At 43.0% G+C, this 57,671-nt stretch carries 47 protein-coding genes, 2 tRNA genes and 1 pseudogene (1 of these 50 running past the window's edge); 25 read left to right on the top strand and 25 right to left on the bottom strand.

The features are described from left to right. Window positions 1-1,594: the 5' portion of an alpha-galactosidase gene (locus tag DW640_RS18230; protein WP_008765209.1), read on the bottom strand. 44 nt of this gene lie to the left of the window's left edge; 1,594 of the gene's 1,638 nt are visible here — the first part of the coding sequence; its start codon is at window positions 1,592-1,594; the stop codon falls past the left edge of the window. A 242-nt stretch (window positions 1,595-1,836) separates the two neighbouring features. After that, window positions 1,837-1,909: transfer RNA gene (locus DW640_RS18225), tRNA-Pro, on the bottom strand. Between the two features lie 798 nt (window positions 1,910-2,707). Between DW640_RS18225 and DW640_RS18215 the strand changes: the two genes are divergently transcribed. From DW640_RS18215 to DW640_RS18190, 7 genes are read left to right on the top strand one after another with little or no spacing between them, the layout of a single operon-like run. Beyond that, window positions 2,708-3,298: a DUF3575 domain-containing protein gene (locus tag DW640_RS18215; protein ID WP_008763550.1), complete on the top strand. Its 591-nt coding sequence runs from the start codon at window positions 2,708-2,710 to the stop codon at window positions 3,296-3,298. Between the two features lie 18 nt (window positions 3,299-3,316). Then, window positions 3,317-4,735 carry a DUF3868 domain-containing protein gene (locus tag DW640_RS18210; protein ID WP_055230040.1) on the top strand — a complete coding sequence of 473 codons (1,419 nt, stop codon included), beginning with the start codon at window positions 3,317-3,319 and terminating at the stop codon, window positions 4,733-4,735. 54 nt (window positions 4,736-4,789) lie between these two features. Continuing rightward, a complete protein-coding gene (locus DW640_RS18205; RefSeq protein ID WP_016269936.1) occupies window positions 4,790-6,808 on the top strand; it encodes an Mfa1 family fimbria major subunit in 2,019 nt (672 codons plus the stop codon). Between the two features lie 10 nt (window positions 6,809-6,818). Next, on the top strand, window positions 6,819-7,835 hold the full coding sequence (locus tag DW640_RS18200) for a FimB/Mfa2 family fimbrial subunit (RefSeq protein WP_008763553.1): 1,017 nt from the start codon (window positions 6,819-6,821) through the stop codon (window positions 7,833-7,835). After that, window positions 7,832-8,542 carry a hypothetical protein gene (locus DW640_RS18195; RefSeq protein ID WP_233525456.1) on the top strand — a complete coding sequence of 237 codons (711 nt, stop codon included), beginning with the start codon at window positions 7,832-7,834 and terminating at the stop codon, window positions 8,540-8,542. The genes DW640_RS18200 and DW640_RS18195 overlap by 4 nt, the downstream gene beginning before the upstream one ends. A gap of 57 nt (window positions 8,543-8,599) precedes the next feature. Then, window positions 8,600-8,920: a hypothetical protein gene (locus DW640_RS24050; RefSeq protein WP_233525455.1), complete on the top strand. Its 321-nt coding sequence runs from the start codon at window positions 8,600-8,602 to the stop codon at window positions 8,918-8,920. A 45-nt stretch (window positions 8,921-8,965) separates the two neighbouring features. Beyond that, window positions 8,966-12,193, top strand: coding sequence for a DUF4906 domain-containing protein (locus DW640_RS18190; protein WP_117578797.1), 3,228 nt, complete (start codon window positions 8,966-8,968; stop codon window positions 12,191-12,193). Between the two features lie 84 nt (window positions 12,194-12,277). Here DW640_RS18190 and DW640_RS18185 read toward each other — a convergent pair whose 3' ends face one another. Next, window positions 12,278-13,489 (bottom strand): site-specific integrase, encoded by a 1,212-nt coding sequence (locus DW640_RS18185; RefSeq protein WP_117578796.1) that lies wholly within the window; start codon window positions 13,487-13,489, stop codon window positions 12,278-12,280. A gap of 377 nt (window positions 13,490-13,866) precedes the next feature. Next, window positions 13,867-13,939: transfer RNA gene (locus DW640_RS18180), tRNA-Phe, on the bottom strand. Between the two features lie 204 nt (window positions 13,940-14,143). Here DW640_RS18180 and DW640_RS18175 point away from each other — a divergent pair. Then, window positions 14,144-15,403, top strand: a complete 1,260-nt coding sequence (locus DW640_RS18175; protein WP_117578795.1) for a HAMP domain-containing sensor histidine kinase — start codon at window positions 14,144-14,146, stop codon at window positions 15,401-15,403. Between the two features lie 66 nt (window positions 15,404-15,469). On the opposite strand, the gene gadC is transcribed toward DW640_RS18175, so the two are convergent. Further along, window positions 15,470-17,182 carry a putative glutamine/gamma-aminobutyrate antiporter GadC gene (gadC, locus tag DW640_RS18170; protein WP_048698239.1) on the bottom strand — a complete coding sequence of 571 codons (1,713 nt, stop codon included), beginning with the start codon at window positions 17,180-17,182 and terminating at the stop codon, window positions 15,470-15,472. A gap of 216 nt (window positions 17,183-17,398) precedes the next feature. Between gadC and DW640_RS18165 the strand changes: the two genes are divergently transcribed. Then, window positions 17,399-18,139, top strand: a complete 741-nt coding sequence (locus DW640_RS18165; RefSeq protein ID WP_008763558.1) for a potassium channel family protein — start codon at window positions 17,399-17,401, stop codon at window positions 18,137-18,139. Between the two features lie 325 nt (window positions 18,140-18,464). On the opposite strand, the gene glsA is transcribed toward DW640_RS18165, so the two are convergent. Both glsA and DW640_RS18155 read right to left on the bottom strand, forming a co-directional pair. Then, complete coding sequence (gene glsA, locus DW640_RS18160) at window positions 18,465-19,430, bottom strand: glutaminase A (RefSeq protein ID WP_072067477.1); 966 nt, start codon at window positions 19,428-19,430, stop codon at window positions 18,465-18,467. Window positions 19,431-19,438: 8 nt separating this feature from the next. Then, a complete protein-coding gene (locus DW640_RS18155; protein ID WP_008763560.1) occupies window positions 19,439-20,884 on the bottom strand; it encodes a glutamate decarboxylase in 1,446 nt (481 codons plus the stop codon). Between the two features lie 30 nt (window positions 20,885-20,914). Between DW640_RS18155 and DW640_RS24440 the strand changes: the two genes are divergently transcribed. Continuing rightward, window positions 20,915-21,109: a hypothetical protein gene (locus tag DW640_RS24440; protein WP_016269929.1), complete on the top strand. Its 195-nt coding sequence runs from the start codon at window positions 20,915-20,917 to the stop codon at window positions 21,107-21,109. A 34-nt stretch (window positions 21,110-21,143) separates the two neighbouring features. On the opposite strand, the gene DW640_RS18145 is transcribed toward DW640_RS24440, so the two are convergent. Then, window positions 21,144-21,647 (bottom strand): RNA polymerase sigma factor, encoded by a 504-nt coding sequence (locus DW640_RS18145; protein ID WP_008763561.1) that lies wholly within the window; start codon window positions 21,645-21,647, stop codon window positions 21,144-21,146. A 253-nt stretch (window positions 21,648-21,900) separates the two neighbouring features. On the opposite strand from DW640_RS18145, the gene DW640_RS18140 reads away from it, so the two are divergent. Next, on the top strand, window positions 21,901-23,133 hold the full coding sequence (locus tag DW640_RS18140; protein ID WP_008763562.1) for an MFS transporter: 1,233 nt from the start codon (window positions 21,901-21,903) through the stop codon (window positions 23,131-23,133). A 6-nt stretch (window positions 23,134-23,139) separates the two neighbouring features. Continuing rightward, on the top strand, window positions 23,140-24,060 hold the full coding sequence (locus DW640_RS18135) for a DMT family transporter (protein WP_117578794.1): 921 nt from the start codon (window positions 23,140-23,142) through the stop codon (window positions 24,058-24,060). Window positions 24,061-24,136: 76 nt separating this feature from the next. Here the strand turns inward: DW640_RS18135 and DW640_RS18130 are convergent, their stop codons facing one another. From DW640_RS18130 to DW640_RS18120, 3 genes are all read right to left on the bottom strand, one after another. Beyond that, window positions 24,137-24,529, bottom strand: a complete 393-nt coding sequence (locus DW640_RS18130; RefSeq protein WP_008763564.1) for an HIT family protein — start codon at window positions 24,527-24,529, stop codon at window positions 24,137-24,139. Window positions 24,530-24,581: 52 nt separating this feature from the next. After that, on the bottom strand, window positions 24,582-25,046 hold the full coding sequence (gene greA, locus DW640_RS18125) for a transcription elongation factor GreA (protein ID WP_008765198.1): 465 nt from the start codon (window positions 25,044-25,046) through the stop codon (window positions 24,582-24,584). A gap of 180 nt (window positions 25,047-25,226) precedes the next feature. Next, the gene (locus DW640_RS18120) at window positions 25,227-26,378 is read right to left on the bottom strand and encodes a TlpA disulfide reductase family protein (RefSeq protein WP_008763566.1); all 1,152 of its coding nucleotides are present in this window, start codon (window positions 26,376-26,378) and stop codon (window positions 25,227-25,229) included. Between the two features lie 195 nt (window positions 26,379-26,573). Between DW640_RS18120 and pnp the strand changes: the two genes are divergently transcribed. The 5 genes from pnp to DW640_RS18095 all read left to right on the top strand — a co-directional run bounded on the left by pnp (window position 26,574) and on the right by DW640_RS18095 (window position 35,689). Continuing rightward, on the top strand, window positions 26,574-28,700 hold the full coding sequence (gene pnp / locus DW640_RS18115; protein ID WP_008765197.1) for a polyribonucleotide nucleotidyltransferase: 2,127 nt from the start codon (window positions 26,574-26,576) through the stop codon (window positions 28,698-28,700). Between the two features lie 141 nt (window positions 28,701-28,841). After that, on the top strand, window positions 28,842-29,402 hold the full coding sequence (locus DW640_RS18110; protein ID WP_016269926.1) for an RNA polymerase sigma-70 factor: 561 nt from the start codon (window positions 28,842-28,844) through the stop codon (window positions 29,400-29,402). Window positions 29,403-29,507: 105 nt separating this feature from the next. Further along, a complete protein-coding gene (locus DW640_RS18105; protein WP_117578793.1) occupies window positions 29,508-30,446 on the top strand; it encodes a FecR family protein in 939 nt (312 codons plus the stop codon). A 209-nt stretch (window positions 30,447-30,655) separates the two neighbouring features. Beyond that, complete coding sequence (locus tag DW640_RS18100) at window positions 30,656-34,027, top strand: TonB-dependent receptor (protein WP_199610418.1); 3,372 nt, start codon at window positions 30,656-30,658, stop codon at window positions 34,025-34,027. Window positions 34,028-34,045: 18 nt separating this feature from the next. Next, window positions 34,046-35,689, top strand: a complete 1,644-nt coding sequence (locus tag DW640_RS18095) for a SusD/RagB family nutrient-binding outer membrane lipoprotein (protein ID WP_016269923.1) — start codon at window positions 34,046-34,048, stop codon at window positions 35,687-35,689. 839 nt (window positions 35,690-36,528) lie between these two features. Here the strand turns inward: DW640_RS18095 and DW640_RS18090 are convergent. Continuing rightward, a complete protein-coding gene (locus tag DW640_RS18090) occupies window positions 36,529-36,843 on the bottom strand; it encodes a hypothetical protein (protein WP_008763571.1) in 315 nt (104 codons plus the stop codon). 210 nt (window positions 36,844-37,053) lie between these two features. On the opposite strand from DW640_RS18090, the gene DW640_RS18085 reads away from it, so the two are divergent. Then, a complete protein-coding gene (locus tag DW640_RS18085; protein WP_048691870.1) occupies window positions 37,054-37,533 on the top strand; it encodes a helix-turn-helix domain-containing protein in 480 nt (159 codons plus the stop codon). Window positions 37,534-37,562: 29 nt separating this feature from the next. Beyond that, entirely contained in the window at window positions 37,563-39,314 is a 1,752-nt protein-coding gene (locus tag DW640_RS18080) for an ATP-binding protein (RefSeq protein WP_117578791.1), read from the top strand. A 309-nt stretch (window positions 39,315-39,623) separates the two neighbouring features. On the opposite strand, the gene buk is transcribed toward DW640_RS18080, so the two are convergent. Both buk and DW640_RS18070 read right to left on the bottom strand, forming a co-directional pair. Next, window positions 39,624-40,685, bottom strand: a complete 1,062-nt coding sequence (buk, locus tag DW640_RS18075; RefSeq protein ID WP_008763573.1) for a butyrate kinase — start codon at window positions 40,683-40,685, stop codon at window positions 39,624-39,626. 30 nt (window positions 40,686-40,715) lie between these two features. Further along, the gene (locus DW640_RS18070) at window positions 40,716-41,660 is read right to left on the bottom strand and encodes a phosphate acyltransferase (RefSeq protein ID WP_008763574.1); all 945 of its coding nucleotides are present in this window, start codon (window positions 41,658-41,660) and stop codon (window positions 40,716-40,718) included. Between the two features lie 179 nt (window positions 41,661-41,839). On the opposite strand from DW640_RS18070, the gene DW640_RS18065 reads away from it, so the two are divergent. From DW640_RS18065 to DW640_RS18050, 4 genes are all read left to right on the top strand, one after another. Further along, on the top strand, window positions 41,840-42,646 hold the full coding sequence (locus DW640_RS18065; RefSeq protein ID WP_117578790.1) for a glycoside hydrolase family 16 protein: 807 nt from the start codon (window positions 41,840-41,842) through the stop codon (window positions 42,644-42,646). Window positions 42,647-42,656: 10 nt separating this feature from the next. Next, entirely contained in the window at window positions 42,657-43,565 is a 909-nt protein-coding gene (locus tag DW640_RS18060) for an LD-carboxypeptidase (protein ID WP_008765187.1), read from the top strand. 71 nt (window positions 43,566-43,636) lie between these two features. Further along, entirely contained in the window at window positions 43,637-44,632 is a 996-nt protein-coding gene (locus tag DW640_RS18055) for a M28 family peptidase (RefSeq protein ID WP_011108349.1), read from the top strand. Window positions 44,633-44,662: 30 nt separating this feature from the next. Then, window positions 44,663-45,088 carry a SufE family protein gene (locus DW640_RS18050; RefSeq protein ID WP_008763578.1) on the top strand — a complete coding sequence of 142 codons (426 nt, stop codon included), beginning with the start codon at window positions 44,663-44,665 and terminating at the stop codon, window positions 45,086-45,088. 115 nt (window positions 45,089-45,203) lie between these two features. Here the strand turns inward: DW640_RS18050 and DW640_RS18045 are convergent, their stop codons facing one another. The 7 genes from DW640_RS18045 to DW640_RS18015 all read right to left on the bottom strand — a co-directional run bounded on the left by DW640_RS18045 (window position 45,204) and on the right by DW640_RS18015 (window position 52,836). After that, on the bottom strand, window positions 45,204-45,419 hold the full coding sequence (locus DW640_RS18045; protein ID WP_011108348.1) for a helix-turn-helix transcriptional regulator: 216 nt from the start codon (window positions 45,417-45,419) through the stop codon (window positions 45,204-45,206). Between the two features lie 22 nt (window positions 45,420-45,441). Then, complete coding sequence (locus tag DW640_RS18040; protein ID WP_072066671.1) at window positions 45,442-46,098, bottom strand: DUF2975 domain-containing protein; 657 nt, start codon at window positions 46,096-46,098, stop codon at window positions 45,442-45,444. A 13-nt stretch (window positions 46,099-46,111) separates the two neighbouring features. After that, window positions 46,112-46,915 (bottom strand): CPBP family intramembrane glutamic endopeptidase, encoded by an 804-nt coding sequence (locus tag DW640_RS18035; protein ID WP_117578789.1) that lies wholly within the window; start codon window positions 46,913-46,915, stop codon window positions 46,112-46,114. A 364-nt stretch (window positions 46,916-47,279) separates the two neighbouring features. Next, window positions 47,280-48,242, bottom strand: coding sequence for a bifunctional riboflavin kinase/FAD synthetase (locus tag DW640_RS18030; protein WP_055230028.1), 963 nt, complete (start codon window positions 48,240-48,242; stop codon window positions 47,280-47,282). Between the two features lie 10 nt (window positions 48,243-48,252). Further along, on the bottom strand, window positions 48,253-48,876 hold the full coding sequence (locus tag DW640_RS18025) for an HAD family phosphatase (RefSeq protein ID WP_008763583.1): 624 nt from the start codon (window positions 48,874-48,876) through the stop codon (window positions 48,253-48,255). Window positions 48,877-48,883: 7 nt separating this feature from the next. Then, window positions 48,884-51,574 carry a calcium-translocating P-type ATPase, PMCA-type gene (locus DW640_RS18020; protein WP_008763584.1) on the bottom strand — a complete coding sequence of 897 codons (2,691 nt, stop codon included), beginning with the start codon at window positions 51,572-51,574 and terminating at the stop codon, window positions 48,884-48,886. 86 nt (window positions 51,575-51,660) lie between these two features. Next, complete coding sequence (locus tag DW640_RS18015; protein ID WP_055221792.1) at window positions 51,661-52,836, bottom strand: cell wall metabolism sensor histidine kinase WalK; 1,176 nt, start codon at window positions 52,834-52,836, stop codon at window positions 51,661-51,663. 221 nt (window positions 52,837-53,057) lie between these two features. Here DW640_RS18015 and rd point away from each other — a divergent pair, with 221 nt between their 5' ends. Then, entirely contained in the window at window positions 53,058-53,222 is a 165-nt protein-coding gene (gene rd, locus DW640_RS18010) for a rubredoxin (protein WP_008763586.1), read from the top strand. A gap of 102 nt (window positions 53,223-53,324) precedes the next feature. On the opposite strand, the gene DW640_RS18005 is transcribed toward rd, so the two are convergent. Then, a complete protein-coding gene (locus DW640_RS18005) occupies window positions 53,325-53,807 on the bottom strand; it encodes an HU family DNA-binding protein (RefSeq protein WP_062695749.1) in 483 nt (160 codons plus the stop codon). Window positions 53,808-54,144: 337 nt separating this feature from the next. Between DW640_RS18005 and DW640_RS18000 the strand changes: the two genes are divergently transcribed. Further along, window positions 54,145-54,531: a hypothetical protein gene (locus tag DW640_RS18000; RefSeq protein WP_048691904.1), complete on the top strand. Its 387-nt coding sequence runs from the start codon at window positions 54,145-54,147 to the stop codon at window positions 54,529-54,531. Window positions 54,532-54,627: 96 nt separating this feature from the next. Here DW640_RS18000 and DW640_RS17995 read toward each other — a convergent pair. From DW640_RS17995 to DW640_RS17985, 3 genes and pseudogenes are all read right to left on the bottom strand, one after another. Further along, a pseudogene (locus DW640_RS17995) lies at window positions 54,628-55,237 on the bottom strand (DNA-binding protein). A 226-nt stretch (window positions 55,238-55,463) separates the two neighbouring features. Further along, window positions 55,464-56,366 (bottom strand): BT_3044 domain-containing protein, encoded by a 903-nt coding sequence (locus tag DW640_RS17990; protein WP_117578788.1) that lies wholly within the window; start codon window positions 56,364-56,366, stop codon window positions 55,464-55,466. Window positions 56,367-56,386: 20 nt separating this feature from the next. Next, window positions 56,387-57,671: RagB/SusD family nutrient uptake outer membrane protein (locus DW640_RS17985; RefSeq protein WP_147326394.1), on the bottom strand; the 1,285-nt coding region annotated here is incomplete at its 5' end.

The following is a 57,671-nucleotide window of genomic DNA, read 5'->3' as shown; positions in this document are numbered from 1 at the left end:
AGTTGTAGCTGTTGCCCATACGGATATGATTGTAACCGGCTTTCAGATCAACGGGGATTGTGACTTGATTGTGCTTGTCATCTTCTCCCAGTGAATCGATTTTGGTTACGATGCCGTTGACATCTATCTCCAGTTGTCTTCCTTTGCCGAATGAATAATGAACCGTCATTTGGTAACGTCCGCCGTCTGCGCTGTATACTTCCGGCCATTCTGCGTAATTCTCTGGTTGTCCGCCCAAGAAACCTACTTTCATTTTTCCGGAAGCTTCCTGATCGGCGGCATATATGATGCCTTTCGGATTTTTGCCGAGATCATTGAACATTGGCAGGTATGCCCATTCTGCTTCATATAATGTCGGTTCCAGACGTGTTTCGCCTTCCATGCGGAGGAACATAGCGCTGTGTGCAGGAAGCGTTTGCTCAAAGACATCAGAGAAATTTCCTAAATCACTGCGTTTTGCCAAGTCACGTACTTTTACGTTCCCGCCAAACTCCAGTGCCGAGAAAGGTACGGAGAAGCTGCAAACAGTATCCGATGGATTGTAAAGAGCAACGGCACGTACATTACCACGTTTTTGTTCGATGTCTTTTACCAGTACATAGCCTTCGTTCTCATGTTGTGCTACGTATGCCTGCAAGCCCAACGGGTCTTGGTTCAGAGCGATTAATTCTTTGTTTGTCAGCAGTTCAAGAGAAGATTCCGGCAAACTTTCCAGATTACATCCGATCAGCAGAGGCGAGCTCATGATACACCATAAGCCGAAGTGAGCTTCTTCTTCTGTCGGGGTAAGTCCTTTTCCTCCTACTTTGCTGTTGTCGCGGAAACCGATGACCATCATATCCATATCATTGTAGTGCCCGTCTTTGGCGTAGGCAGACAGGTATAGGTTTTTGCCGACCACATATCTCAATGACCCCCAATGTGCATTGATGTCACCGCTGATACGCCATGAAGTAGCTACATCCTTTGCCCATGTGCCGGGAAAAGCCCAACGGCAGATGTTGACAGAGACGTCCTTGTTTACTTTGTCGATGCTGTTCCGGATGGAAGTATAGCGTTCCTGTTCATTCAGGCCCAGTACATCTCCGCCGCAATAGTCTATCTTGATAAAGTCGAATCCCCAGTCGCCGAAATAGAGTTGGGCGTCTTGTTGCTCATGTCCGTAAATACCGGCACCTACTCCTGCATGATCGTTGTCCCAGATAGAACCGCAAGTGTTGTTGCCGGCATCTGTATAAATACCGGCTTTCATTCCAAGACTATGTATATGGTCGGCAACCGGTTTCATGCCATTCGGGAAACGGTTTTTGTTGGTCTGCATCTTTCCATTGCCGTCCCGTTCGCCGAAGAAACCATCATCAATATTAATATAATGATATCCTGCGTCTTTCAGACCTTTTTTAACCATCAGGTCGGCCTGATTCTTAATAATATCTTCACTGATATCTACCCGGAAAGCGTTCCATGAGCTCCAACCCATAATAGGGGGATTGACTGCTTTTTCACTTCCGGACTGAGAAACCTGAGTTTCTGCACAACTAACACATAACAAGGAAACTACCGCTGTGGCTAAAAGGTGGAATCTGTTTTTCATGATGTAATAGGTTGATGAATTAATGGGATTAAATGAAATATTGGTAACAAAGATATAAATGAATCTATTGGCGTGCAAATAAATTAAATTGAAAATAGGGAGGAATCGAACGAAAAAGAAATTGATTATTGAATTATCCGATGGATGATCAGTACTTCATACCCGCCGTCCCGATTTCGTCCCGGCTGTTTTAAAAAATAAGGATTAACTTTCTGAATCTCAGTAAGCTAACCCTTATCTTGTCGGAATGAGGCGACTCGAACGCCCGACCCCTACGTCCCGAACGTAGTGCGCTACCAACTGCGCTACATTCCGCTCTTGAATGTGATGTTGCTGAAAATTGAGCTTTGAAAATTTTTATTCGTAAAACTCTGATTAACAATACAATTATTATCACATTATAATCAAAGAAATAGATTGTATATATGTTAAATGTTTAACCTATATTGCTCTTATTTTTTTGACGGTGCAAAGATATGGAAAAGGTTCGATTTATCCAAATACTATAGGAATATTTTTTGGAGGGAACTTCATAATGTATTCTTTTATAATGATAAGAACAAAGCTATATCCCGTGTTCTTCTCTTTAGTGCTGACTTTTAAGACAAAGAGTTTATCTCCTAATGAGAAACTGAAATATTCATTATTAGGTATACCGGAAATATGCAAAATTGAATATATGCGGATATTAGTTCTAGTATATATACAATTTAAGTACCTTTCTTCCTAAGAGATGTATCCAATCTGTTGCAAAATTATATAAAATATTGTAAATGACAATGTAAAATATAAACTTTTTTTTTAGCTAAACTATTAAAAACTAGGGGATTTGCAAAACTTTGTAATCTATACATATTTCTAGTTAATTCATTATTCATTGAAATTCAATTAATTACAATTATATTACAGATTGGAAACTTCTCTTAGGAAGAGATATATTTGAAATGTCATTTATTTCTACTCATATATATAGGGGTGTTGAAAAGATGTATGTAACATTGATTTGATATATAACGTATGTCTAAAATATTTCTATTTCCGATATATAGGATAAATAGGATTCGAATTGTATGCGTGTATGTGTGAATTTAGTAATATATAATACTTATATATATGAAAAAAAACAAATTGAAACTGTATGCAATTATGATTTTTGTGCTTCTCTGCACAGAAGTACATTGTCAGAAAGTAGCAATCAAAAGCAATTTATTGTATGATGTTACTGCAACTGTTAATGCAGGAATAGAAGTTGGCCTTGCTCCGAAATGGACATTTGATCTTTCTGCCAACTATAATGGCTGGACTTTTTCACATGAGCGTAAGTGGAAACATTGGCTTCTACAACCAGAAGGGCGTTATTGGTTTTGTGATCGTTTCGCTGGTCATTTTGTTGGTGTTCATGCTTTGGGTGGGCAGTATAACATTGGTAATCTGAACAATCATATTTCATTTCTTGGAACAGATTTATCTGTGCTTTCTGATCGTCGTTATCAAGGTTGGTTTGCCGGTGGTGGTATTGCTTATGGTTATGCGTGGATATTGAACAAACGTTGGAATTTGGAAGCGGAGTTAGGTCTGGGCTGGATTTATACTCGCTACGACAGTTATCCCTGTACCCAATGCGGTACAAAAATAGCCGATGGAAAATCGCATAATTATGTTGGACCTACAAAAGCGGCAGTCAATCTTATATATACTTTTTAAATCACACAAATTACGGATATGAATAGAACAACAAAAATATTTTGTAGTAGTTTGCTATTCCTACTCTTGATGATGGGAGCAAAGGCTCAAACAATAATGGGCGGTAATGTGACAGTATCTGACCTTGCCGTGTCTCGTTCGGAAGATAAATTGTTCGTATCAATGGATATTGATGTTTCGGCATTGAGTGTAAAAAGTAACCGTGAAGTGATTCTTACGCCTAGATTGTCAGGAGAAGGTAATGAATTGAACTTACCTTCGGTGATGATAGCTGGTCGCAACCGCTATTATCATCATCTACGCAATGGCTTGTGTACGGATGATGTGATGCTTTATCAAAAAAACAAAGTATCTGTGGTCAAATATCGTACAGTCGTACCTTATGCCGATTGGATGAAACGTGCCATGCTCAGTACGGGCAATGAAACATGCGGTTGTTGCGGCGAGGCACTTGTTGTTGGCAACGAGCCTCTGTTGGTACTTCAGTTGGAGCCGAAAGAATTTGTGCCTGCCTATGTATACATTCGTCCGGAAGCTGAACCGAAAATTAATGTACTGGAAGGTTCGGCTTATATTGACTTTCCTGTGAACCGAACAGAAATTCATGAGAATTATCGTCGTAATCCGACTGAATTGCAAAAGATACTTAATACTATTGATGCGGTGAAGAATGATGTGGATACACGGATTATCTCTGTCAGCATTAAAGGATATGCTTCGCCTGAAAGTCCCTATTCGAATAATGAACGTCTGGCGATGGGACGAACGAAAACACTGAAAGAGTATGTACGCAAACAGTACGATTTTGCCGATTCACTATTCATTACCGATTACGAGCCGGAAGATTGGGCAGGACTCGAACGTTATGTGGAAAACTCGTATCTCGAAAACAAAGCAGGTATTCTGGCATTAATCCGCAGTAACCTGGAACCAGATGCAAAAGAACGTAGCATCAAGACTGCCTTTCCCAAAGATTATGCATTCTTACTGAAAGAGGTTTATCCGGGGCTTCGTCATTCAGACTATGCAGTCAAATATGAAGTGCGTACCTATACTGATATCAACGAAATCAAACGTCTGATTAAGACACAGCCACAGAAGTTAAGTTTGAACGAGATGTATCTTGCTGCACAGGATATGAAACTGGGGAGTGAAGAATATAATGAAACATTCGAAGTCGCTGTACGTATGTTCCCTGATGATGAAGTGGCTAATCTGAATGCTGCAAATGCCGCAATGGACAGGGGGGATATGAAGAATGCGGAATATTATCTGAAGAAAGCTGGAAACTCACCTCAGGCTGTTTATGGTCGGGGAACATACGCTGCCTTGAAGAAGGAGTTTGATATGGCAGAAAAAATGTTTACTGAAGCTGCACATAGGGGGCTGGCTGATGCGGAGGAGATGTTAAAGCAAATAGAAGAGATAAAACATTAACAGGATCTAAATATAAAAACATAGAAATTATTAATTCATTCAAAGTTGCAGATTATGAAAAGAATTAGCAAGTATTTTTTATGCCTTTTTGCCGTAGTTCTCACAGCAGGTTGTGCTGAGGATAAACTAGGTGAAACAGAATTTGACCCTACTGTTTATGAGGGAGATAAGGCATACATGACAGTACAGGTAACTATGCCGTCTGTACCCGGTTCGCGTAGTAATACGGTTGAAGGTGGTGGCAGCAATGTTGGTGTCGAAATCGGTAAAGATTATGAGAACAATGTGAAAAGAATGTACGTGGTACTTGCCCGCAGCACGGATAATGCATTCATTGCTTTTGGTGACATGTCGGACAAGATGAAACAATCCGCAAATAAACAGGCTTATATCGGAACTTCCGAAATAACTAAAACACAGTTGTCTCAGTTCTATAATGATACAGAAACACCAACTGATAAAAAGGAAGTGAATGTATTTATATTTTGTAACCCGACAGATGAATTGGTAGAACTTATCAGTAAAACTGAATATAAGAATACGACATGGTATAATGCAATTTGCAAGGGTGACGATAAGGAATTAGGAAAGATATGGAGCAAGAATGAAGGTGGCAGCTTCCTGATGTCCAACTATTCCATAGCCAAACGCTTGCTTCCTAATACGATGAATGACTGGTTGTTATATAATGAAGCTACTCCGTTTAATCTTTCCGGAATAAACAATGCGGGAAGTTTGTCACAAGTAGACAACAGTGTAGGTGGTGCAGTGAAAGTAGAACGCGCAATGGCACGTTTCGATTTTAGAGATGGTAGTCGTAGTTTGCCTGAAAATATACGTCCTCAGGAAGGCAATACCTATCCGGTTGTACAAGATATTGCACCGGACGGAACACCTGGTGCTTACATTGTAAACGTTCAATTAGGTAAAATGGCTTTGGTGAATATGAATAATAGTTTTTATTATTTGCGTCGGGTATCTGATAATGGACTTCCGGCACAAGCTAGTCTTTGCAGCCCGGAAAAGCCCTGGTTTACCGTTGCGGGAGGTGGGGAAACTCATCTTGTTGGTAATTATGTCGTGGATGTGTGGGCAACCGAGAAGAATCAAGGCATTGAGACAGCAAGATTAAGTGAGTATTTTAATTACCCTCTCTTTCAAGCTGACGGCTCAATAGACAATACAAAGCAAGATCAATGGAACACACATTTATTATCTAACATTCTTGGTGGTGAAGCAGATACAGATAATAGCTGGAATACTGGTAACAAATATGGTGATTATCGTATATGGCGATATGTAACGGAGAATACAATTCCGGGACCGGTTGACAGACAGGTAAACGGTATAACAACCGGTATTGTTTTCAAAGGAAAAATGATAGCTACTGAAGATGCTGCTAATAGCTCTGACGAAGATCTCAAGCGCTTGGCAGAAGTTATTAATTACACTGCTTCTGATTTGAAGCGTGATTCTTATAAAGATCCGATTATTTATATGTTTGGCGGCAATTTGTATGTAAGTTGGCCAAATGTGCGAAAAGCAGTGAAAGCTGTTGCATACAACGAAGAGACCAAAACATGGAGTCGTTCTCATCCGCTTTATGTGGCTGTATATGGTACCGGTGGTACAGGTGAGGAAGGGGATGCTAGCCCTCAAGATGAAAGTAGTGCTAATTCTAAATGGAACACTTGGGACAGAAACAACAAAACACTTGAAGGTTCTTATCTCAGTGATTTCAGACAAGCAGCTACTGATGCCGGCATAACCATCTATCAGTCAAGCGAGGACAAAGACGGTGGTTGGGGCTATTATTGCTACTATTATTATTGGAATCGCCACAATGACAATGGTGTGGAAGGTGAAATGGCTCCGATGGAGTTTGCTGTAGTTCGCAACAATGTTTATAAACTTGCTGTAACTAACATTTCCCGTCTTGGGCATCCACGTATTTCAGATAATGACCCTGATAACCCAGGCCCTGATACTCCGGATGAGCGAGGTGATATTTATCTGACAGTTTCGGTAGATGTATTGCCTTGGGTGGTTCGTGTCAATAATATCGATTTTTAAGAAACCAAAGATGCATAATAAAAAACGAAATATAATTTCAGGGTTTATCAGTACGGTGCTTGGCATCGTACTGATAAATTTTGCCTTTTCATCGTGTGAACGTATTTATGAAGATCTTGCTCCATGTCCGCATGGCGTGTCACTACGCTTCATTTACGACTACAATATGGAATATGCCAATGCATTTGCTAAGAAGGTGGATTGTCTGACATTGCTGGTCTATGATGAAAATGGCAATTATGTGGATACTCGCATAGTGACGGGTACGGAGTTGCAGGACGAGAATTATCGCATGAAGCTGGACCTCAAACAAGGAAATTATCATTTCGTAGCTTATGGTGGTCTGGCTTGTAATAAGAGCTCTTTCCTTATGAAGTATACACCCGGAGAAGGAACTGGATATACCGATTTGCAAGTGGAACTGGATTCGGAATGCTTGACAAATCCCAGACGAAAGAACTTGCATGGTTTGTATTGGGGTGAACTTACTCTCGCAACTGCCGACCTTTACAGTGAAGGCACCGTTGAGATGATGAAGAACACCAATAATATTCGTGTTGTGTTGCAACAAATGAATGGTGAGCCGGTAGATGATAAGAAATTTGAATTTGAAATTACCGATGATAATATACTGTTCAGTTACGATAATAATTTGCTTGAGAATGGTATGGTGACATACACTCCATGGGCGCAAGGGCAAGCTTCGGCAGGATTCACTGATGAGGGAAGAGAAGTGGTGGTAGCTTATGCCGAACTATCTACTTCACGGTTGATGGTGCGTGACTGGTACTCACCTAAGCTGACGGTGCGTCGCAAAGCAGATGGTGTGGAAATTATCAATATTCCACTTATTAACTATTTGCTTATGCTTAAGAGTGATCTGTATGCAAGCATGGATTCGCAGGAGTTTCTCGATCGTGAAAGTGAATGGTCAATGATATTCTTCTTAAGCCCGAATCTTGAATGGATTAAAACTTATATTAAGATAAACGATTGGACTGTCAGAATCAACGATATAGGACAATGAAGAAAATCGCATATATCATTATACCATGGGCTATTTCTCTCCTTTTTCGGGGGTGTGCTCATGATGCAGATAGTGAAATGTTTGACAGGGGAGTGCCGTTAGTGAATCTTAATATCAGCGTTGCCCTGTCTGACATATCGCAATCGGGTACACGGGCCAGTGATATCTATCCAGAGTCTCCGGTAAATGATAATGAGAAGATGAAAACGTTGCGTATTATTGTAGTACGTAACAATGATAATATAGTGGAACATAACCGGATTTACAATTTGGAGGTTGCATCTACTGATTGTTATAGCGAGCCGATGAAGGTTATCGGAAACGAAAAGAAACGAATTTATTTGTTTGCAAATGAAGCTACGGAAATAAAGACAACGGGATTTTTTCCGAAACGTAAATTGGTAGAGTGCGATTTTGAGAAAATTCAGCCCGGAAGCTTATTCTTTACGGATTATATATCCAACCTAACCATTCGGCTAGGCAGTAATACGGAACGAATTGACGGGCCGTTGCCGATGAGTGGACTTTATATGGTAGATGTGCCTGCCGAGGATTGTGAACGTGAGCTTTCCATAACGAGAGCAGCTGTTAAATTTACTTTCAATATAACGAATGAAAGCAGCCGGTCCATAGAGATCACGAAACTGACTATTGATAAAATGGCGGAAAGGGAGTATTACTTGCCGCATAATGCTACATATATATAGAGAGAAACGACGGAGGGAACAAAGTTCTGGGACATAAATAGTTTTGATGTTCCTACTTTGAAAGGGTATTATACATATGATGCGTCATCGTTGTTTAAAGGGCAACTACTCCCGGGAGATGAAAATACGAAAACCAATGAGCAACCGATTTACCTGTTGGAGGGGAAGCATAGTGATGACAACAATAAGGAAAACCCTTATCTGCTGACTTTGGGTGTCAACGGAACAGAATTGAAAAGTTACTTGCCAAATCTTCCACAGTTGCCGCGAAATACACATGTGGTGGTAAATATCACAATTAATGAACATGCAATGGATTGCATAGTAGATGTGCGTCCTTATACCGGAATCACACTAGAACCCGATTTCGGATTATAAAAAATGAAAGGAAAGATTTCCTTAAATAACTTTATACAGGAAAATATGAAACGCAACATTATTTATAGTCTTACAGGTATGCTGATATTTGTCTTGACTGCCTGTACAGATGATTGGCTGAACAACGAAGGCGAAAGAATGCCGGAAGGAGAAGTCAGTGTGAGTGCTACTGTAGAGTTTCTTCCTCTTCGGCCGGCTCTGGATGTAAACACTCGTACGGCAGGAGATGTAATCAAAGACATCAATGATCTTTGTGTGTTGCTGTATGATGAGGAAGGAAATCTGGTGAAATCGTACTATCTTCTTCCGAAAGGTGCTGCTTCAACGGAAACTACAGATAAATTCGATGTTGATGATATTGACCGTACAGACGCAGATGCGGAAGGAGACAAAACGGCGGAAACCAAAACCAAGCGGGCTACCTTCAAGTTAGCTCAAGTTCCTTACGGCTATTATTACATGTATGCGGTAGCAAATATGGGTAACTTGGCTGAATCGGAAAAAGATAATATACAAACAGTCGATAAACTGAAATCGATTAATCTGACATGGGAAGCAGAAAACTGGTTCTCGACAGAAGAAACTACTGATGGAAAAGTGACAAAAGCTACTAAAAACCATCAGATGTTTGGCTACTTCACAACAAAAGAGAATACACCTGCGGGTGCTAACCGCAATACGGAAGCTTCACGGATAGCTATAAACAAGAAAGATATGGAATTGCATGCATGGATTCGCCGTGCAGCTTCCAAAGTAACCATTGCTTATGATGCCAGTGGATTGAAAGAAGGAGTTTTTATTTACTTGAAATCGGTTCAGATAAAGGATATTCCTGTTAATTGCTACTTGGGAAAAACAAACACACCAAGTGAAGATGAACAATCGTCCTTAATAAAAGACGGAGAAATTATAAAGTATTATACAGGAACTACCCCACCTGCATTTGACGAATCTTATCCGGTGCGTTTAGCTACGGGAAGAGCTTATTATCCGTGTGAAGAAAATGGAACTTTTAAATATGGACACGAAGAGGCAGCTGATGCTTTGTTTTTCTTTGAGAATATGCAGGGAGACCAGCCATATGATAAGCGCCAGGATGCAGATAAAGATGGAGAACTGGATCATCCCGGATTACCTCCTCATCTGCAACAGCCGGACAAAGATTATTCAAAATATAGGCCAAAAGATAACGTGCCTTATGGTACATATATTGAAGTAGACGCTTATTATCGTTCTATTAATGAAGAAAAAGTAGGTAGTGGTGATATTAAATACCGTTTTATGCTTGGCAAAAACATTACAACAAACTATGATGCCGAACGTAATCATCACTATAAACTTACATTGAAATTTAAAAATTTTGCAAATGATGCAGACTGGCATATCGAATATGCTGAACCGGAACCAGGTATTGAGGTGCCCAATCCCTATTATATTTCCTATTTATATAACAGAACGATGGATTTGCCTATAAAAATAAATCCAGGTTATGCGAAAGTGGAAAGTGTGAAAGCGGAAATAATCAACAATGGTTGGGCGCCTATTGGTGCAGATGCTAATAATTTTGATTATTATCATTTTGATTTGGAAGGCAAGAATGTATGGAATGGATTTCTTTCTTTGCGCCGTACTACTGCAACCATACTTACAACAACAGAAAAAGATGCTAGTGAAGGCTCGGGTATTGTTTATGCAGAAAGCAACCAAGAATACTATAACCGAACTCAACGAGGAAATCGCGAATATGCCGTAGATCCAGGCATTCACGAAGATACTGAATATGGTAATTATTCTGTGCGTAAAGAAGAGGGGACGAATATACTTCATATGAGTATACCTTTATATACACGTGCGAAACAGATGATCGCAAAAACTAGTTATACCGGGAATAATCCATATGTAGCCTACCGGCGTCAGGCAAAAATAAAAATAACCGCTACTTTATCGCAGGGTGAGCCATTAACAGAAATAGTTGATATATTCCAGGTACGTCGCGTAGTCAATCCAAAAGGAATATATCGACGGCATAATAATGACAAGCCTTTCCATGTCGTTTTAAAACGTTTGGCACGGGAGAATGCTACAAATTTCGAAGAATTTACTTCCGAGGGGGCTTGGGAAGCTGTTGTTGCAGCGACAACACACGAAGGATTTGTGAAGTTAGAAAAAAGTAGTAGTAACAAGTATACGAGTATAGATGAACATGGTACACTTAAGGGGCTTTCCGGTTCAGTAATTGATTTCAAAATTACTTTCAATGGTACATGTACAGAAAATGAATCCCGCCATGCCGTTATTCGTGTCAGCTATCACAACAATACTTGCAATCACCTTATATTTGTCCGCCAGGGCTATGCTCCTGTAGCTTTGCTTGATGAAGGACGGGCTTGGCATACGTTTAATATGAAAACTGCTACGGAGGAAACAGATTCGCCAGTAGAAGAAGGGTCATTGTTTAAGTGGGGAAATCTGAATGAGCCAATTGATGCGTCAAGTAATAAGCATGAGAAAGAATATTGGATAGAAGTACAGCCGAAAGACTTTAAAGATGATAAAGCCAAGCCACTAAAGATTGCTGGAAAAGAGACTACTAAATTGTGGGATGAAATCACATCTCAGCCTTTTAATACCCCTTTTGAAAAGCCTAGAATCAATGGAAAAGAAGTGGAAATTGCCAATTACGATGATTATAATGTATTGTATAAAAGCAAGGATATAGAAATGGGCTATGGTGTACTCTATGGTGATGATGCTGAGGAAACACTTTCCGATATCAATGAAATATACGGATATCGTTATGGCAGTTCCGGCACATATGGTATGCGTGGTTGTTTTATATATAATAAAACGAATGGACGGAATCTATTCTTTCCGATAGGAGCGTCAGGCTATGGACATAGAAAACAAGGATATGGTGATATGAGAAATTGGCAGGGCGTAGTTACTGGTCAGGGCTATATACATGGTGAGACAAAAAATGCAGTTGTACTCCGTTATTCTGCTGGACGTAGTGATAAATTCAATATGACGGCAGGTGATGAGAAACCTTTGTTTTATGATTTGTATATGCGTCCGGGGGCTATCTATTGGTTACAGCGGGTGTATCCACCAGGACGCGATGGAGAAAGTGATATTATGGCGTGGGATATTAATTATTTCTCTTTTGATTTTAATCTGATTTCTAAAAGTAATGTTTACGCAACTCTTACTGGTGAAAATAAAATAGAAACACCTAAAAGTGATGCATGCTTTATCCGTTGTGTAGAGCCATGATAATCTTATTTATTAATAATGTAGCATTGGAAAACTAAACAGGGCTGACTTTTGGGTCAGCCCCGCCAATACTTTTTTTGTATACTATAATGATTTAAGTATAATACTGTTTGCTTTATCCACTATGGAGGCGTCTAACGAGGCTAGATAAATACGTGTTGTGTTTTCGGAGTCATGTCCCATAGCTTCGCTAATAACCGAGATAGAGATATTCTTACTCTTGGCAATGTTTGCCCATGCATGGCGGGCGACATATGTTGTTAGTGTGACGGGGATCTCTAACATTTGTCCTATTACCTTCAGTTTTCTATTAATCAAATGTGAGGCATTTTTATATTCTCTTCTTGGGTCTTTACCGTTATTTTTGATGATAGGTAGTAGATAAGGACTTTCTATAGTATTATATTTATCGACAATTTTTTGCATGGACTTTTCCCACTTAATGAACAATTGTTGGTCGGTTTTATGTCTGCGATAGGACAGAACTCCATTTTGCAGATCTTTCTTTTTCAGATATGCCATGTCAATGAATGACATTCCGCGGGTGTAGAACGAGAACATGAAGATGTCTCTTGCATAATCCATCAAAGGGTTTGTGCTCAGATCTAAATTTTGTATTTGGCGAATTGTTTTTAGAGATACAGCTCGTTTTACTGTTTTGTCAATACCGGTATATACATACTTGAACGGATATTGTTGTTGTGTTAACTCTTTTTCTACAGCACGATTGTATATTGCTCGGAGATTCCGCATATAATATGAACAACTGTTTGGACAGACACCGCAGTTTTTAAGGTATATTTCATATTTTATCATCAGATTGGAATTTACATCTTCAAGTAGAACGTCACCATTATTGTCCATAAAACGCTTGAAACTGTTGTATGCTGAGGCATAAGACTCGGCAGTGCGTTCTTTGCCGATTTGTTTTAGTTGTATAATAAGATCTTGTGCGAATGATAGAAAACTGTATTTATTGATGGGGGGAATACGGAATAGCTCTATTATTTTTCCGGAGGTAAAAGGATTGCCCGAATGTTCAAGCTTTGAAATGATATTTTTCAGTCTATGCATGTCCTCTGCTATTTGGCTTGTTAGTTGAGCGAGAAAACGTCGTCTTATGTCATTATTGTCCGGAAGAATGATGCAAGCCAAATGCTTATCCCATTCTGAAGGAAAAATTTTATAGCCGGTATTGATTTGCCTGGTTACTCTGGCATGAATGATTTGATAGAATAATACGCCTTCTTTTGTTTTTACGGAAGAGGTACGGAATTTGATTTTTATTGTTGCCATATCTACATGATTTGTTATATAAAACTATAAATAAATGAATATAACAAATGAGCATTTATCTGTCTCTTTATAAAATTAGTCCTTTGTCATACAGAAAAAATGCCTAATGGAAACATTTTTATTTATCATTCATTTAGGATATTAGAAAACATATTTGCTATAGAAAAAGTTTGTTCATTAAATGAATTTACAAGTGGGCGAAAAGCTGTTGCTTAACATGAGATGATGATTGAATAAATGCTGTACCAAAATCAATTGCAGAATGGTACCATATTTATGTTGATTCTCATTCCTATTGATTTTACCTGTTCCAGAAAAAGAAAAATCCCTGAATTTTGAAAAAAATCAGGGATTAATATTGTTTTGCTTTTTAAAAGTGGTGCCACCAGGAATCGAACCGGGGACACAAGGATTTTCAGTCCTTTGCTCTACCAACTGAGCTATGGCACCTTTCTCGTTTGCGGGTGCAAAGATAAGTATATTTTTTAATACTGCAATAACTTAGAGAGAATTTTTCGTCTAGTTAGGGAGAAAGAAAAAAACTTTTCTTTTTAGGTAGAATAAATATGCAAATGTAGCATCATTTATTCGGTATATTTTATACTTTTACGAGTCAAAACGATCAGGGCACTACAAACAATAGAATATATTATTATGGCATTACAGTTTGTTACAGTTGTTTTATTAGCTGCATTCATTTATCTACTGATTAAGTATCAGTCGGTTAAGAAGAAAATGATATCGGAAACATCTGTAATGTTGCATGAATCCAAAGAGTTAACTTCCATCCTACAGAATATAAACGTTTACTATCTGTTGATTGACAGAGACTTTATCGTTCACAATACCAATTATTATACACTGAATCATTTGACTCCTGTGCAGGGAGAAATAAAAAGAGTCGGAGATTTATTGCATTGCAGAAATGCGATAGCAGCCGGAGAATGTGGAAAACATGAACAGTGTAAATTGTGCTGCATACGTACATTCATAAGCAAGGCTTTTTATGAGAAGAGAAGCTTTAAGAAACTGGATGCCTCTATGCAACTTTTAAGTGAGGATGAAAAGACGGTTATTCCCTGTGATGTTTCTGTTTCGGGCGTTTATCTGAAAATAAACGGTGAAGAACGTATGGTGCTGACAGTTTATGATGTGACGGAACTTCGAAATATGCAGCGCCTGCTGGATGTAGAAAGAGAAAATGCGATTTCTGCCGACAAACTTAAGTCTGCCTTTATTGCCAATATGAGTCACGAAGTCCGTACTCCATTGAATGCCATTGTCGGATTCTCGGGGCTGATGGCTACTGCTACCAGCGAGGAGGAAAAGAAGATGTATACCGATATTATCTCTGAAAATAATGAGCGGTTATTGCGACTGGTAAATGATATCTTCGATCTTTCGCAAATAGATGCAGGCGTGTTGAACTTTGTATATTCGGAGTTTGATGCTAATGATCTGCTGAGGGAGCTGGAAGGACTTTTCGGAATGAGGCTGAATGAGAATCCTTTGGTGGCACTGGTCTGTGAAGCACATCTGGAACCGATTATGATGCATTCGGAGAAACAGCGTATAATTCAGGTATTGACGAACTTGCTTCACAATGCGATGAAATTTACTAAAACAGGTGAAATCCGTTTCAGATGCCGTATGGAAGGTACGGATGAAGTCTATTTTTATGTATCGGATACCGGTATTGGTATTCCGAAGGAGGAGCAGGAGAAGATATTCTCCCGTTTTACGAAGCTTGATCGGGAAATGCAGGGAACGGGGCTTGGACTGACGCTTTCCCAAACGATTGTTCATAATTTGGGGGGAAGATTCGGTGTAGAATCGGAAGTCGGTAAGGGTAGTACTTTTTGGTTCATCTTGCCTTTGGTTACGAAGAAAGAAATAACAAATGATAAGATATGAATAATCCCACCTTGAGCATTCCCTGATTCAAGGTGGGATTATTTATGTAAACAATATGTTTAGCTTTTAAGATTTAGGAGCACCCGCATCTTTAATTCCGGAATCTGGCGATCCGTTGTTTGCTGCGGTATTTCCACCGGAAGGAGCCGGATTGCTTGTCGGAGTAGAACCGGAGGTTGTAGAGCCTGCGCTTGCCGGACCGGAAGTTGGGGTACTTGCTGGTCTGGCAGTAGCGGAACTGACCGGACTTGCAGACGATGTCGAAGCAGAAGCCGGACGAGCGGCATTTGCACTGTTGGCAGTAACACCGGCAGTCACAGCCTGAGGCTGAACTTCCCAATGGAATGGCTCGAAATTAGAGTTCGGATCTACCCAAGACGGTTTCTTGGATGCGTAGATGATAAACGGAGCAACGACTACGATCAATGCACCGATGATCAATACGGAGAACCAAACGGTATTGCTACCGGTAGAAATCTGGCTGGGCGGGATGAAGCTCAGAATGAATGCGAGCAATGAACCACAGAAGCCAAGACCACCAATGAACCACATCAAACCGTTACCGGACTTACCGATACGGAACGGGCGGTTCAATTTCTTCATCTTATAACGCAGTGCGATAGCTCCGGAGAACATTAACAAATACATAATCAGATAAAGAATCACTGTCAGCTGTGACAGAATCTGATAGAAACTCTGTACGGAAGGCATAACGACGAACAACAAACTCAGCACAGTTACAGCGATACCCTGCACGAACAAGATATTCTTCTGTACACCCAGTTTGTTTGTTTTCTGGAAGAACGGAGGCATATAACCTGCTTTACCTACGGCAAAGATACCTTTTGACGGACCTGCAACCCATGTCAGTACACCTGCCAACACTCCGAATGCAAGAGCGATAGCGATGATCGGTGACAACCAGGAAGCGTGAATGTATCTGAAGTAGTTATCGAAACCGACGAGCAAACTCTGAGTTAAGTTAATATCCTTGGCAGGGATAATAACGCCCAGTGCGAAGGTTCCCAATACGAAGATAAGAACAGTGATCAGTGCACCGATAAATACTGCTTTCGGATAGTTCTTGGAAGGGTTTTCTACGTCTTTTACGTGGATACCGCCCATTTCCATACCGGCATAAAACAGGAAGATACTGGCAGCAAGGACGACGTTATCGAAGTTGGTAAAGTCAGGGAAGAAGCTGCTGTGGAAATCCATATTGGATTGTCCTCCGGTTGCCAGATAGATAATACCTAATATAATCAGCAAAGCGGCTGGAATAATCGTACCTACCATACCACCGATTTTGGCTACCTTACCAACCCAGCTCATACCTTTCAGAGAAATGAATGTAGCCAGCCAGTAGATGATAAGAACTACGACGAGGGTGTAATACTTGTTGTTTGCCAGCGACATATCATGTACGTCGTTCATTCCGATGAAGGCGATGGATACGGCACCGAATGTCAATACGGTAGGATACCAGATCGTACTTTCGATCCATTGTACCCAGATGGCGAGGAATCCTAGTTTTTTGCCGTAGGCTTCGCCTACCCATCGGAACACACCACCTTGCTTATCCTGAAACATAGCTGCCAGTTCGGCTGCTACGAGCGATGTCGGGATAAGGAAGACAATCGCCGCGAAAAGATAGTAGAAGGCCGAACTCATTCCGTATACGGCCTCGGCTGGTAGCCCACGCAATGATACTACTGCCGTAACGTTCATGATAGCCAGGGTAAACACGCCTAGCTTCACTGCATTTTTAATATTTGCCATAAGTTAAGGTTTTAAGTGAAAAATATTTTAAAGTCAGTGTTATAACAACATTTTGCGTGAGATGTTTCCGCAATCTCTTTCAAAGTTCGTTAATTAACATCGCCGGATGGCTCAATTGTAAACCTCCGGATGCCTGTTCCGAAACAATCGCTTTCTTAGATTGTTTCTAAGCATTATAAGTTACATAAGAATCATTTTATTATAAATTAAGTAGTTATGAAATCAGCGCTTTCCGATTTTATTCTGGGGAAAAAGGGAATTTATGGCATTCTCCACATTATTATATTGTTAATGTCCCTTTTTCTGGTTATTAGTATTTCTATTGATACGTTTAAAGGGATTCCTTTTTATACACAGTCCTCGTACATGAAAATCCAGTTGTGGATCTGCATCTGGTTCCTGTTCGATTTTGTACTGGAGTTTTTTCTGGCAAAGCATAAGTGGCGTTATATACGGACGCACTTTATCTTTTTGCTGGTGGCGATCCCTTATCAGAACATCATTGCGTATTACGGGTGGACCTTTTCTCCCGAAGTCACTTACCTACTCCGGTTTATTCCTTTGCTGAGAGGGGGATACGCATTGGCCATCGTAGTGGGCTGGCTCACCTACAACCGGGCTTCCAGCCTGTTCGTCTCCTATCTGACAATGTTGTTGGCAACGGTCTATTTCGCCAGCCTTGCCTTCTTTGTCCTTGAACATAAAGTGAATCCGTTGGTCACAGATTATGGAGACGCTTTGTGGTGGGCATTTATGGATGTGACTACCGTTGGGTCGAATATAATCGCGATGACGACCACCGGAAGGGTACTTTCCGTGCTGTTGGCAGCTTTGGGAATGATGATGTTCCCGATCTTTACAGTCTATATTACGAATCTGATTCAGCAGTCTAATCAAAAGAAAAAGCAGTATTATGCGGAAGAGGAAGAAAAGACGGCGCCTGCACAGGGGACATAATCCTTTTTTATAAGGTCAGACTCATATCAGTATCGATTTGTATTGGAATGATACACAGTGCGATATGAGTCTCTATATTCTCAACGTGTTCTCATACCTTTGAGAAAAAATTCTCACCACAATGAGAAAAAATACTCATGCCTTTGAGAAAATATTCTCACTGCAGTGAGAAATTTTTCTCATTGCAATGAGAATATCAGTGTTCAAGTACATTGTTTTTTTGAATAGAGTACTTAAGGAAAATAGAAGTAAGATATTGATAATAGAAAAGGTTACTACCCCCTTGAAGGATAGCAACCTTTTGTTTTTCTCATAGAGCGATAAACTAGTCGACTACGATCAAGTGATTGTCACTGAATACATTCAGTCCCAGTTTATTCATGACATATTGGATAGCCAATTGTGCTTTTACCGAATTGCCTGCACCATCCAAAGGAGGAGCGAATGCGGCAATACCGAACTGTCCGGGCAATACGCCCATTACACCACCGCCTACACCGGTTTTAGCCGGAATGCCGGAGGTATACATCCAGTCTCCTGTATGCTCGTAGAAACCTACGGCAGCAATCATTGCAGTGATCTTGGGAGCGAGGCTGGCATCGAATACTTCTTTCTTTGTCACCGGATTCACACCACCGTTGGCGATTGTTCCGGCTGCCACAGAAAGCTGCAAGGCCGTTACTCCCAATGAGCATTGGCGGGTATACAGGTCCAGCGCCATATCCGGATCATCATAGATACGGTTGTAGTTTTTCAGCAACCACGCAATGGAACGGTTGTTAAAGTTCGTATCCGATTCGGATTTGTACAATTCATCAATCAGTTGGGGAGCGCTGCCGCATAAATCGGTCACGTTCTCTACGATGGCATCCCACTTCTTGGCAGAGTCACCGATAGGTTTTACCATACTGCAGGCGGAGATGGCACCTGCGTTTACCAATGGAGTAGACGGGTGGTCATTTTCCAGCAGGATAGCGATGATTGAATTGAAAGGCAGGCCCGTTGCGTCAGCTCCGATCTTGTTTAATATTTCTTTGGCACCATATTGGCGCAGTGCAAGGATGGCCGTATGTACTTTGGATACGGATTCGATGCCGAAGCGGTAGTCAGTATCTCCCACATGGATGGTCTGCCCGTTGAGCAGGCAGACACTGATTCCAAAGAGATCTTTGTTGACATTGGCCAGATAAGGGATATAGTCGGCATTCTTACCGCCTGTATTCGTTTTCACCTGATCGTATGCCTCCTGTACCACTTCTTTCAATTGAGCGAGTGTTACTTTTTTGTCCATAGATCAATTTATTTTTTTACGGTTTTATGACGACGACCACCGTGATTGAACATCTTGGCTTCTACCGGAAGATTTTTTTCCTGAGCCATGCGGGTAGGAGTCGGGAAATCAAGTTTTTCCAGTTCGGCAATTGCATTCTTGATATCACCCAGCAACATATCTGCCATATCGCGGCTGAATCCCTGGCGAACAACTACACGCATTACTACATAATCTTCCAATTTGGAAGGCAATGTATAAGCCGGAACCATCCAGCCGTGCTGAGACAGTTTATCCTGCAAATCGTACAATGTCCACTTGGCTGTTTTTGCATATTCCGGTTTCAGATACCAGATGAACAATGGGTTCACTACATTTTCGGAGTAGTTGACGAACGGAGCCATCTTGGCGATTTCACCGTGGATGTATTTGGCAATCTGCAAAGAATTATATTGTACTTCCTTGTAACCTTGGAATCCCAAACGGATGAATTGATAATATTGTCCCAGAATCTGAGCGGCAGGACGAGAGAAGTTCAAGCCGACCTGAGTAATGTTGGCACCTAGATAGTTGACGCTGAATGACATTTCTTCGGGCAGATATTCTTTGCCTTTCCAGCAAACCCAGCCAAGTCCCGGATATACCAGACCGAACTTATGACCGGATACACTGATAGAAAGTACCCATTTCAGACGGAAATCCCACTTCGTATCCGGATAGAGGAACGGAAGAATGAAACCACCACTGGCGGCATCTACGTGGATAGGAATGTCATAACCTGTTTTGGCGTTGTAAGCATCGAGAGCTTTGTCCAGTGCTTCAACGTCATCGTTCAGTCCTGTCCATGTAACACCTTGGATAGGTACAACACAGATAGTGTTTTCATCACACATCTTCAGCGCTTCTTCGGGGTCGAGAGTGGTCTTTTCAAGAGTCAAAGGCACTTCACGCATTTCGATCTGCCACAGTTGCGCGAACTTTTCCCATACAACCTGGAAACCTGTTGAGATAACGAAGTTAGGTTTGTCAAACGGTTTACCTTGAGCTTGTCTTTTCTTACGCCAGCGCAACCATGCAGCTACACCGCCCAGCATACAAGCTTCGGAAGAACCGATTGCCAACGCACCGGTTTTCCATGTATCTTTTTCCGGAGAGTTCCACAAGTTGGCGACGATGTTGATACATTTGCCATTCATTACGGCGATACGAGGATATTCGGTTTCATCAATATAGTTGATGTTGATTGCCTCATTCATCAGCTTGGTAGCGTAATCGTCCATATAGGTGGTTACGAAAGTAGCTAAGTTCAAGCGTGGCTGAGTTTGGGCAAATGTTTCATCTTTAACCATCTGGTAAGCGACTTCAGGGGTGGTTGGTCCATCAGGAATTCTTTCTACCGGAGAGGGTTGTAACATTCTGTCTGAACCGAATACGTCGGTTTTTGCATCACCTTTTCTGAAATTTAAATCTTCCATACTAATTTGTTTTTTTAAAGGTTTAGGGCGATGGGGATTTTCCCCGTCGAATTTCCCTCAACAACAGCAGATGGTTTTGAAAGTTTTCGGCTTTTACATTATTTGGCGTTTATTAAGGGGCGGCTTTGGGGCAGGCGTAAGGCGGTGGGAACGGAAATAAAAAAGGCAAGAAGGGGTTGTTTCCCTCTTGCCTTTGGCTATTTGCTGACAACTGGCAGCTTATAGTTATCTGATACCTATTGAATTGTGTTGTTAAGGTTTAGCGGAAGTCCTTCAGTTCTTCCTGCAGTTTTTGGCGGGTGAAGAATATGCGGCTCTTTATCGTACCTAACGGCAGGTTCAGCTTTTCCGCGATTTCGCGGTACTTGAAGCCGGAAACATGCATGGCAAACGGCACTCTGTATTCTTTGGGTAATGAATTGACTACACGGTGCATCTCTTTCAGGTCATAGGCTTTTTCGGTACTTTCAAACCCTGTGTCCTGCGGTAAATTCAGGTGGTAAAGGTTGTCCGTCCGGTCAATGAATGTCTGGTCACGAACTACTTTGCGGTAGTTGTTGATAAAGATATTGCGCATGATGGTATACATCCATCCTTTAAAATTTGTGTCAGGCATATATTTATCTTCATTATCTAATGCTTTTAATGATGTTTCCTGCAACAAATCGTTTGCTTCTTCGCGGTCGGTTGTCAGCTTATAAGCGAAACGGAGTAATTCGTCCTGTACTCCTACTAAATCTTTTCTGAAGCTTACACTTTTCATATACGTTGCTTTTTAAATTGTGAATATTCGTTGTTAAATTTCGATGATGCAAGTTTACGGGATTTTTTTAAGTACGGCAGGGGTGAAACTGACGGAATTTAACCTAAAAACTGTCTACGGATAGTTTTTAGGTCATAATCTGATAGTTTTTGGGTGTTTTTCACCCGTTTTTTGAATATTCACTGTTGTCTCATTTGAACTTTATAAGGTAATCATTGTTTTCATCAGACCTAAACTTTTAACGAACCGGTATATGAAAATACAAACTGGGAGGGGAACAATACCTCTTATCACTTTAATAGCTATCTGGTCTATCTCGGCATTGACCTCTTTGCCGGGGCTGGCTGTTTCGCCTATATTGGGCGACCTTACCAAAATTTTTCCGAAAGCAACCGACCTGGATATTCAGATGTTGACTTCGCTGCCATCGTTGTTGATTATCCCTTTTATCCTTTTGGGCGGTAAACTCACCGAAAAGGTCGATTTTGTCCGTATCCTGAAAATCGGACTCTGGCTCTTTGCAGCAAGCGGTATCTTGTATCTGATCTCCAACAAAATGTGGCAGTTGATCGTTGTGAGTGCCCTGCTGGGCATCGGCTCCGGACTGATTATTCCTCTGTCCACGGGGTTAATCTCAAAATATTTTGTGGGTACTTATCGGGTGAAACAATTCGGATTGAGTTCTGCCATTACCAATTTTACATTGGTGATAGCTACTGCCGTGACCGGATATCTGGCGGAAGTCAGCTGGCATTTGCCGTTTTTGGTCTATCTGCTCCCGTTGATTTCTATTCTGTTGGTTGGTCACTTAAAAGAAAGTCAGTCTGACGCTGCCGTCAAACCTTCTTCTCAAAGTACCGCGCCATCCGGACAAACGGCTGCCGTAGATACCGGAGGAAGTAAATATGGAATCCATATCAAGCATCTGCTTCAGATCATGCTTTTCTACGGAGTGACGACTTTTATTGTGCTGGCAGTCATATTCAACCTTTCTTTCCTGATGGAGAAACACCATTTCTCCAGTGGCAATTCGGGACTGATGATCTCGCTTTTCTTTTTAGCGATTATGGCTCCGGGTTTCTGTCTGGACAAGATAGTGGATGAACTGAAAGAACGTACCAAAGCATACAGCCTCCTGTCTATGGCTGTGGGGCTGGCGCTGATCTGGATTGCCCCGATCGAATGGCTGATTATTCCGGGATGTATCCTGGTCGGTTTGGGATATGGCATTATTCAGCCTATGCTGTATGATAAAACGACGCATACGGCACTGCCTCAAAAGGCGACAATGGCATTGGCTTTTGTGATGATGATGAATTATCTCGCCATCTTGCTCTATCCTTTTATTATAGATTTTCTCCAAAATCTGTTTCATACCCAGTCGCAAGAGTTTCCTTTTGTCTTCAACTTGTTGATAACTATTGTCACATTCTTCTGGGCTTACCTGCGCCGCGATACCTTTTTGTTTAACGATCAACTGAAATAAAAAAAGATGAAGAATAAGAAACTGGAAGCCAATCTGAGTATGGCTGTATCAAAAATATTCAGCGGTTTGAATATGAATGCCCTGAAGTATCTGCTTCCCCTATGGATGAGCCCGTTGACAGGTGCGACACTTCGTTGCACCTTTGCCGCCGCTGCATTTTGGGTGATCGGATGGTTCATGCCGCCGGAAAAGTCATCCGCCAAAGACAAATGGCTGCTTTTCCTGTTAGGGGCATTCGGACTGTACGGCTTTATGTTTCTTTATCTGGCGGGGTTGAGTAAAACGACTCCTGTATCCAGTTCCATATTTACCAGTCTGCAGCCTATCTGGGTGTTTCTGATTATGATTTTCTTTTATAAGGAGAAGGCGACATGGAAGAAGATTCTCGGAATCTCCATCGGACTGGTCGGTGCACTGGTCTGCATCCTGACCCAACAGAGCGATGATTTGGCCTCCGATGCTTTCATGGGAAATATGCTTTGTCTGATCAGTTCTGTCGTTTATGCTGTCTATCTGATTTTGAGTCAGCGCATCCTTTCTTCTATCGGAGCGATGACTATGTTGAGATATACATTTTCCGGTGCGGCGGTCTCCGCTATTATCGTGACATTTATTACGGGATTTGATGCGCCGGTGTTCTCTATGCCGTTCCATTGGACACCTTTCCTGATATTGATGTTTGTACTCATATTTCCGACAACGATCAGCTATATGTTGCTTCCGGTCGGTCTGAAGTATCTGAAAACAACAGTCGTCGCGATCTACGGTTATCTGATTCTGATTGTTGCGACCATTGCCTCTCTGGTTCTCGGACAGGACCGTTTTAGCTGGACGCAGACGTGTGCCATCATTTTTATTTGTATCGGTGTTTATCTGGTTGAGGTGGCCGAAAGCAAAGACAAGTCGCCGGACCCCTTGAAGAAATAATCATATATAATGTATGATATGAAAAAAAGCGGGCGCCCTTCTCAGGGTGCCCGCTCACTTATGTCGTCATCATGTTTTATAGAGAGGAGCTGATTGCTTGCGCAATGGATTTAAATTCTTCATCCGATAATTTCAGTTTCGGATTGGAGAACAACATATCCGATTCCTTCTGAATAGGAATTAAGTGGATATGGGCATGCGGTACTTCCAGGCCGATAACCGCTTCGCCTACCTTTTTACAAGGGAAGGCTTTTTCGATGGCACGGGCTATCTTCTTTGCGAATACGTGCATTGCTGCGAGGTCTTCGTCACTTAAATCGAAGATGTAGTCTACTTCCTGTTTGGGGACTACCAGCGTATGTCCCTTTACCAATGGATTGATATCAAGAAAAGCAAAAAAACGATCGTTTTCCGCTATCTTGTAGCAAGGAATTTCGCCTGCGATGATTCTACTGAATATTGTTGCCATAATCTTTGATAGATAAAAGAAGGCAAGCCTCACACGGAGACCTGCCTTTCTGTTAAATTGATATGTTTACTACTTCTAATGCAATTTTACCCTGTGGTACGGTAATTTCTGCAATATCACCTACTTTCTTGCCAAGCAGACCTTGTGCAATCGGGGTGTTTACGGAAATCTTGCCTTCTTTCAGGTTAGCTTCGCTTTCGGAAACGATGGTATAAGTCATCTTCATGCCATTTTTGACGTTCTTCAGCTCCACTTTGTTCAGAATCTGTACAGAGTCTGTCTTTAGTTTGGACTCGTCGATGATCTTGGCATCTGCAATGACCGTTTTCAATTTGTTGATGCGCATTTCAAGCATCCCCTGTGCTTCTTTGGCTGCATCATATTCTGCATTTTCCGACAAGTCGCCTTTATCCCTTGCTTCGGCTATAGCCGCAGAGATTTTGGGGCGTTCCACTGTTTCCAGTTCCTTTAATTCTGCCATTAACTTTTTGTAACCTTCTTCTGACATATAAGCCATGATGTTTTTCCTCCTTTTATTTAAAATGGTCATATAAACAAAAAAGAATTCCAACATGGCACATGTTGGAACCCTCTCTTCAATTATTTCTCTGCAAAGATAGACTTTTAAGTGATATCTGTCAAGTGAAAAATGATGCTATGTAACATATTTAAATGAAATATGCTAAATTATAACAACTTAGAGTAATGACTTGACGGATGCTTCGAGGTCTTTGATGTCTTCGCCGCGGAGCTTCAGTTCGTTGTTCCGGTTGATCAGGAAGATGGATGGAACCTGGCGAACATTATATACAGCTACGTTGGTCGAGTAGACACCGTTGCCGTCACGTACGCAAACCCAGGGCAGGTTGCCTGCTGCGGTTTTCCAGTAGTGCTCGTCTGCGTCGAGAGATACCTGATAGATTTCCAGCCCATCCTTTGCGTATTTATTATATAGTTCGCGAAGCATCATATTGTGAGGCGCTCCTGCCGGTGACTGGAATACGGAGAAATCCAGCAGCACTACTTTCCCTTTCAGGTCGGTCAGTTTGCGGGTATTTCCTTTCACGTCACGCAGGGCGATGTCGATAATACCGGTCTCGATGATCTTGTCCTGTGGAATTTCCAGAGACTTGCTCTGTGGCTGACGGGTATTTTTCATCCCTTTGATTACGATATTATATAGATTTTTTGAACGTACAGCATCCGGATATGTATTGTTGAGGCTGGTAGCGACAGCTGCAAAACATTTTACATCGTCCTTGTTGTTCAGCGGATCGAAGATCAGATAGTCATTCAGCTTTTGGAACAGGGCGAAGTAAGCGGCTGCCGTGTTGGGAGCTGCGAATATATAATTCACTTTGACGTCCTCCTTATAGTTCTTCAGCAGTGTTGCGAGGTTCTCTTCAAACGTATCGTGTCCCAGTTTGTTGGCACGCAGCGCATTCAGTTGCTCGTCCACATTCTTTTGAAGATTGATTTGTTTCAGCGTCAGTTCCTTTATCTTACTGCTGTTTTCAGATCCTTCTACCGTGTAGGCGGTAGAGAAATCAACATATGGAGCGTTGATCTGTAGCGTTTCGATAGAATCCACAGAAAAGTTGATGACTTTGTTGTCTACCCGCAAGCGATAAAACTCGGGTGATTCGGGGCGGGGTTGTTTAAACTTGAATGTACCTTCTCCTTTCAATTTAACCGAATCAAGCGGAACAATACCTTCCAGACCGGAAGCTTCGAGATAAAGCATTTTCCCGTCGGCCCCTGATATGTCTCCGTTCACTTCAAACTCAGGACCGGAACTACAAGCTGTAATGGTAAGTGCGGCAAGCGCTACAAAAGTTATCTTTTTCATATCTCGTGTGTTTTTTAAGAGTTGCAAATATACGTCTTTTCGAGATTACTCAAAGCTTTTTGCCTGCTTCTTCACCTCTATTTTGCAAAAAAAACATATAGCGTCTAACTTTTTAGCTCATTTCCACCTGATTACAACGAGAAATGTATATCTTTGCAGGAATTTTGAAAGAAAAGTATAGATAAAACAATTTTTATGATTAACCCAATTGTTAAGACGATCGAGTTACCTGATGGAAGAACCATCACACTCGAGACGGGAAAGTTGGCAAAACAGGCAGACGGTTCTGTAATGCTACGCATGGGAAACACCATGTTATTAGCTACTGTTTGTGCCGCTAAAGATGCAGTTCCCGGAACAGATTTCATGCCTTTGCAGGTAGAGTATAAAGAAAAATTTGCGGCATTCGGCCGTTTTCCTGGTGGCTTCACCAAGAGAGAAGGTAGAGCTTCCGATTATGAGATTTTGACTTGTCGTCTCGTTGACCGCGCTCTCCGCCCACTATTCCCTGATAATTATCACGCAGAAGTATATGTAAATATCATCCTTTTCTCTGCTGACGGTGTAGATATGCCGGATGCACTGGCCGGATTGGCAGCTTCTGCAGCACTCGCTGTTTCAGATATTCCTTTCAACGGACCGATCTCGGAAGTACGTGTAGCACGTATCGACGGTCAGTTTGTAATCAATCCTACTTTTGACCAACTGGAAAAAGCTGATATGGACCTGATGGTTGCCGCTACTTATGATAACATCATGATGGTAGAAGGCGAAATGCACGAAGTATCTGAAGCTGAACTGCTGGAAGCAATGAAGGTAGCTCACGAAGCTATCAAAGTGCATTGCAAGGCTCAGATGGAGCTGACTGAAGAAGTAGGCAAGACAGTGAAACGTGAATATAACCATGAAGTAAACGATGAAGAATTGCGTAAGGCAGTTCGTGAGGCTTGTTATGACAAGGCTTATGCAGTAGCTGCTTCCGGAAATAACAACAAGCACGAACGTTTCGATGCTTTTGATGCTATCCGCGAAGAGTTCAAGGCTCAGTTCTCTGAAGAAGAACTTGAAGAAAAAGCTCCGCTGATCGACCGTTACTATCATGATGTAGAAAAAGAAGCGATGCGTCGTTCAATTCTTGACGAAGGCAAGCGCCTGGATGGTCGTAAGACTACTGAAATCCGCCCGATCTGGTGTGAGGTTGGTCCTCTGCCCGGTCCTCACGGATCTGCTATTTTCACTCGTGGTGAAACTCAGTCTCTGACTTCTGTCACTTTGGGTACGAAGCTCGACGAAAAGATTATCGACAATGTATTGGAACACGGAAAAGAACGTTTCCTGCTGCACTATAACTTCCCTCCTTTCTCTACAGGCGAAGCAAAAGCTCAACGTGGTGTAGGCCGTCGTGAAATCGGTCACGGTCACTTGGCTTGGCGTGCCTTGAAAGGACAGATTCCTGCTGACTATCCATACGTAGTACGTGTTGTTTCGGAAATCCTCGAATCTAACGGTTCTTCTTCTATGGCTACCGTATGTGCCGGAACATTGGCATTGATGGATGCCGGTGTGAAGATCAAGAAGCCGGTATCGGGTATTGCTATGGGACTGATCAAGAATCCGGGCGAAGAAAAATATGCTGTATTGTCTGACATCCTCGGTGACGAAGACCACCTCGGAGATATGGACTTCAAGGTAACCGGAACAAGAGACGGTATCACTGCTACTCAGATGGATATCAAGGTAGACGGTCTGTCTTACGAAATTCTGGAACGTGCTTTGAACCAGGCTAAAGAAGGACGTATGCACATCCTCGACAAGATCACCGAGACAATCGCTGAACCGCGTGCTGACCTGAAAGACCATGCTCCTCGCATTGAAACAATGACTATTCCTAAAGAATTTATCGGAGCTGTAATCGGCCCTGGTGGAAAAATCATTCAAGGTATGCAGGAAGAGACCGGTGCTGTTATCACTATCGAAGAAACAGACGGTATGGGACGCATCGAAGTTTCCGGAACCAACAAGAAATGTATTGATGATGCAATGCGCATGATCAAAGCAATCGTTGCTGTTCCTGAAGTAGGCGAAGTATATAAAGGTAAAGTTCGCTCTATCATGCCTTACGGTGCATTCATTGAATTCCTGCCGGGTAAAGACGGTTTGCTGCACATTTCCGAGATCGACTGGAAACGTCTGGAAACAGTGGAAGAAGCCGGAATCAAGGAAGGTGATGAGATCGAAGTGAAACTGATCGACATCGATCCGAAGACAGGAAAATTCAAACTTTCAAGAAAAGTATTGATGCCAAGACCGGAAAAGAAGTAAAAAAGCAGATAGCTTTTAGATAATGTGATAGCCCGATTACTCAGTATTCGGGCTATTTTTTTGTCTATTATTTTGCTTTTCTGCGAAAATATGTGTTCTTTTGTACGAACTAATGAAAATAGCCTGTAAATCTTATGCGTGATGCACCAAACGAACAACATATCTTCTATTCAACTTTTTTCTGAATTCTTTCATGAGAATCAAGAGAAGTTTTTGTCGTTTGCCTATTCTTATATAAGAGACAGGCAGGAGGCGGAAGATATATTGATGGAGTCAATGATTACTCTGTGGGAAAACAGGGATAAGTGGGAAGAAGATTCCAATCTGCACGGTCTGCTGCTGACTATCATCAAAAACAAAGCGCTCAACTATCTGGCACATCTGCAGGTGCGTCTTCGGGCCGAAGAAGAGATAAATAGCCATAGCCAGCGGGAACTGGACCTGAGAATCTCTACACTGGAAGCCTGCGAACCGGATGCGATCTTTGATTCGGAAATACAGCATATCGTACAGAAAGCATTGAAACGTATGCCGAACCAAAGCCGGCAGATTTTTATATTGAGCCGTTATCAAAATACTCCGAACAAAAAGATAGCGGAACAACTCGGCATTTCCGTCAAAAGTGTGGAGTTCCACATCACCAAAGCATTGAAAATTCTGCGTACCGAACTGAAAGATTACCTGGTTTCTATTCTTTTTTAAAAATAATCGCATTTTTCGTTAGGGTTGTTCAAGGCTGACCTGTTTTATATATAGAAGGGAGAGAAAAAGCCTTTCTATAAATATAAATAGGAAAAGACAATATCTATGAACCAGGATTTACTACATAAATATTTTAAGGGCGAGACTTCTGTCGACGAAGAAAAACGCATTCTTAACTGGGTGGACGAATCGGAAGAAAACCGGAAGACATTGCAGAAAGAACGTATGCTGTTTGACATCGCCCTTTTTACTGACTCTAAGAGAAAAATGAGAGAGAAAGCAGGCGCGGGCGCTCGCATCATTCCCATGTTAAGGTGGAGTGCCCGTATAGCTGCTGCTGTAATTGTAGCTGTCAGTTGCGGATTTCTGATTAATGAATATCGGTATGATAAATTGGCACAGTTGCAGACGGTCACTGTTCCTGCCGGTCAACGGGCACAGATTACGCTGGCGGACGGAACCAAAGTCTGGCTGAATTCTGAATCGACGCTGAGTTACAGATCTGACTTCGGGCGCCGCGACAGAGATGTGGAACTGGACGGAGAGGCTTATTTCGAAGTAGCGAAGAATAAGAAGATACCTTTCTACGTAAATACGGAGACCAATCAGGTCAGAGTGGTAGGCACTCATTTCAACGTCTGCGCTTATAAAGGAAGCAATGAATTTGAGACTACCTTGGTAGAGGGCATCGTTGATATTTACGCTTATGACAATGAACGTCCGCTGACCCGCCTGACTAAGAATGAATTCTTCGGTTCCTATCAGGGAAAATATAAAAAAGCCGTTCTGCCTTCTTATGATTATCTGCGCTGGCGGGAAGGACTGTATTGCTTCGACGATTCTCCTTTCAGTTGCATCCTCACCAAGCTGGAGAAATATTATAATGTGAAGATCACCGTAGAGAATCCGAAAGTGCTGAATTATCGCTGTACGGGCAAGTTCAAGGAACAGGACGGCGTTGAACACATTCTCAAGGTTATCCAGAAAGATCACCCGTTTACTTATTCGATCAGTGAAGAAGGAGACAGCATCCGGATAGAATAAAGCCAGAATAAAAATTAAGATGAATAACTGAGCTCAATGATATACACCTTAAATTAGTACTAACCCTTTAAAAGCATAATGATTATGAATAACAGTCAATAAGTATACCCCTTACCGAAAAAGAATCGGAAAGTACCCCCATACTTCCCGATTCGAAACAGTCAAAAATCGACCTTAATCAATTTATTAACTTAACACGTTGCAAAGATATGAGAAAAATTTCTTTGAAAGGGCTTTTTTGCCCAAAAAGTTTAGAATCTAAGCAAATAATACTGACTATGAAGATCACATTATTCCTTCTTCTGTTCGTAACATTCCAGGCTTATTGTGAGAATGGATACTCTCAGAGTGCTAAAATAAGCATTCCGCGTTCGACTCTGAAAGTAAGCGAATTGCTTACCCAGATTGAGTCTCAGACCGACTATTTGTTTGTCTACAATAAAAAAAGTGTCGATACCAAGCGGGTAGTTAATGTAGATGCTACCAATCAGCCGGTATCCGAAATACTCGATAAGGCTTTTGAAGGAACAGGTATCCATTATGTGGTAGAAGGCAATAATATCGTGCTGACCAAGAACATAACGGAACATGCATCCACACAGCAACAGAAACAAATTACGGTGAAAGGTGTCGTGACCGACATGAGAGGCGAGCCTATCATTGGCGCCAGTGTCGTGGAAAAAGGTACGACGAATGGTACAATCACCGATTTGGACGGTAACTTTACTTTGAAAGTGCCAAGCGACGCTATCATTAATATCACCTATGTAGGTTACCAACCACAGAGCCTCTCTGTCAGCGGACAAACCACTTTCAAGATCAAGATGGAAGAAGAGTCGATGGCACTGGAGCAGGTAGTGGTAACTGCTATGGGTATCAAGAAAAAAGCCGCCTCGCTGACTTATTCTACCCAACAGCTCGGAGGCGACGAACTGACCCGTGCCAAAGACCCCAACATGATTGCCGCCCTTGCCGGAAAATCGGCAGGTGTGCAGATCAGCAAGAGTGCTTCCGGTCTGGGAGGTTCGGCCAAAGTATCTATCCGTGGTACCCGTTCGGCCAACGAAGACGGAAATAACCAGCCGTTGTATGTGATTGACGGTGTGCCTATGCTCAATAGCACCACAGAATCCGTATCTACTGTTATGGGTGGTAAGAATGACGGTGTCAACCGTGATGCAGGTGACGGTATCTCCAATCTGAATCCGGATGATATTGAAAGCATGAGTATTCTGAAAGGTGCCTCTGCTGCTGCATTGTACGGTTCGCAGGCAGCCAACGGGGTGATTCTTATTACGACTAAGAAAGGTAAAGCAGGAATCCAGAGAATTACTTACTCATCCGGTCTGACAGTTGATCATGCGATCAGTTTGCCGGAATTTCAAAATAGTTATGGAGCGAAAGCCGGTTCAAGCTGGGGAGAAAAGGAAAATGTGAAGGACTATGATAATGCCGGAAACTGGTTCAGCAATGGAGTGACCGCTATCAACTCGGTTTCTGTGATGACTGGTAATGAGAAATTGCAGACTTACTTCTCTTATGCCAACACGACCGCCAAAGGTATTGTCGACTCCAACAAATTGCGTAAGCACAATCTGACTTTGCGTGAGAGTGCTTCTCTTTTCAATGACCGTCTGAAACTGGACGCCAATGCTAACCTGATGGTGCAGACTATTAAAAACTCTCCTACTTCCGGAGGTATCTATCTCAATCCGTTGGTGGACGTTTATGGTTTCCCGCGCGGACAGGACCTGAGCGAATATGCCACTAATTTCGAAAAGTTCGACGAGAATCGTAATATGCCCGTACAGAGCTGGTTTACCACTCCGAGCGAATGGACACAAAACCCATATTGGGTAAAGAACCGTATCTTGAACAACAATAAGCGCTACCGTGCATTGGCCTCCCTGACTGCTAATCTGAAAGCAACCGACTGGCTCAACCTGCAAGCTCGTGGAAATGTGGATTACGTCAGCGATAAGTTTGACCAGAAAATGTATGCGAGCACTTCTCCTGCCATTGTAGGAAATAACGGCCGCTATGTATATGCCGACACACAGAACTTCCTGATTTATGGTGACGTGATGGCTATGTTCAACAAGCATTTCGGTGATTTCTCCGTGAATGCCGCTTTGGGTGGTAGTATTAATGTGCAGACCGAGAATTCATTGACATTGGATTCCAAGACAGCTTCTTTGTACAAACCCAACTTATTCACTGTTCCCAATATTGTAATGAACACCAGTGCTTCTGCCGAGCAGGTGATTGACCGCAGACGTACAATTCAATCCGTATTCGCAACAGCACAGGTAGGATGGAAAGACGCATTGTTCCTCGACTTGACAGCACGTAATGACTGGTCGTCCACGTTGTCACATACCAATAGTGTGGACAAAGGATTCTTCTATCCTTCTGTAGGACTCTCCTGGGTGATCAACGAAAGCTTTAAATTACCGCAATGGATTTCTTTCGGAAAGATTCGCGGATCATGGGCGCAGGTAGGTAACGACTTACCGATTGGCATTACCGATTTGTCCGATATCATCGGAGCCGGAGGAAAATTGCAGGCAGTAGACGTATATAACAGGGGTGACCTGAAACCGGAAATCAGTAACTCTATTGAATTTGGTCTGGAATGGAGACTGTTCAACAGCCGTGTTGATTTTGATTTTACTTACTACAAGACAGATACTAAGAATCAGTTGCTGAAAGTACCGACCAGTGCGGGTGAAGATTATGCATACCGTTATATCAATGCAGGTAAGATTCGCAACAAGGGATTTGAAATCACATTGGGAGCTACTCCGGTGCTGACCGAAGATTTCCGTTGGAAAACGACTTTCAATTATTCACAAAACCGTAATAAGGTAGTCGAACTGGCTCCGAATTATACTTCCTTCGTATATGGTGACCCGGGTTTCTCTATGGCATATATGATGCAGATTAAAGAAGGCGGTTCCTTGGGAGACATCTATGGAAATACGTTCGCACGTGACGAACAAGGTAAGATTAAAGTATCCGATGAAGGCAAACCTATTTCAGAATCGGGCAATAATACTTATCTGGGAAATTGCAATCCGGACTTCCTGTTGAGTTGGGCTAATACTTTCACTTATAAAGGTTTCTCTCTGTATTTCCTGATCGATATGCGTAAAGGCGGTGATGTTATGTCTCTGACACAAGCTACATTGGACGGCAGAGGGGTAACGAAGGCTACAGCTGAAGCACGTGACAGAGGTTATGTGGAAGTTGACGGAACAAGATTTGAGAATGTAGAAGGTTTCTATTCAGTAGTAGGTGACCGTAACGGTATCTCCGAGCGTTATATGTACAGTGCGACCAATATACGTTTACGCGAATTATCTCTGAGCTATTCGTTCCCGTCTACTTTGCTGGCCAAGACTAAGGTATTCACCGGTATCGATGTATCATTGGTGGGACGTAACCTGTTCTTCTTCTACAAAGATGCTCCTTTCGATCCGGATGCTATCTTGTCTGTAGGTAACACTAATCAGGGAGTTGATGTATTCGGTATGCCGACAACCCGTAACATTGGTTTCAACGTTAAATTTACATTCTAACTTTAAAGCAAGCGAATTATGAAAAAAAATCTATATATAGCGAATCTGTTAGTAGCCGGACTGATGACATTTACCGGATGTACGGATGGTTTTGAATCAGATAATGCCAATAAAGCCGGATATACGCCTGAACTTCAGGAATATGATCTTCAGAAATATGTGCTGAACCTCGGAGTCATGCAGCAGGGTATTTACTTTAATTACGATTGGGGAAGAGGTACCGACTGGACTTTCCAGACTATACAGAATCTGGGTCATGATATGTTTGCCGGATATTTTCACGATATGAACAACAGTTTCAATGACAAGAACTCTGTATATGCTTTGAATGACGGCTGGACAGGCTCGGCATGGACATATACTTATGGATATATAATGACCGCCGCTCAGAAATCGGAGAAGATCAATCAGGAACAGAAAGGTTTGCTGGGAGTGACCAAAATCCTGAAAGTCGAGTTGATGCACCGTATAGCTGATACTTATGGCCCTATTGTCTACACTAAATTCGGACAGGAAGAGGGTGATAATGTCGATAGTCAGGAAGCCGCTTACCGTCAGTTCTTCAAAGATTTGGACGAAGGAGTCAAACTGATCAACGAATATAAGAAAGCCAATGCCGCTCTCGAACCTTTTGCTGCTGCCGATATTCTGATGCCGGCAGGCAAACGTACACTGTCACAGTGGGTGAAGTTTGCAAACTCTCTCCGCTTGCGGCTTGCAATCCGTGTATCGATGAGTGCCCCTGATCTGGCGAGAGCAGAAGTTGCCAAAGCGATGGATGCAACTGCCGGTGGCGTGTTGGAGAGTGCGGATGAAACAGTTGCCGTTTCTACCGAAAGCGGTTATAAGAATCCGCTGGGAACAGTCAATGAAGGCTGGGGAGAAGTATTCATGGGTGCTACGATGGAGTCTGTTTTGGTAGGATATAATGATCCGCGACTGATTAAGTATTACTCGAAAGCGGAAGGTGGTGATATAAAAGACGAAAAGGGTAATTTGATTATTGCCGAAAGAAATAAGATTGCCGGTACTTATAAAGGTGTTCCCCAAGGAACAGGAGTTACTGTAAAAGACGAGAACCGTTACCGTCTGCATTCCAAGAGTACGATAACCAAACAGACCGATGCTATCTTGATGACTGCTGCCGAAGTATGGTTCCTTCGTGCTGAGGCTGCCTTGCGTGGATTTACTTCCGAAAACGTGAAAGACTGCTACGAGAAAGGTATTACGGTTTCCTGTCAGCAATGGGGAGTGAATGTAGGCGATTATCTCACAAGTGATGCTACTCCTTCCGATTATGTCGATGCCTTCGAAGCAAAATATGATGTGAAAGCGCTGATTAAAGTGACTCCGAAGTGGGATGGAGGTGCTTCTCCGGAAGAGCAACTGGAAAGAATCCTTACACAGAAGTGGATTGCTTGTTATCCTGAAGGCTATGAGGCTTGGACAGAACAACGCCGTACAGGTTATCCGCAGTTGTTCAAAGTCTTTGTGAACAATAGTGGTGGAGCTATCGATACCAACATACGTATTCGTCGCTTGCCATATCCGTCAGACATTCAAAAAAACAATCCTACTCAATATTCTGCTTTGAAGAAAGCTTTGGGAGGTGAAGATAACGGTGGAACTCGCCTCTGGTGGGATACTGGTAGAAATTTCTAGAGGTTTATAAATATTAGGTGTAACTTTTTTTAATTCAAACTTGTTTTCTCCGTGTATTAGGCAAAAAGTAGAGGAGAAAGATTGTGGGGGAGTGAAGTCAAGGGGGGCTTCGCTCCCCTTTTTTTAATAAGTTTTTATGGGAGTTATAGAAAAAAGCATTATAGTCATGGTTATATTCTTCAGTTTATTATTTTCTTCCATCATCAGATTCCTGAAAACTGCAAAGGAATGAACTAAACAGTAGTACACAATAGTAACTCCATTCTCCTCCTTCAGGAAGGAGGAGTGGTCGAAGACCGAGGTGGTAGGAAAAATAATGTTTATACCTATTTCTTTGTAAATGACAGGATTATGTATTCACCTACCACCTCCCCCTACGGGTACTCCTCCTTCCCGAAGGAGGAGAATTGAAGATAGAACCGACTATCATTTAGCTCAAAACCGTGCGGAAATGAGCTATACAGTTTGGACATGAACATAAACTCTATAACATTACCGATAGAACTCTATGTGGTTAGATCTCAATGACTTATAGTTTCCTGTCATTTCTTGTAATGGAAACTGTCGTTTCCCAATGAGGGAACGGGCGTTCCTTTTAATGGAAACGATCGTTCCTTTTAAAGGGAACTGGCGTTTCCTCCGAGGAAACCAACGCTTGCCCCGTATGATACTGATACTTGAATTATATGGACTAACAATTTAGCGTATAACTGATTCGAATATGAAGCTTTCCGCTGTTTGGAGTTGATGTCTTTATTTTAAAAGGGACGACCCCTTCCTTATGAAAAAGAAAGAGGCCGTGGGGATAAAAAAAGACTGGTGGGGTATTTATATATAGATTAGGATTTATTGTTTTTGCTTAGATGTTGGGTGAATATCTCTTCTGACTGATATTCTTCTGCTATCTGTTTTATTCTTTCATCAGTTTGATCTAATATGTAATTTAGTTCTGTTTCGTCGAAACAATCTCCTAAGTGTATGGGAGTATGTAGTAAATCTGAATTCTGATTTGTTTCTGTTGCTAATTGTTGTCTATGAACTGTGACTTCAATTTCTCCCTTTTCATCTGTAGTGAAAAGTAAGTTGTATTTTTCTATCAAGGCAATGAATTCTTTTAAGAACTTGTATTCTGTTTCGGTCAATACTTTTATCATATTTGTTCGTTTGGTGTTTATTTTATACTTGGCAAAGTTCTAATTTCTTTTTGAACTTTAGAATGAAAGTAATATGATTTTTATTCCATTTGCTAAGTTGGAATATTCCTTTTATTCATATTACCACATCTATTCGTTTTTTTCGTATATTTGCTTCGAACGAAACTTTTCATTTGTATATTTGTTGGATTTTAAAAAGAAAAAAGAATCATGGAAGCAGAAGAATTAACTGTTGGGAGAGTTCATCATGGACATAACATACGTCGTTTTCGTATAGAAAAGAATATGAATCAGGAGGTTTTAAGCCAATTAGTACATTTATCACAATCAGCAGTATCTAAATATGAGCAGATGAGAGTGATTGATGATGAAATGTTACACCGCTTTTCACGGGCATTGGGAGTTCCTTTCGAGTATCTGAAGAGTTTGGAAGAGGATGCGCAGACGGTGGTGTTTGAAAATAATACGGTGAATGATTCGGAACAATATACAGGTGGAGCAAAGATTAGTTTGGGTACAGTTAAGTCTTATACAGAAGATAGTGACAATAGTGTTGATAATAGAGTCAACAACTTCAATCCTATCGAAAAAATCACTGAACTCTACGAACGTCTGCTGAAAGAGAAGGATGAAAAGTACGCAGCACTGGAACGTCGTTTGCAAAATATAGAGCAGAGCTTGCAGAAATAAAGAACAAATATAATGAAAGGAATCGTGATATGATGAAACAAATACCCTATGGATTGACGGACTTTGCCCGAATTCAAAAGGACAATTATTACTATGTAGATAAGACCATGTTCATCGAGAGAATCGAGATGCAACCGGCTTATCTTTTTCTGATTCGTCCTCGTCGGTTTGGAAAGAGCTTGACTTTGGCTATGTTGGAGGCTTATTACGATGTAGTATATGCTAATGACTTTGATGAGCTATTCGGGCATCTTTATATAGGTCAACATCCAACCCCGAAGCATAATTGTTATCTCATTATGCGGTTCAACTTTTCGGAAGTAAGTTCTAATGTCAATGAAGTAGAGCGATCATTTAAATTGCATTGCTGTAGTAAGCTTAGGGATTTTGTGTTCAAATATGAAGATCTTTTGGGAAAAGAAATTTGGGATGTTCTCGATGAAGAGATACAGCAAGATCCGGGTGCTTTTTTATCAGCTGTCAATTCTTATGCTTCCCGTAAAGGAAATCTCCCTATTTATCTCCTTATTGATGAATATGATAATTTTACGAATACGATTCTTTCGACCTATGGTACAGAGTATTATCAAAAGGCGACTCATGGTGAAGGCTTTGTTCGTGGATTCTTTAATGTGATAAAGGCTGCTACCACCGGTACGGGGTCCGCTCTTCAGCGTATGTTTATCACAGGAGTGAGTCCTGTCACGATGGATGACGTCACCAGTGGTTTTAATATCGGAACCAATATTACGACTGATCCTTGGTTTAATGATTTAGTAGGTTTCAGTGAAGCGGAACTGCGTGAAATGCTTACTTATTATAAAGAACAGGGAGTGCTCATGCAAACGGTAGATGAGACAATTGTCATGATGAAACCCAACTATGACAATTACTGCTTTAGTAGAAGTAGATTAGCAGATTGTATGTTTAACTCCGATATGGTGCTTTACTTTATGAAATCTTTTGTATTGCATGGAGAAAAGCCTGATGAAATTGTAGACCCCAACATTCGTACTGACTTTAATAAATTAGCTTACTTGATTCGACTTGACCACGGATTGGGAGAGAACTTCTCTGTTATTAAAGAAATAGCCGAGCAGGGAGAAATAACTACGGATATTGCTACACACTTTTCCGCATTGGAAATGACGGATGTACGCAATTTCAAGTCTTTGTTATTCTATTTCGGACTTCTTTCTATTAAAGGAGTCGATATGGTGGGAAGACCCATTCTGCATGTTCCGAATCTGGTGGTCAGAGAACAGCTTTTTAGCTTTTTGATCCAAGGATATATCAAACATGATATTTTCAAGATTGATATGAACCGGATGACGATGTTATTTGAGAACATGGCTTTCAGAGGAGACTGGAAACCGTTGTTTAATTTTATAGCAGAGGCTATCCGTGAGCAAAGCCGTATTCGCGAATATATAGAGGGCGAAGCACATATTAAGGGCTTTTTGTTGGCTTATTTAGGTATGTACCGTTATTATCAACTGTATCCGGAATACGAACTGAATAAAGGTTTTGCCGACTTCCTTTTCAAACCTAGTCCGTCGGTTCCTGTAATGCCGCCATTAACTTATCTGCTCGAAGTGAAGTATGCAAAGGCTGGCGCTTCGGAGAAAGAAATAAGGGCACTTGCCGATGAGGCGCGGGAGCAGTTACTTCGTTACAGCCAGGATGAATTGGTAGCGGAGGCTAAAGCGAAAGGCGGACTAAAACTAATTACGATAGTATGGTGTAGTTGGGAACTTGTGCTACTGGAAGAAGTACTTTAGATTCCTACTGCCTTTATCCCCTTCAAGTAGTTCCAGCATTAGTTTCAAGCGAATGAAACTTTCAGTGAGAGCAAACGTTTGCTCTCACTCTGCTACCACAGTTGCTCCCATTGCTGTAACCCTCATGAATAAAGGGATATAGATAAACTGTTAGAGCATGAGAGCAAAACTGCTATCAAATCACTGTGGAGGCTATATAATGTATCTGCCCGAATCATTTATACTGTACACGAAAAAACAGTAACAATTGAGGTGATTGCCGTGCGGAGCTAAGAGCCTTACAAGTAAAAATAGGAATGGCTACGTTTGTTATTTATAGATTTGTACAGGAAGTTCCCCTCTTAATGCCCCTAAAGCATTAAATGCTAATGACTCCATTTCCCCTTCACCGGGATAGACATGTATAGGGGCTAAGAAAGAGATTCTTTTCTTCAGTCTTGAAATGATATAGTCCGAATAAGCAATACCTCCTGTCAGCAGAATGGCATCTACTTTCCCGTAGAGTACGGTGGCGGCTCCGCCAATGGCTTTCGCAACATTATATATCATGGCATCCAGTATCAGTTCAGCTTTTTTGTCACCTTCTTCTATGGCTTTGATAATGGCGGGAACATCGGTAGTGCCTAGATGGGCTGTCAGTCCGGCACGTCCGGAGATACGCTTCTTTAATTCATCTTTCGTGAACTGTCCGCTATAACAAATATCGATCAACTGACCGGCAGGAAGGGTGCCAGCCCTTTCCGGCGAGAAAGGCCCTTCGCCGTCTAAAGCATTATTGGCGTCAATGGCTTTGCCATGCTGATGAACGGCTATAGAGATACCGCCACCTAAGTGACAGATTATCAAGTCCAGTTCTTCATATTTCGTTCCCTGCTCTTTTGCGAAGCGGCGGGCGATTGCTTTCTGATTCAAGGCGTGCCAGATGGTGATCTTAGGCATCAGCGGAGAACCCGAAATACGCGCTACATCTTCCAGTTCATCCACCACTCCCGGGTCTGCGATGAAAGCCGGGCAATCAGGAAGGGAAGCGGCCAGTTCGGCTGCAATCAGTCCACCTAAGTTGCAGGCATGGGTACGCATGGCGTGCAAAGTATCTTGCTTCATGGCTTCGTTGACTGCGTAGACTCCTCCCGGAATGGGTTTGACGAGGCCGCCGCGTCCGATGACAGCATCGAATGCAAAGGGTATTCCATTTGCCTCTAATTCCTGAAGAACCAGATTCTTACGAAATTCAAACTGGTCTATCACCTGCGGATAAACGGATAATTCTTCGACCGTATGCTTGATGTTACGGACGAGCAACGGAGTTTCGTTCTCGTAGACTGCTATCTTCGTAGAAGTGGAGCCGGGGTTGATGACCAGAATCTTCATATCTTTGGAGTTATAAGGTTTGAATTATGATTAACGGTTCAGGTTGAGCTTCTCTCTGCATTCGCAGCCGGCCACTTGCAGGCAGGCCATTGCGATGCTGTAATATTTCGATAAGCCGGAATCACTGCGGGAAGGGAGTACTACCGGACAGATAGGTCCTTGCAACAATCCTGCCATATCCGCATTGGCAAACAGGGAGACGGACTTGTAGAACGCATTTCCCGATTCTATATTGGGGAAAATCAGCACATCCGCCTGTCCGTTGATAGGCGAAACAATTCCTTTGATGTCCCCGCTCGCCTGCTCACAGGCAGTGCGTACATCCAGCGGACCGTCGATGATTACATTTCCGAATTCTCCCGCTTCGGCAAGTTCTACGATGTTTACGTAATCCAGCGAATGCGGGAATTTGGCGCTCACTTTTTCGGTGCAGTGTATCAGTGCAACGCGAGGCTGCTCGATACCGAAATGGCGGCAAGTGCAGATGGCATACCAGATCATTTCAATCCGTTGTTGCAGCGTGGGGCGTGGAATCACTGCGGCATCGGAAAAGAACAGCAGTTTATGGTAAGTCGGAATCTCCATCACCGCCAAGTGCGTGAGGATTTTCCCTTTGGGTAGCAGTCCTTTCTCTTTGTCAAGGATGGCGTGCAGCAGATTGTCCGTGTTGATGATACCTTTCATTAAAATATCCGCTCCCCCTTCACGCACGATGCGGACAGCTTCACGTGCCGCTTCGTCCGAATCTTCGATGTGAATGGTCTTCACATAGTCGGGATATTGCTTCAAGGCAGGATATTTTTCCAGAATAGCCGAATCCCCGATCATGAGAAACTCTGCAATTCCTTCTTCCAAAGCACGGGTAATGGCATATTCCGTATTAGGGTCGTTGGCGCAGACTACGGCAATTCGTTTCCTACGATTCTGTTGTTTAAGATGGGCTGTTAGCTGGGCAAAGTTCTGAATAGGTTCCATAACGTTAGATTTTTAGCAAATATCAGAAAAATCATTGAGAAAATAATACTCATAACCCGAAAACTTACGCCTGTTATGTAACATTTTGTTATATTTTAGTTGTTTTAGTGTGTAGATATACACCGAACCGTTTTTTCCTGTATTTTTGCAAATGAATCCTCCTTAAACTTTAAAACAAAATGAAACAGTTCAGAAATCTATTATTTATTAGCACATTACTCCTTTGTTGGGTACTCGTTTCCTGCAAAACGACAAGAGTTTCTTCCTCCGGCTGGTCGCTGGTATGGGAAGAGAATTTTAATCAGAAAAAAAGCTTTGACCCGCAGGTCTGGAGCAAGATTCCGCGAGGGAAGGCCGACTGGAATAATTATATGACGGACTTTGATTCCTGCTTTGCCATGCGCAAGGGCAAGTTGGTGTTAAGAGGCATTGCCAATCAGACACTGCCCAATGATACGGCACCTTATCTGACAGGAGGCGTTTATACCAAAGGCAAAAAGGCATTCCTTGACGGACGCATAGAGATATGCGCCAAGCTGAATGCCGCAAAAGGAGCATGGCCGGCTATCTGGCTGTTGCCCGAAAATGCCAAATGGCCGTCGGGAGGCGAAATAGATGTGATGGAGCGTCTGAATGACGACTCTATCGCTTATCAGACAGTTCATTCTCATTATACGTACACTTTGGGCATCAAGGATCATCCCAAGTCACACTCCACAGGAGTCATCCATCCCGATCGCTATAACGTTTTCGCTGTAGAAATGTATCCGGACAGTCTTTCGTTCTATGTCAACGACATACATACGTTTACTTATCCCCGCATACAGACGCAGAAGGAGGGACAATTCCCGTTCGACCAGCCGTTTTATCTGCTGATCGATATGCAGTTGGGCGGTTCGTGGGTCGGAGCAGTCGATCCCAAAGACCTTCCGGTAGAAATGGAAGTGGACTGGGTGCGTTTTTATCAGCGAAAGTCACTCAAATAGAACATTAAATATGAATATTCAACTTCCTTCTTTTTTACAGAAAGGTGACGAAGTAGTGATTGTGTCACCTTCCAGCAAGATAGACAAAGAGTTTCTGAAACGTGCGAAGAAACGGCTTGAATCATGGGGATTGAAAGTCTCTGTGGGGAAATATGCCGGTGGCTCTTCCGGACGTTATGCCGGAACGGTCCGGCAACGTCTGCAAGACTTGCAGAGTGCGATGGATGATCCCAAGGTGAAAGCTATTCTTTGCAGCAGAGGAGGATACGGGGCCGTGCATCTGGTGGACAAGATTGACTTTACCGCCTTTCGTGAACATCCGAAGTGGTTGCTGGGATTCAGTGACATCACTGCCTTGCATAATTTATTTCAGAAGAATGGATATGCCTCCCTGCATTCGCTGATGGCACGTCATCTGAGCGTGGAGCCGGAAGAAGACCCTTGCGTGGCCTATCTGAAAGATATTCTCTTCGGTAATCTGCCCGTTTATACTTGCGAAAAGCATAAGTTGAACAGGCAAGGTACGGCCGAAGGTATCCTGCGTGGCGGAAATATGGCGGTAGCTTACGGGCTGCGCGGCACTCCTTATGATATTCCTGCCGAAGGAACCATCCTGTTTCTCGAAGATGTCAGTGAACGTCCCCATGCGATTGAGCGCATGATGTACAATCTGAAACTGGGCGGTGTGCTTGAAAAACTGTCCGGACTCATTATCGGTCAATTTACCGAATACGAAGAAGACTGTTCGTTGGGTAAGGAGCTGTATCCCGCTCTGGCCGATTTGGTGAAAGAATATGACTATCCGGTTTGTTTTAATTTTCCGGTAGGTCATGTGACGCATAATTTGCCGCTTATCAATGGCGCGAAAGTGGAATTGACCGTTGGAAAGAAAAATGTGGAGTTAAAGTTTATTTGTTAATAATCCATTCTATCTGAACGATACTGTGGTGAAAATGACTAATTTTGAGGCTTCATATAGATAAAAGGACGATGAAAAAGAAATCTATGATAGTATTGACGAGTGCCTTTGTATTATTATCTGCTTTTTCTTGTGGAGGAGGCGGCAAGGCAACTGGTACGAATGAACAAAGTGAAAAAGTGGTGGTAAATGTACCTCAGTTTGATGCGGACAGTGCCTATTTGTATGTAAAGAATCAGGTAGATTTTGGTCCCCGTGTCCCCAATACGAAGGAGCACGTAGCTTGTGGCAATTATCTGGCCGGAAAGCTGGAGGCTTTCGGTGCGAAGGTAACGAATCAGTATGCCGATCTGATTGCCTATGACGGCACACTGTTGAAGGCGCGGAACATCATCGGCTCTTACAAGCCGGAAAGTAAGAAGAGAATAGCGTTGTTTGCACATTGGGATACCCGTCCGTGGGCGGATAATGATGCTGACGAAAAGAATCACCATACCCCTATTCTGGGAGCCAACGACGGAGCAAGCGGAGTGGGAGCTTTGCTGGAAATCGCCCGGTTGGTCAATCAGCAACAGCCGGAACTGGGCATTGATATCATCTTTCTGGATGCGGAAGACTACGGAACTCCTCAATTCTACGAGGGAAAGCACAAGGAAGAGGCTTGGTGTCTCGGCTCGCAGTATTGGTCACGCAATCCTCATGTGCAAGGGTATAATGCCCGTTTTGGTATCTTGCTCGATATGGTGGGTGGTGAGAACAGCGTATTTCTGAAAGAAGGATATTCCGAAGAGTTTGCTCCGGATATCAACAAGAAAGTATGGAAAGCGGCTAAAAAAGCAGGTTATGGGAAAACCTTCATCGATGAGAGAGGCGATACCATCACCGACGACCATCTGTTTATTAACCGTCTGGCTCGTATCAAGACAATCGATATTATTCCCAATGATCCGGAAACAGGCTTCCCTCCGACTTGGCATACCATTCATGATAATATGGACCATATCGACAAGAATACGCTGAAAGCCGTCGGACAGACAGTGCTGGAAGTGATTTATAATGAAAAGTAAATAGTTAATTAGTAAACCGTAAATAACTTCATGTCAATTAATGAATTACAAGACGAAGTGATTGCTGAATTCAGCGACTTCGATGACTGGATGGACCGCTACCAGCTGCTCATTGACTTAGGTAATGAACAGGAACCGCTCGATGAAAAGTATAAGACCGAACAGAATCTGATCGAAGGCTGTCAGAGCCGTGTATGGCTTCAGGCGGACGATGTGGATGGAAAAATCGTGTTTAATGCGGAAAGTGACGCTTTGATTGTGAAAGGAATCATTGCTTTATTGATCAAAGTCCTTTCGGGACATACGCCCGATGAAATACTGAATGCTGATCTTTATTTTATTGATAAGATAGGTTTGAGAGATCATTTGTCTCCTACCCGTAGCAATGGGTTGCTGTCGATGGTAAAGCAGATACGTATGTATGCGCTGGCATTTAAGGCAAAAGAAGGGAAATAAAAGATAATAAATTTAGGCACGGATTACGCGGATTACACGGTTTCTGCCAGATGCATCTCTTAAAACCGTGTAATCCGCGTAATCCGTGCCTAGAAAAATATAAGCTTTCCCTTGTTTAATCGCAAATTTCCTCCTGATATTCCAGTATATCTGCCGGCTGGCAGTCCAGTACTTTGCAGATAGCCTCCAGCGTAGAGAAACGGATTGCCTTAGCTTTTCCGGTTTTTAATATAGAAAGGTTGGCGGGGGTGATATCTATCTTCTCCGCCAGTTCGCCCAGAGATATTTTTCTGCGCGCCATCATGATGTCAAGGTTTACTATAATTGCCATAATTTTATTTTCTCGGTTTGAGTTAAATGGTGAGCTCCTGTTCTTCTTTCATTTTCAGCCCGATAGCGAATGTTTCGGCTACAATCAGGCAGCCGAGTCCCAATAATAAATCAGTCGTCTGTAGCGCCAGGGGAGCGATGATATAATGTTCAAGCGCGAATACTTCTTTCAGTCCCCAGTAGTTGACGACCTGCGGAATCAGGTAAAACACGAAGGACATAATCAGCAGACTACCCAGCCAGCGCAGGCGGCGGACATTCTTCCATTCGAATATCTGCGATTTGTTGATGCTCAAAATCAGCATGACAAAGATAATAAGTGCGGAGATGGTGAGCAGTGCATTCATGAGCGAACAGGAACTGCTGATAATCAGATAACTGTAGTTCACCTCTTTTCCGGTGCGTACCGCCATTTGCGTATACATGACGGGCACTTTCTCATTGTTACGGGCATTGATGATCGTATCCGGTTGGATCATGGCGATCGTAGGTACGACATCCACAAAACGGAAATCGCCTGCAAGCATAGGTCTGTCACATGCTTTCGATTCCTTGTGCTGTTCTTTGGCCAGACTCATTCCGGCTTTCATGCCTGTTCCGAACTGGTATCCTGTGGTATACAGAGAAAGTCCCAGAACTATGAATACCAATATGCTGAGAATATTCAAACGTTTTTTCATCGCTGTTATTTTTTTAGTCCGTGATATTTGTTTCTTCTTTCCAGGGATAGCGGACGGTCGTACGACGCATCGCCCAGATAACTCCTGCCAGTATCAAAACTGCTACAAAAATAGTAATTAGATAGGAGCTAGTGTTCATCAGATCGCTCATATTTTCTGCTTCCGGATATTTTGTACTGAGAAATACGGATAACGAATTATTCAGTATATGCATCAGTATGCAGGGGATGAGGCTGGCAGTCTTGTAATACGTCCATGCAAACAGGATACCGATCAGGAATGCTGGAAGTATCTGGGCAGGATTGATATGGAAAACACCGAATAAAAGGGCTGAAAGCAGAATTGCCTTTGTCGGGCTGTACTGCTGTAGCAATGCTTTGGTGATGGCTCCACGAAATAGCAGTTCTTCGAGTACGGGACCTATGACGGCTATGGCGAGAATGCCTCCCCAGCCGGACTGGAGGATATCGAAGGATTGTTCCATGATGTTGGGAATCCATTTCATTAGTTCCGCCAATGCGGATACGACGAAGCCACAGGTGAGGACAGCCAATGCGCTGAAGAACAGATACGGGGATGAAACGGGCGACCAGGTTATTTTCTTTGTGCTGATGTATCCGGCTTTCCATAAATAGATACCCATCATCAGCTGACCGGCCAGTTGCGCCGGAATCATAAGCATGGTGATAAGTGCGTCTTTGTCTAAGTTTCCGGTAGTGGCTACCAGATAAATCACACAGGGAATCATGACTAAAATGGGAGCAATGATCTGTGCGATGAGCAGATTCAGTAATATCAGTTTAATAGCAGTTCTCATATTCGTTTTATTCTTAGTATTCTTGGATAGGATACAAAGATAATCGTTTGTTATTTACTGGCAATGAAGCTGCACAGAAACATGGCTATCATTGAGATGGATACTACCAGCATCGATATACTCATTAATGACTTTTTCATAAAGTGTTATTTTTTAATAGATGATTAAATAGGAAATGTTTGTTTATCGATGATTATTTATCGTTTATCGATATGCAAATGTAGAGGTAAGTTTTGAGTTGGCAAAGGAAAAAGAGATTTTATTTATCGAAAAACAATAAAAAAGATATGTTTTTCGATATTATCGGACTCGTTTCAGCCGAAAAGAGGCTTATTAATGTGGTCAATTTAGAGAAAAAGGGGGATCATTTCTCCTGTTTGGCGGCGAGGAGAATGGCTTCAGTTTCTTCCGCATCCTTGTGAAGCTGTGCGATTAGTTCGTCGATACTATCGTATTTTAGTTCGGGGCGTGTCCGCTTCACGAAAGTAAGCCGGATAAATTTGTCGTAAATGTCGGAGTGGAAGTGAAGGATATTCACTTCGATTGTGCGGTTGGGACCATTTCCGATGGTAGGGCGGACGCCTATATTCAGCATTCCCATATAGGTCTTTCCGTCGAATGTGACCCATACGGCATAGACTCCGTCTGCGGGAATCAGTTTGTCGGGATCATCCACGCTTAAATTGGCAGTCGGAAAACCGATCTTCCGGCCTACCTGATAGCCGCCTACTACCGTTCCGTCCAGAAAGTATTCATAGCCCAGACAGCGGGCAGCTACGTCTACATCTCCCTGATGCAGCAACTTGCGGATTAAAGAAGAACTGACCGGAGCACTTTGGATGGTATCTATCTGTATATCATCTGTGTAAGCCTGTGCACGGATGACCTCAATGCCGATTGCCTGCCCGTAGCGTACATAATCGTCAAACCCTTCGCTGCGGTTGTGACCGAAACGGTGATCGTATCCTATCACCAGATACTTTACCTGAAAACGTTCTTTCAGTATTTGAGTCATGAATTCTTTGGCGGTCAGACGGGAGATGTCGGGCGTAAAATCAAGCATCAGGCAATAATCTACTCCCGTGCCTGCGAGCAGGTTTGTTTTTTCTTCGGGAGTAGTTAAAAGTTCCGGATGGTAAGCGGCGTTCATCACTTTGCGCGGATGAACGGGGAATGTGACCAATGCAGAACGCAGACCTTTGGCTGCCGCTATCTCCTTCACCTGTTGAATCAGATAGCGATGTCCCATGTGTACTCCGTCAAAGAAACCGATGGTAGCTACGCATGGTTCGGGAATCATAGCCGATGTGTCATTTATAATCTGCATACTTACATTCTCATTTTTTTCTGAAAAGATGGCTCCAGTCTTCACCGGCTTTCGGTGTGTAGGTCGAGATACCCAGTTCCTGAGCTACTTTACAGTTAATTTCGGAATCGTCAATAAAAAAAGTCTCTTTCGGGTCAATACCCGCATCTTCGGTCACCGCCTTGAATATTTCCGGTTCGGGCTTGGCCATTTTCATTTCATAAGAGAGATACGTCTTCTCAAAATAGTCCTCTACTTTGAACGTACGGTAGGGGAAGGCATTCTTGCATACCCATTTCCAGTGGATGTCATTGGTGTTGCTGAGCAGATAGACTACGTATTTCTCGCGTAGTTTGAGCAGCAAGTCGAGCTTGTAGGTCGGGATGTCTACCAGAAAGCTGTTCCAGGCTGCGTCGATCTGCTTGTCGCTTACCATCTTTCCCATCATCTCCCGAATGCCGTCACGGAATTCGGCAGGAGTGATCAGTCCTTTCTCCTGCTGCAAGAAGATTCCGTCCAGCTGGTGGGTGCAGAACTTTTCTTCTATGTTCTGGAACCCGATCTTTTTAAAGTTCTCAATACAACGTTCGCGGTCGAGATTTATCAGTACACCGCCTAAATCAATAAGTAAGTTTTTAATTCCTTTACTTTTCATTATTTTCTCATTTGTGAATACTACGTTGAACAAGGCGAATAAGTTCTCCAACCCATAACACCGTGGACGAAACGCCTATAATCAGAAGCCACGTCTGCCAGTCGAGCGGCTCTGTGCGGAATACAGCTCCACCGAACTGTACGATCAGAAATTGTCCGACCAGAATGGCCAGAACAATCAACTCCATGCCATACGATTTGGAAAGTCCCTTGAATGCCGAGTCGGTAGTGCCGAATACGCGGGCATTGAACAGGTTCCAGAATTGCAGCATGACAAAGAAAGTGAAGAAAATGGTGAGGTTATGTACATCCATACCTTGCGCACTGTGGTCGAAATAATAAATCATTCCGAGCAATACGGCGAGGAAGATCGTACCTACACCTAATATATTGTTACGCATCGCTTTGCTGATGATAAAGTCAGTGCTGCGGCGCGGTTTTTCCTGCATGACGGTTTCGCTGGGAGGGATGGAAGCGAGGGCCAGAGCGGCAAAAGTATCCATAATCAGGTTCACCCACAGCATTTGTGTCACTGTCAGCGGAAGTTCTGTTCCGATCATCGATCCCAATAACACGATCAGCAAGGCTACAAAGTTGATCGTCAGCTGGAATACGATGAAACGCTGAATATTCTTATAAAGAGAACGTCCCCACATGACAGCGGTACCGATGCTGTTGAACGAGTCGTCGAGCAGTGTGATGTCACTGGCTTCTTTGGCTACGGACGTACCTGTACCCATTGACAGACCGACTTGGGCATGATTCAGGGCAGGCGCATCGTTCGTACCGTCTCCGGTTACGGCGACTACGGCTCCTTTTTGTTGAAGCAACTGCACAAGACGTTGTTTGTCCGTCGGGCGGGCGCGGGACATGATTTTGAGGTCCATCACACGGTCCAGCGCTTCTTCGTCACTCAGTTCGGCAAAGGCAACACCGGTGATACGATTCCGGTCGGTATCTGTTTCCGGTTGCCACAGTCCGATCTGACGGGCAATTTCTGTGGCAGTTCCCGGTGTGTCACCGGTAACGATCTTGATACCGATACCAGCCGACTGGCATTTGGCCACAGCGGCGGGTACATCCGGACGAATCGGGTCTGAGATGGCTACGACTCCTAAGAAATTAAGGTCGTTGGCAGATACCAGTTCCGTGCAGTCATTCGGTTCGTTTTCTCCTACTATTTTGAAGGCAAAGCCGAGTGTGCGCATTGCCATATTCTGATAATTCAGCAACTGGGCTTCTACTGTCGAACGATATTCGACGGCATCTACCCGTCGGCCGTCCAGCACGACTTCCTTACATTTGCCGAGCACGATTTCGGGTGCTCCTTTTATATAAAGTACTTTCTTTCCGATGATCGGAGACTCGACGAGAGTCGCCATAAATTTACGTTCGGTCGAGAAGGTGAGCTGGTCGAGGATGCGGGCGTGTTCACGGAGTTCGAGATAATTTCTTCCCTGACTGTTGAGCCATAATAACAGGGCGACTTCAGTAGGGTTACCGACACCTTTCGGCTTTTCGCCCGTTGCCGCTTCTTCGAGGAAAGCGGTTGAGTTGGCGCTGATTCCTTCTGCGACGAGAGCGCTGATGTCATCATCGCCCAGGTTGCCGCCATTCTTGATTCCGTAGAAATTGGGTTCGTGTACCTGCATCAGGTTTTGAGTCAGTGTACCCGTTTTGTCCGTACAGATCACGGTGATAGCTCCCATCGTCTCGCAGGCGTGCATTTTCCGTACCAGATTGTTGGTCGAGAGCATACGGCGCATATTCAGGGCCAGGCTGAGCGTTACGCTCATGGGCAATCCTTCGGGGACGGCTACTACAATCAAAGTAACGGCCATCATGAAATATTTGAGGGTCCGTTCGAAAACCGGAAGCCACTCGTGCCAGCCGTTCAGTGAACTGAAATCAAAGTACAACAGTACATCTTTTACAAAGAAGATAAGGAAGGCAAGTCCGGCAACGGTAAAACCGATTTTACCGATCAGGTTCGCGAGCTTGGTCAACTGTATATTCAGAGGGGTCGGTTCCAGATTTTCTTCGGTGCTCTGGCGTGCTACCTTGCCGATTTCTGTGGCATCTCCCACGTGCAGTACGCGCATGGTACCGTGCCCGTCCACCACTGTCGTTCCGCGCATCACTAAGTTGGAGGCATAGGTTGCTTCTTCGTCAAAGTCCGCTTCGATCACAGTCTTGTTGATTACCGGTTCTCCGGTCAGGTTGGATTCGTTCACTTGCAGGGAGATCGCTTCCAGCAGCTGGCCGTCGGCAGGAATCTCTTCGCCTGTTTCCAATATGATAATATCGTCTACAACGACGTCTTTACGTGGGATTTCCTGTACGTGTCCGTTGCGAATCACTTTTACGAGTGTTTCTTCATTGACGGCGTTCAGTAAGTCGAATTTTTTATTGGCATCATATTCGAAAAAGAAGCCGATGCCTGTGGCCAACAAGATGGCCGCTATGATTCCGATAGTTTCGGCATATTCATTTTCGATGATGGAAATGATCAGTGAAAATACGGCGGCTACCAACAATACCCGCACAACCGGATCTTCAAACTTTTCGAGATAGAGCTTCCATAAGGAAGGACGCTTGGGGGGTGTTAACAGATTGACACCGTTCTTTTCTCTGCTTTGTAGGACTTCGTCATCCGTAAGGCCTACATGATAATAATCGTCTTTTTTTGTAGTACTCATGCAAATACATGCGTTTGATTAGGACCGCAAAAATACAACATAAAATTGTGATAAAATGTTTAATTAAAACTTTTTATGAAGTTACTTTATTCGGGACGTCCGCAAGTACGATAGGGAATCGTAAACCAGAACGTTGATCCCTTGCCTTCTACGGAGTCTGCGCCGATTTGCCCCTCCAATTTGTTTACGATGGTTTTAGAGATGGAAAGTCCCAGCCCCGTTCCTTTCTTGTCTTTGTTCAGCTTTACGAAGCGGCCGAAAACTTCCGGTAGTTTGTCGGCAGGGATTCCGGCTCCGGTGTCGGTGACATAAAAATAAAGTTCGGTATCTCTTGCCTCATAACCGATGCTGATCGTTCCCTCCTGCGTGAATTTAATGGCGTTGGTGGTAAAATTGGAGAGCACCTGCGCGACACGGTTCCGGTCGGTCTCTATGCTACAGGAGGGAAGGCTTGGTTCTGCAATTATTTGAATATTTCCTCCTGCATCGTTGACTTTCATTTGGAAAAGCTGTCGCAGGTCGGATAGTAACAGGTTGATATCTACCTTTGTATATACAAATTCCAGTGTGCCGGCTTCTATTTTCGACATATCCAGAATATCGTTTACCAGTTGCAGCAGCAGATCGGCATTCATTTTTATGATTTCCTGATATTGTGCCTTTTCTTCTTCCGTATTGGCGCTGGCAAGTATTTCTGCAAATCCCGTGATGGCGTTGAGAGGCGTGCGGATTTCGTGACTCATATTGGCGAGGAAGGTAGACTTCGAAAGGTCGGCATTTTCTGCTTTCTCCTTGGCAAGTGTCAGTTGCTTTTCTGCTTGTTTGAGTTGGGTGATATCGTGCACGGTGAGTACCATATTCTCTTCTTCGTTAAGGAGAAAATAGGAACCGGATATTACGGCGTCACATTCTACGGATTTCTTTTCGGAAGTAAGCACATTCAGAGTTGCATTAAGGTCTGTGAAGCCTCTTCTTTGTTCGAAAGCCTGACGGATGGCGCAACGTATGGGACAGGAACCGCAGTAAGCATGAGTACCGCAGCCTCCTTCCGCCGATAATGCGTTGCGGCATTGCAATAAGTCGCCCACTCTCTTTTCTTCCAGACCTTTCTGAGTTCCGGTGAGTTGATAGTAGTTTGTTTTTAATACTTTGAAGTCGTTATCTATTAATAAGATATAGGCATGGACATTTTTCAGAATGGCGCTGGCGATGTGGTTGGTATGTTCCAGCTTTCTGGATTCCCGGAATAGTCGTTTTTGCATCCGAAGACATTTTCTCCGTTCCCATAGATAGCTGAGCAGGAGGATTGCACATATAATTAGCAGGATAGGTAGCAATGCTATTAGCATGATGTAACTTGTTGGTTTTGTTCTACAAATATGTTGCAAAGATAACTTTTTTACTCGGGATAAGAAATAAGTTCGAACAATTTGCATTTTATTTGCGTTATATTATTTAGTAAACCAATAAAAAAACGAACGTTATGAAAAAGTACATTTGCACAGTCTGTGAATACATTTACGACCCCGCACAAGGAGATCCCGAGAGCGGAATTGAACCGGGAACAGCATTTGAAGACATTCCGGATGATTGGACTTGTCCACTTTGCGGAGTCGGAAAAGAGGACTTTGAACCGTACGAAGGATAAAAAATTAAGAGAGAGAAGAGATTATTAAAAAAATGACCGGAAAGCAGTGCTTCCGGTCATTTTTGCGTTTCAGCTCATGCAGAGCTTTTTTTGTTCCTGTTTTTATACTGTCGGGTCAGGTGCTTCCTCATCGCCGCCGTCACCGCCGCCGTCGGGGTTGGGAGGAGTAGGAGTGTTTCCGTTGTCAACGATCTCGCTGCCGGTTACCAGTTTTTGAATACTTGCCTTTTTCAGCATATCCTTAAACTTGTATCCCGGAGTAAATACGATCTTCACCCGACGAATCGTGTCGGAATCCACTGCCGCTTCTGTCTCCTGGCTTTCGCTGCTGATGCCGGGACGGAATTGACCGAAATCACCCAGTTGTACGGAAATACCTTTGTTTAAGTTTATATTCAGCGTATCGATCAGTGCATCGAGTACAAACTTGACCGCTCCGCTGGGAACCATTCCCACTTTAGAAATCTCATCACACAAATCCTTGAAATTAACCGTATTGGTAATAAAATTCTGTGCTACATACTTTTCGGTTTTCTCTTTACCGAAACCAATCATTCTTTTTTTAACGACATACCTAAGTGCCATAATCTTTTTTGTTTTTTAATAGTTAGTAAATCTGTTTCTTTTGTTTTGTGATCACGATGCAAATGTATGTGTTTCCAAATGAACTGCCAAGCAAAAAACTCAAAGTGCGTTAATAAGTTTCTTCAACTAAAGAAATGGTCAGATGTTTTTTTTGTTGTTCTCCTTTCATCTTTTTCCGATTGAAGATTGTCCTTTTCATATCATATCCATACCTTTGTAGATTCAAGAACCCAACGTGGCTCCGGTGGCTCAGGAGCCGGGATGTCCGGAGAACGACCGGCTAGGCGATGGAAAGGGAATGAAGAATATGAATAAAGAATTAACGGATGTAGTATAAATGATGACTTCCTGTTTATTAAGAATACACAGTTTACGCTTTTTCGACGGAGGCTTGCATGAGGTTCCTGTGGAAGAAGTGATGACGGTTGCGCTTATTGCGATATTCATCTTTGTTCCGTGCCTGTGGCTTGTCCGGTATTTAAAAGATAAGAGGCTGGACTCAGACGAGAAAGACAAGTTTATACAAATACATATTATCTCGACCATTGTCCTGACTATTGCGGGCGGTGTTTTTGCACGGATGTTCGGACTTGTCAATAAATGGATAGACGAACAGCCGTTGATTATTGCTGTTTACATCGCTTTGGCGCTTAGTTCCCTCGGCATCATTGTCGGAAAAATGATCGACTTTTGGGTGTATTGTCTCCGAAAGAAGATGTTTTAAGTATCTGTATATAGATGCCTGCAGCCTCTGCCCGAAGAAGGTTGGAAACAGGCTTATTCATCTAATGAGTTCAATTAGGGACATACGCTATATGCTTCAAATCATTTTCTTCGCATAAACCACCTGTTTTCCTGCTCCGTAGCGCATCAGTATCCCTTTTTCGATAAAAGCGTTCAGCTCTTTTAGTGCACGTTTTTTGTCGTGACCGGTCAGATGGCAATAATCAGTGCGAGTCATGCAAGGATATTTTTCAAGGTGGGCGGTTATTAGTGCCAGACATTCCGCTTCGCTACGTCCGTTACCTTTGGGCCGGGTGAGGGATTCGGTACGTTCCAATCTCATGTCATACCCTACTTCCCGCTTGAATTGTTTGGTCGGTAGATAGTTGATGTTTTTTAGTTTGATTGATTGTGCACGCACATCTTTCTTGTGCATTACGGGTGGTCCTTGCAGCGATACGGAGAAATAGCCGATCTCGCCTAATTCTACAATCCAGCCGTTAGCCAGTAAATCTTTTAACTCATTTTGAAAAGACTGCATTGCTCCTGCCAGCAAAACTACGGCTGATTCCTGTAAATTTGTGTACGCGGTCTAGAAATTCGTCCTGACCGATAGTCCCTTTGGGAACAATGCGGGGATGAAGGGGTTGTTTTTCTCCTGTCTGCTTGATATCGGGAGTCTCGTAAAGGTCATACTGTGCGCTCATAACTTAAGTTATTTTGTTGTGTTATTAATGTTTCCGTTCCTATAAACTAAGGAATCCGGCTTAAATATTAATTCGTTCTACTACAGTTCCCCGTGCGGACCACTAGAGTGGGACACAAGGGGAACTATAGTTCTTCTTTCGTGCCACTATAGTGGTACGAAAGAAGATTTGCATACAAAGTTATTAATATTAAAGAGAAAAGGGTTAACCTTACGAGGTTTTTGCGTTAATTATTTATTTCCAGCCGCAATTCCTCTTGCATCACCTTGCTTTTCCCATCCTTTGTGTATCGGTACGACAGCAGAAATACATTATAAGTATGACCGAAAGATTCCTCTACCTTGAATGTATTGGGGTATTTGGAGTCACCGTCTATCTGAGTTATCTCAATATCCTTGTACGGCTTTATCGTGACATGATTGTTTTCCTCCACTTGCAGTATGATAGCGGTTTTGTTGATGTGATCCACATTGCTTTCAAAAGACTCCGTTCCGGCTATCACGCGTACGCTGTTGTGGGTGAGTGGAAACATCTTCTTGTTACCTGCGGTTGCCATCCCGTCTGCCAGACCGGTCATTGAATAGTAAACGTTTTCGCCCTGCGTTGCATAATCGTTCTTGATGAGTATCTGATATAGAATGGTGTTTTTGCTTTCATTAATCTCGACGCCCGAGATATCCGTAGCTTTTAATCCTACGAAGTAGGTAGAATCCGGCGACAGTCCTTCGGGACGTATCCTGATCATGGTTCTGCCTGTCCGTTCGCCTGCATTGATCTGAATTTTGTAGTCTACGATCTCATATTTGTCATTGGACAGGAATTTGGCATAGCAGGCTTCATCGACGTCGTAAAGAGACCGGTTGTAGAATTCCAGTGAAGTCAGGTCTTCTTCCAGCCCGATCACCATGTCTTGTTTCGGGGCATGGGTACCTCCGGTGCAGGCTGCGATATATCCTGTCGCCTCTTCTCCGGTAGGAGACAAGGTGACTACTTCTTCAAACGTGTTATAGTAGTCACTGCTGATCAGGGCCACTACATTCTTGTACATTTCCTTTTCAAACAGCGCATCGTCATTGCATGACGAAAGCGCCATCATAAGTGCGAGTATCGTTATAAAATCTCGTTTCATTTTCTTTTTTGTTATTTAGATTAATAACCCGGATTCTGGTCGAGGGAAGGCAGTCTTCTCATTTCGTTGCGTGGTATGGGCACCCAGACAGACCTTTTGTCAACCACCCTCGTCAGGAATGAGGAAGAACTAGGGATGACACGCTGGTAGTAGGTCTCTTTGGTTGCACCGTCGGGATTCATTCCACGGATAGGTTCCTGCTCTGTCTCTTCATAAATACCCCAGCGGCGGACATCATAGAAACGTCTGTTTTCCCATAAAAACTCTACCATACGTTCGCGTTCTATCTGTTTCTGTACTTCCGGCGTACTGTTGAGTTGATTGGCTGTCAGCCCCGGCAGTCCGGCCCTGTAGCGGACTTGATTGAATGCTTTTTTAATTTCCTCTTTATCTCTGCTCATGGTATAAGGCTGACCGTCCAGTTCTACGGTGTGGGGGCCGGTCAGGTTGTTGAGTGCCTCCGCATACGATAGCAGGATTTCCGCATAGCGGATGATGGGATAGGCTTTCTGGATATGGCGGGCTCCGGTGCCGGTCCAGGCATCCATCGGATTATTGTACTTTTTGATTACGTATCCGGTGATGGGATAGTTGGGCGAAGTGGCTGTAACACCGCCACGACCGTCTTCATCCTGATAGTAGTACTTGGCTGTGTGGTTGTTGAGAGTCGAACTGGACAATGCCTGCCATACTGCCTCATTGAATCCTATAGATGCGTAGAACCGCATTTCACGATTGGCGTACATCTTATATACACCGGCGTTGAGGGGATAGCCGGAAAAGTTACGCGGTTCGGAAGTGAAGCCTGTCTCCGAGTAATATCCGTCGGCGGCGGCTTCTTCTTTCGTACGGCCGTCGTCCATCAGATAGGCGTCTACCACTTTCTGAGTGACGCAGAAACGTCCCCATCCACCCATCGAGGGAGGGAAAGAACCTTTGCTGATGGTTTCGTTGAGGTACGTCGTGTTTCTTCCCCAGATCAATTCCGGGTTGATGGACGCTACGGCTTCGCCGGTAAAGATGTCCGAATAAGATTTGAAAGGGTCTATTCCGTCGGCTCCGTTCGGGTAGGCGTCATAGAAATTGGGGTCGGAAGTGACTCCGGCGGGAAGCTCCGGCGTGTTGTCGTCTTTTGCATACGTATAGAGCTTGTACGCTCCCATATCCATCACCCGTTTTGCGGCGGCAGCAGCTACTGCCCACCGGCTTTCGTCATATTGTTGGGAGACATAATGCACACCGTCGGTCTTGCGTTTCCAGTTGCCGAAATAGGAGCTGGCAACAGGCCCGCCGTTGAATAGCGGG

This window comes from Bacteroides sp. AM23-12, from assembly GCF_003434395.1.
In the GTDB taxonomy this organism is placed as follows: domain Bacteria; phylum Bacteroidota; class Bacteroidia; order Bacteroidales; family Bacteroidaceae; genus Bacteroides; species Bacteroides thetaiotaomicron.
This window is presented reverse-complemented; position numbering and strand designations above follow the sequence as displayed.

Bases quoted from the DNA above. Each gene is read 5' to 3' on its own strand.
- DW640_RS18215 (WP_008763550.1), top strand. From the start codon at position 2,708: ATGAAAAAAAACAAATTGAAACTGTATGCAATTATGATTTTTGTGCTT.
- DW640_RS18210 (WP_055230040.1), top strand. From the start codon at position 3,317: ATGAATAGAACAACAAAAATATTTTGTAGTAGTTTGCTATTCCTACTC.
- DW640_RS18205 (WP_016269936.1), top strand. From the start codon at position 4,790: ATGAAAAGAATTAGCAAGTATTTTTTATGCCTTTTTGCCGTAGTTCTC.
- DW640_RS18200 (WP_008763553.1), top strand. From the start codon at position 6,819: ATGCATAATAAAAAACGAAATATAATTTCAGGGTTTATCAGTACGGTG.
- DW640_RS18195 (WP_233525456.1), top strand. From the start codon at position 7,832: ATGAAGAAAATCGCATATATCATTATACCATGGGCTATTTCTCTCCTT.
- DW640_RS18190 (WP_117578797.1), top strand. From the start codon at position 8,966: ATGAAACGCAACATTATTTATAGTCTTACAGGTATGCTGATATTTGTC.
- DW640_RS18185 (WP_117578796.1), bottom strand. From the start codon at position 13,489: ATGGCAACAATAAAAATCAAATTCCGTACCTCTTCCGTAAAAACAAAA.
- DW640_RS18175 (WP_117578795.1), top strand. From the start codon at position 14,144: ATGGCATTACAGTTTGTTACAGTTGTTTTATTAGCTGCATTCATTTAT.
- gadC (WP_048698239.1), bottom strand. From the start codon at position 17,182: ATGGCAAATATTAAAAATGCAGTGAAGCTAGGCGTGTTTACCCTGGCT.
- DW640_RS18165 (WP_008763558.1), top strand. From the start codon at position 17,399: ATGAAATCAGCGCTTTCCGATTTTATTCTGGGGAAAAAGGGAATTTAT.
- glsA (WP_072067477.1), bottom strand. From the start codon at position 19,430: ATGGACAAAAAAGTAACACTCGCTCAATTGAAAGAAGTGGTACAGGAG.
- DW640_RS18155 (WP_008763560.1), bottom strand. From the start codon at position 20,884: ATGGAAGATTTAAATTTCAGAAAAGGTGATGCAAAAACCGACGTATTC.
- DW640_RS24440 (WP_016269929.1), top strand. From the start codon at position 20,915: ATGGGGATTTTCCCCGTCGAATTTCCCTCAACAACAGCAGATGGTTTT.
- DW640_RS18145 (WP_008763561.1), bottom strand. From the start codon at position 21,647: ATGAAAAGTGTAAGCTTCAGAAAAGATTTAGTAGGAGTACAGGACGAA.
- DW640_RS18140 (WP_008763562.1), top strand. From the start codon at position 21,901: ATGAAAATACAAACTGGGAGGGGAACAATACCTCTTATCACTTTAATA.
- DW640_RS18135 (WP_117578794.1), top strand. From the start codon at position 23,140: ATGAAGAATAAGAAACTGGAAGCCAATCTGAGTATGGCTGTATCAAAA.
- DW640_RS18130 (WP_008763564.1), bottom strand. From the start codon at position 24,529: ATGGCAACAATATTCAGTAGAATCATCGCAGGCGAAATTCCTTGCTAC.
- greA (WP_008765198.1), bottom strand. From the start codon at position 25,046: ATGGCTTATATGTCAGAAGAAGGTTACAAAAAGTTAATGGCAGAATTA.
- DW640_RS18120 (WP_008763566.1), bottom strand. From the start codon at position 26,378: ATGAAAAAGATAACTTTTGTAGCGCTTGCCGCACTTACCATTACAGCT.
- pnp (WP_008765197.1), top strand. From the start codon at position 26,574: ATGATTAACCCAATTGTTAAGACGATCGAGTTACCTGATGGAAGAACC.
- DW640_RS18110 (WP_016269926.1), top strand. From the start codon at position 28,842: ATGCACCAAACGAACAACATATCTTCTATTCAACTTTTTTCTGAATTC.
- DW640_RS18105 (WP_117578793.1), top strand. From the start codon at position 29,508: ATGAACCAGGATTTACTACATAAATATTTTAAGGGCGAGACTTCTGTC.
- DW640_RS18100 (WP_199610418.1), top strand. From the start codon at position 30,656: ATGAGAAAAATTTCTTTGAAAGGGCTTTTTTGCCCAAAAAGTTTAGAA.
- DW640_RS18095 (WP_016269923.1), top strand. From the start codon at position 34,046: ATGAAAAAAAATCTATATATAGCGAATCTGTTAGTAGCCGGACTGATG.
- DW640_RS18090 (WP_008763571.1), bottom strand. From the start codon at position 36,843: ATGATAAAAGTATTGACCGAAACAGAATACAAGTTCTTAAAAGAATTC.
- DW640_RS18085 (WP_048691870.1), top strand. From the start codon at position 37,054: ATGGAAGCAGAAGAATTAACTGTTGGGAGAGTTCATCATGGACATAAC.
- DW640_RS18080 (WP_117578791.1), top strand. From the start codon at position 37,563: ATGATGAAACAAATACCCTATGGATTGACGGACTTTGCCCGAATTCAA.
- buk (WP_008763573.1), bottom strand. From the start codon at position 40,685: ATGAAGATTCTGGTCATCAACCCCGGCTCCACTTCTACGAAGATAGCA.
- DW640_RS18070 (WP_008763574.1), bottom strand. From the start codon at position 41,660: ATGGAACCTATTCAGAACTTTGCCCAGCTAACAGCCCATCTTAAACAA.
- DW640_RS18065 (WP_117578790.1), top strand. From the start codon at position 41,840: ATGAAACAGTTCAGAAATCTATTATTTATTAGCACATTACTCCTTTGT.
- DW640_RS18060 (WP_008765187.1), top strand. From the start codon at position 42,657: ATGAATATTCAACTTCCTTCTTTTTTACAGAAAGGTGACGAAGTAGTG.
- DW640_RS18055 (WP_011108349.1), top strand. From the start codon at position 43,637: ATGAAAAAGAAATCTATGATAGTATTGACGAGTGCCTTTGTATTATTA.
- DW640_RS18050 (WP_008763578.1), top strand. From the start codon at position 44,663: ATGTCAATTAATGAATTACAAGACGAAGTGATTGCTGAATTCAGCGAC.
- DW640_RS18045 (WP_011108348.1), bottom strand. From the start codon at position 45,419: ATGGCAATTATAGTAAACCTTGACATCATGATGGCGCGCAGAAAAATA.
- DW640_RS18040 (WP_072066671.1), bottom strand. From the start codon at position 46,098: ATGAAAAAACGTTTGAATATTCTCAGCATATTGGTATTCATAGTTCTG.
- DW640_RS18035 (WP_117578789.1), bottom strand. From the start codon at position 46,915: ATGAGAACTGCTATTAAACTGATATTACTGAATCTGCTCATCGCACAG.
- DW640_RS18030 (WP_055230028.1), bottom strand. From the start codon at position 48,242: ATGCAGATTATAAATGACACATCGGCTATGATTCCCGAACCATGCGTA.
- DW640_RS18025 (WP_008763583.1), bottom strand. From the start codon at position 48,876: ATGAAAAGTAAAGGAATTAAAAACTTACTTATTGATTTAGGCGGTGTA.
- DW640_RS18020 (WP_008763584.1), bottom strand. From the start codon at position 51,574: ATGAGTACTACAAAAAAAGACGATTATTATCATGTAGGCCTTACGGAT.
- DW640_RS18015 (WP_055221792.1), bottom strand. From the start codon at position 52,836: ATGCAAAAACGACTATTCCGGGAATCCAGAAAGCTGGAACATACCAAC.
- rd (WP_008763586.1), top strand. From the start codon at position 53,058: ATGAAAAAGTACATTTGCACAGTCTGTGAATACATTTACGACCCCGCA.
- DW640_RS18005 (WP_062695749.1), bottom strand. From the start codon at position 53,807: ATGGCACTTAGGTATGTCGTTAAAAAAAGAATGATTGGTTTCGGTAAA.
- DW640_RS18000 (WP_048691904.1), top strand. From the start codon at position 54,145: ATGATGACTTCCTGTTTATTAAGAATACACAGTTTACGCTTTTTCGAC.
- DW640_RS17990 (WP_117578788.1), bottom strand. From the start codon at position 56,366: ATGAAACGAGATTTTATAACGATACTCGCACTTATGATGGCGCTTTCG.